The organism is Bifidobacterium sp. C0047B3 (assembly GCF_056590535.1).
Genome location: NZ_JBWPWH010000001.1, coordinates 634,387 through 692,057 on the forward strand (window position 1 = coordinate 634,387; position 57,671 = coordinate 692,057).

A 57,671-nucleotide genomic window follows, 5' to 3' on the forward strand; every position below is an offset into this window, starting at 1 on the left:
TCTTTTTGTGCTTTCTGAGATTCAGTAGGATCCACAGGGGTTTGCCAAAAATCTTCTCCAGAGAAGAATTGGCTTGCTGTATCCACATGATACTTTGCAAGCAGATAGCGTTGAACTTTAAACAAGCTTTCTGGATAACGCAAATGCTTCATCAAATCACCAGAAATCTTAGAAATATCGTGATAGTGACCAGGGAAAATTGAACGCCATGCTTTAATCACAGGATCTTTTGTATCCCACACATACAAATCAACAGATCCGTCATAAGCATCAACTGTAGCTTTCACAGAATTGCGAATGTAGTTTGCGCGCTGATTTGTCAATCCCTTAATAGAATGAGAAGTTGTTGTTGTGGAATCTTGAGTTATCTTACCAAAATCAGTCATCTGAGAATAAGGGTAAGAATCAGAAGTAGTATAGCCATCAACAATCCACTTAACGCGACCATCTACTACTGCGGGATAAACTCGACCATCCAAAGTTAAGTAAGGAGCAACTTTAGACACTCGCGTCTTAGGATCACGATCATACAAAATTTGAGATTCAGCAGTCACACGATCAGAGAAAAGAATCTGATCAGACCCAAACCTAATTGCATGCAAAAGTTTAGAGAAGAAATTGCCTAAACTTGGACCGCCATTGCCCTTAAAAGTAGTTAACGCACCTTGAGAACCAGTCGGATAATCAAACTCCCATGGAGCTGTCCCTTTTGGAGATCCAACGATAGAATACTCAGGAGCATTCGGAGAGAAGTAAATACGTGGTTCATACTTTTGTGACTTAGTGAGCTTTCCTTGAGCAGGAATACCATATTCCATGAATTGCGGCTGACCATCTGACGTCACTTTATTTCCGTAGGCTGCAACAATTCCGTAGCCATGCGTATAAACTGTATGATCATTAACCCAGTTTCGGTTATCGTTTCCAGCTAAATCGAGTTCACGCGCAGCAATAACTGTATCTTGACTTACTCCATCAATATCGTATTTATCAACTGAAAGCGTATCTGCGAAAGTGTAGTATTGCTTCGATTGCTGCAATTGACGGAAAGTTGGAGACGTAACTTGTGGATCTAACAAACGAATTTGCGCAGTTGACTCTGCTTCTTTTGATAATGCTCCCGATTTACCTTTAGAAGTAGCGTTATACGATTCTTTCTTTACGTTATTTAGTCCGTAAGCAAACTTTGTTGCATCGATATTACGCTGAATATAAGTAGCTTCCAATTCCTGAGCATTAGGAGCAACTTTAAATCGCTGCACAAGTGCTGGCCAAGCTAAAGATATAACCATTGAGCAAACAATCATAAAAGCTAAAGCAATAATTGGTGTTTTCCATGCCTTAATTGCTGTTTTAAAACGCACTGAAATTGGTGCTTCTACAGATAAAGCATGAGATTTCATAAACCAAAATGCAATAATAGAACCAACTAGCACTGTTATCACTGCCATTGCTATGCTTCCAGGAACGCCAGCATTCATGTCAGTGTATGAGCCGCCTGTAATTCGAGAGCCATCAAGAGTTACTAAAGCGAACATGTCTAAAATCTGTTGAAGTGCCCACACCAAAATCACAAGCATAAACCATACAGAAATTTGTCTACGTGCTCGTTTTGTAATACTTAATATGCCTTTACCATCGATAGGCATACTAAAACGAATTGCTCCCATAAGAACATGAGTAATAATAGAGAAAACAAGAGATATTACCAATAAAAGCACAAATGCGCTTATAAATAACCTTAATCCTGGAAGCACAAATACGTAGAATCCATTGTCAATTCCAAATTGCGGATCTTTAATGCCAAAAGGTTGAGCGTTAAACATTAACAAAATTTGCGCCCAATGATTGTAGAATTTAAACCCAAATACTGCGCCTACAATCAATGAAAAAATTCCTGCAACATGCAAAGCAAGCTTTGAACTAATTCCCTGCTTTAAATCAATAACGTTGCCTTTAATTCGAATATAAGTTCCATCCGCATTGCTTGGACGCGCTTTTATTGCCAAAGCTGCAGACAGGTAGCCAAAAGCAGACATTAATATTGCATAAAGCACCCAAACGCCGATTTTTGCACCTAACTGAATCCAAATTACGCTCTCGAATCCAAGCTGTGAATACCACATGCAATCAGTTATGAACCTTGCGAGAGCAAATATTGCAGTTATAGCAAGCACAACTATTAACAATACTATCGCAGGAATCCACCGCCACTTTTTTGCAGTATTAGTAAATTTTGCAAAATTTAAATCGATTTTCATAGAAGAATTTCTTTCATTCTTAAGTTTATTGTTGTTATCTTTCTCATCATCATTAAGAATATAAGCTTGCACATTTTCGTTATTTTTATCGCTTGTAGCACTTTTGCTACTTTTGCTATTCTTGCCGCTCTTTCTATTTTTATTATTCTTAGCCATATATGCACCAGCAGCAGCCCATATAATGCCAATAACTATTTCTATGATGAGTTTCAACATAAGGTTAATGATACTATACTAATTATTTCCAATCTACATATTGTGTAGTCAGAACTAATTACAAAAAGCGCGCCCGCAAAGTTAATGCGAACGCGCTTAGAGAAATAAGATTTTGCGATTAGGAAATCAAACTGTATTGTTAAGCAATATCTGGATCGTCTTTAGCAATCGTGCCAGTAAGCTTTCCAATAGCCTTCAATAAGTGGTATACAACCAACACCACGACGGTTCCGATTGCAATACCGTTGAACTGAATGCCAGAAAGTGCAAAATTGAAATTAGCAATGCCAATAATCATAACGATTGCAGCAATCATAATATTCACTGGCTTATCGAAGTTCACTTTGTTTTCAACCCAAATTCTTATGCCAATCATGCCGATCATGCCGTAAAGCAAAGTAGTCACGCCACCGAGAACGCCAGCTGGAATTGAGTTTACAACAGCACCGAACTTTGGGCAGAGGCTCAAGATGAATGCGAAGAATGCAGCACACCAATAAGCTGCAGTAGAATAAACCTTTGTTGCAGCCATAACGCCAATATTTTCACCGTAAGTAGTAGTACCGCAACCTCCGAATAAACCAGCAATAGCTGTACCAAAACCGTCTGCGAATAATGCAGTTCCAATCTTAGAGTCATAGTCGCGACCGGTCATTTGAGCTACAGACTTTACGTGACCAACATTTTCTGCAATAAGAACAAGCACTACCGGCAAGAACATAAGTAGAACAGAGAAATCAACTTGTGGAGTGTGGAATTTAGGGAAACCAATCCAAGAAGCTTCTTCAATCTTTTTAAAATCAACTTGACCTTGGAAGCACGCGTAAGCATAACCAACAAGAACACCTAAAAGAATATTCAAACGACCAAGAAGTCCTCGGAAAACTACAGCAATAAGCATTACAGCAACTAGTGTTACAAGTGCAGTATCTGGAGCTTTCTGGAAGTTAGTCCAAACTGCAGGACCTAAATTAAAACCGATAATTGCAACGATTGCACCGTTTACAACAGGCGGCATAATAATGTCAATCCACTTAGCTCCTGCAAAATGCACAATCACACCGATAAGAGCAAGAAGCAAACCTGTGCACATAATGCCAAAGCTTGCAACAGCAATACCTTTATGAGCTGTTGTTACAGCTGTAACAGGTGCTATAAGACCAAAAGAGCTTCCCAGGTAACTAGGAAGCTTATTTGCGTTAATAAGTAAGAACAGTGCTGTAGAAATAGCAGTGAACATCAATGTTGTTGATGGATCAAAGCCAGTAAGAATAGGCACCAAGAAGGTAGCACCGAACATTGCAATAACATGCTGAGCACCAATACCAGCAGTACGGGTCCAGGTTAAACGCTCATCTGGCTCCACAACCTCACCCGGTTTTAATGTTTTACCATCGCCGTGAAGCTGCCACGTGAATAACGAATTCATTTCTTCTCCTTGCAAAAACAAGCTATACAAAATGTTTGGTAAACAAGTGATCGCTTAAAAAAAAAACAAGCACTCGTCGAGCGCTGGGATGGCAGCTTCTGGGAGGTCTCCATTGCACCACCGACCCATATGCCAAATGGACATTCTAATGTTGCAAAACGCAAGTGTCGAGAATAAGAAAAAAATTACAGTTTTGTTTTTTATTTTTGTTGAAATATCAAGCAAAATCGGCGTGTTGAAAAGATTGCAATGAGCACCAACTAAAGTTAGTTCCTACTAACTTATGTTTATAAAATAATTAAAGTTAAGCAAAGTTAAACAATCGCAAAATTAGTAAACACATACTCAAGCAAGTAATTTTTGTAAATATTCTTGCAAAACTAATGCGTGATTTACTTTTGGATTTTTTGCAGCATACAATAAAGTTATGGTTTGATACTTATTAAACAAATCCATAATCACACCAACAGCTTCATGATTTGAATCAAGTTCTTCAACATAACGATGTGAAAATTCTTCAAAATGCTCCGGGTCATGATTAAACCACTTGCGTAACTGCGAAGTAGGAGCAATATCTTTAAGCCATTTATCAATATGAGCATATTCTTTGCTTATACCACGCGGCCAAAGTCTATCAACCAAGACTCTCATACCATCATCTTCACTAACCGTTTCATACACACGCTTAATCTTCACAGTGCACTTGTTCATAAAATCTCCTTTATACGTTTACCATAATCGCAGATTTATTTATTTTTTCAAGGAATTATTTACTAGCAAAAATTTCTGCGATATAAATTGAGTTATTATGTTCGATTATGTGATTTTATGTCGGCGTGTCGCGTTTATTTGCAGCAAAATTATATAAAATTTGCTTAATTTTTTAATTTATGTTCGTTTTTGTCCGATTGTGAGAGAATAATGAGCTAAATGGTTAATTTCTTTGATACATGGAAAAAGAAAATCTGCACCATCGATATGGCTCTTATCGCTGTATTGACACTTCTAGCTTCCTTTATTGGTAGCTGGCTTAAGCAGTACCCAGGTTTCCAATTACTTGGTGCTCTTATTATTGCGTTGCTTGTTGGCATGGCTCTGCAGCTGCCATTGCACGTGTACAAAATGAATAATGATTCAAGGCGAGCAGGCGTTAAAAGCGCTGCTGGTTTGATTGCAAACAAACTTCTTCGCCTAGGTATTATTCTCCTCGGCTTTAAGCTGAATTTGCACGATCTGTTTACAAAGGGCATTAAATGCTTGCCTATTGCAGCAGTATTAGTTGCCATAATGGTTTGCGTAACCTATAACATTGCTAAACTCTTGAAAGTAAATCCTCAGCTTGCAATGCTTACAGCAGGAGGCACAAGTATTTGTGGCGCTGCTGCAGTTATGGGTCTTTCTGGCTCAATGCCAGTTCTTCCAGAAGAGGAAGACGAAAAAGAGCAGAACGAAGTTATGGCTGTTGCAACAGTTGCAATTATGGGCACTATTTACGCTCTTGCTGAAATCTTTATCCTGCCTAACTTTGGCATGACAAAGCAGCAGCTTGGCATTACAGCTGGAGCATCTCTTCATGAAATCGCACATGCTGTTGCAGCTGGCGGAGCATTCGATAGTATTGATGTCGCAACAATCATGAAGCTTTCGCGAGTTCTTATGCTAGTTCCAGCTTCCATCTTTATTGCAATTTGGTGGAATGCTCGTCATAGCAAAGTTGAAAATGGTGGAAAGCATAAGATTAGCTTCCCATGGTTTATGCTTGGCTTTATTGCAGCATCCGTTATTGGAACTTACATTCCTTTCGTAACAGCACACGCATCAACTCTTGTAGAAGCAGGATACGTTTTCCTTGGCATGGCTATGGCTGCACTTGGAATTAACGTAAACTTCCGTGCTATTTTTAAGCAAGGCCGTGCAGCATTTGCAGCAAGCTTCCTAGCTTCTATTGTTTTAGTTGCTTTGGCTTATGCAGCTGCAGTACTGTTCTTCTAAATAAAACATTGCAAAATAGTTTTGCTTAACAAATGAGGGTCTTCGTTTGAAGATCCTCATTTTATATTCTCGATAATTTATTTGCGTGTATTCTTGAAAAATCTATCCAATATGCACAGCCGTTCCATCAGGAATATTTTTATAAAACCATTTGGCATCCGCAACGCTTAAACGCACGCAACCATGCGATGCAGGCTTTCCAAGCTTCATGCCTTCTGACGGAATATATTCTCCAAAATTATAATTCGTCGGCACAGAATGGAATAAATATTGCGATCCAATAAAAGCAACCCAATAATCTGCTCCAACTTTTTCATCTTGATTAAAGAAATGATCACCACGACCATTAATTTGATAATTACCATGAGGAGTCGAGTCTTTTATTCCAGAACTCATAACCATTGAGTACACAGTTTTCCCATGAGCAATAATATAAACACGCTGTTTTTTCAAATTTACATTCACATGCAAATCCGAAACCTTTATTCCTGTAAGATTAGGATAGGCTCCACCAGTAGGATATTTCCAAAAATTAGGTTTAACTAAAGACTTATTCTTTAGATAATTTTTGCAATACTTTTTAATAAAAGATTTATCATTCCTATTCAGTTTGCTTATTTTGCAATCAATTTTTTCGCGCTTACTCAAATTAATTTTTTTTAACTGAGCACTATGCCTTAAAGAAGCAGAAACAACATTAGAAGTTTCAAAACCAACAAAGCAGAAGAACGGAATCAATAATGCAGCTAATAAAGCTGACGCAACACAACGAGCAAAATTAGAACTACGCTTCCACCATTTGCAAAATCTTGCAACAATGCGAACACACTTGCGTATATCGCTCACAAAGTTACGAATAAATTGCATAACATCTCCATTGTAAAAGCAAAAACGTTGCTCCCCCTAGTTTAACAGCAAACTGAGGAGAGCAACGCTAAAAAAAAATCTTTTATTTATTATGATATTAAAATCACTCGTAACATAAAAATCATAGATTTTTTTGAACGAACATGAAAATAATCATACATTAAATTTGAATTCGACAATATCACCGTCTTGCATCACATAGTCGCGACCTTCAAGACGAAGCTTTCCTTCTTCCTTAATTTTTGCCATAGAACCATCAGCAGCCACGAAATCATCGTAAGATACGATTTCTGCTTTAATGAATCCACGCTCAAAATCAGTGTGAATTACGCCAGCAGCTTGTGGAGCAGTCCAACCTTTATGAATCTGCCAAGCGTGAACTTCCTTAACACCAGCAGTTAAATAGGTTTGAAGACCTAAAATATCGAATCCTACGCGAGCAAGCTGATCCAAACCAGATTCCTTTAATCCAGCATCTTCAAGCATTTCACGAGCATCAGCTTCGTCGAGCTCAGTAAGCTCGGACTCAAACTGAGCATTCAAGAAGATTGCTTTTGCAGGAGCTACAGAAGCAGAAAGTTTAGACTTCAAATCTTCATCAGCCAACTCCGAATCATCTACATTAAACACGTAAATAAATGGCTTAGCAGTTAGCAAGTGCAAATCATACACATCGTTTTTATCAATAAGCTTTTCGTTATGAGCCTGGTCAATAGTTTTGCCAGATTCAAGAATTTCCTTAGCTTTATTTACAGCGTCTACGTATTCCTGCGTAACTTTCTTACCACGCAAATCTTTTTCAAGCTTTGGCAAAGCATTATCAATAGTTTGCATATCGGCAAGAATAAGCTCAGTATTAATCGTGTCAATATCGTCAGCAGGATCTACTTTTCCGTTAACATGCACAATATCGTCGTCATTAAACGCGCGCACAACTTCGCAAATAGCGTCTGCTTCGCGAATATTAGCAAGGAACTTATTGCCCAAGCCTTCGCCCTCGGAAGCACCCTTAACAATACCTGCAATATCAACAAAAGTAACTGTTGCTGGAACAATCTTTTCAGTATTAACTAATTTAGCTAAAACTGAAAGACGACGATCCGGAAGCGGAACAATACCAGTATTAGGCTCAATAGTTGCAAACGGATAATTCTCCGCCAAAACGTTGTTGCGAGTTAAAGCATTAAACATAGTGGACTTGCCAACGTTTGGCAATCCAACAATTCCAATAGTTAAAGACATATTTACCTAGTTTAGACCAGCGTCGGGAAAGCCGACACAACTTGATTTTATTTACTATTTATTTTCAATAGCATCAACTGCAGCAATAACATCTCCCCTAAATCCGCGAGATTCTAGCTCAGCAACGCCACGAATAGTTGTTCCTCCAGGAGAGCACACTGCATCTTTCATTTGACCTGGATGAGTGCGCGAATCCATGTATAACGCACCTACTCCTTCAATCATTTTTGCAGCTAAGCGGTAAGCACAATCACGTTGCAAACCATATTTCACACCAGCATCACCCAATGCTTCAATATACATTGCTGTAAAAGCTGGAGCGCAGCTAGAAATACACATTGCAATATTCATATGTTCAGCATCCACACGCTCTACCAAAGAAATTGGCTCAAATAAAGCATTAAACATTGAAAGCTGAACATCCGTAAGAGAATTAGAAGTTTCAGCTAAAGTCACACCCTGACCTACCGCAATAGGAGTATTCGGAATAATGCACTGAACATGAGCATTCTTTCCAAGCAGTTCCATGTAACGCTCAAGCGTCCAACCGGCTGCAACGGAAATAACAGCAATACCTCGTTCATTAATAATTTCACAAACTGGCTTAAGCACTTCAGCAACCTGATACGGCTTTACAGCAATAATAATCACATCACTTGCTTCACACACTTCTTGAGCAGTACGCATAGCGCGAGCGCCAATTAGCGAAGTATTATGCTCGAGTTTTTCAAAATTATGCGCGCACGCAACAATATTTTCACCTTGCAATATGCCTGCATTAAGAGCACCTTTAGCGATTGCTTGTGCCATATTGCCATAACCTATAAAACCAACAGTTCCAGATACACAAGTACCCATACATGACCCCCTTTAGCGCATTGATAAAACAGTAGCGCACTCATTACTAAGCAAACAGATGTATAGCATAGCAAAGAGTGCACTATAATCATTGCGCTTATTAAAATTATTACCTTTGTATACTGCTTATCTCTTATAAATTCCCTCTAAATCACCACGATTCAACGCTTCATCAAACAAATGACGGAAAACAATGTCTCCATGTAAACCATCATGCTCAAACTCGTTCGTCGTCCAATAGTGGGAGTTGGCAATACGAGAAAGAGTGTCAAGCTGAAGACCAGAATCTACGTACATATCGTCAAAGTAAACTGCAGATTGCAATGGAACTTCGTTATTAGCAAGTTGATCTTGATCGTAAATTTTGCCGAACTGCTTATCTTTCATCAAGCAGTCAACAGCTGGAAGGAATGGTTGCAAAGCAAGCTCTTGATCGTACATCCAAGGGAACATTGCTTCGCCAGTGAAAAGAAGAGGACGAGCAGAACCAGAAAACTCTGGCATAGTTTCTCGAACCTGTTGAGCAGCCCACAAAATTGGATGCTCTAATTCACCGTCAGCATAAATAAATTCTTGCAGCGGCCAATAAAGTGGACTAGAAGCTGTAGAATCCATGACACCGTACACAAATTCGTCACTTAAGCTACCTGCAGAAGCTCCTCCTCCGTGCTTAAATGCTTTCAAAGAACCATCCCCATCTGCAAACGCAGAATCAAGAAGCCAGTGCACTCGTTCAAAACTTGGTTTCATACCAAAAGAAGATCCCAACATTTGGAATCGCTCAACCGTAAGTTTTTCACCATTCGGAAGCACAACATCACCCTGCGCAATACGATCTGCAATAGCTGCAGCACGAGCGACATCCTGCGGATAGCGCTCATAGAATTGCTCAGTTTTACGCGCCATACGAGGAAAAGTATGCTCATAGACTTCACGCGCATTTGCTGGAACGTGAGGAATACCACCTGTTGTAAAGCTTGCAATTAATCCTTGAGGAAATAGTGACAGATATGTAAGAGTCAAGAAGCCACCATAGCTTTGACCAAGTGAAACCCACGGTTTTGCATCAAATTCAGTAAGTCGCAAATGTTCAAAATCGCGAATAATAGAGTCAGCCAAGAAACGCTTTAAATACCATGCTTGTCGCTCAACGCTTACACCGTCATCTGCCATGCGCTTCATAGTTGAAGCGTCCACTCTTGAAGAACGCCCAACACCACGCTGATCCGGCAAGACTACGCGAAAATGTTTAATAGCTTCTTGAATCCAACCATCACTAGAAGGCGAAAGTGGTCGCGGACACTGCCCACCAGGACCTCCTTGCAAAAATACTAGCAAAGGCAAATTATCATGTACATGCTCAGGAGCACAAACTACTCTACAAAACAATCGAATTGTTTCACCTTTAATAGCACCACCCGGAGTGTTGCCTTCCCAATCAAGAGGCACGTCAATCGCACGCTCTTCAACATGCAATCCCGGAACATAGTAGCTTGTAAGTAATGCCATATTAATACTGCCTTTCTGTCTCGCGTGCTACATTGCAACTACAAATTACACACTCTTATATAAATCATACTCAAGTTCGATTGTTCTATAAAGTGCTATGCACTAGCCTAGTAATTATGAAAGTACCTAATATGTTTCAAAGTGTTATTCAACGCTTACGAAAAGAGCTCACATTAAACGACATATTATGGTTCATTATTCCATTCGTTCTTTTTATTCTTTCAAGCAATCGCTATGTTATAAGCAATGTTGATGGCTTTTTGACACAAAGTTCTTTAATTGCAGTAATACTTATAAATATTGTTGTTGCATTACTACTTTCAGTACGAAAACTATGGCCTGAACATGCAGCTATTACTTTTATTGTTATTTGCATTGTGCAAGTAATCTTTGGTCCTATTCAACTTTTTGCTGATTTCTTTGGTTTCGTACTGCTTGTTAACGCTATTGCGCGAGGAAATCCAGAACATTCAAAAGCTTTTGTTATTGCATCTTACGTAACAACCGTATTATCTTGCGCATTAATATCGTGGAATGCTGTAATGGGACCAATATATGGCAATAATCATTCGAAATCTAGTTATACTTGCAGTGTACGAAATATAAATAGTAGTAACATAAAAAATTGCGTTTCAAATATACTTGATTTTGCGATTCCTTCCATAATTTTTGCGATTATTATTACCACTATTACGGTTATTATTGGCTACTGGCAGCGCACTCACGTGCATACTATTCAACTTTTGCAAGAACACAATAACGCTATTCGCGCGTACCGCCGAAAAGCTCAACACATTGCTGTTACTGCAGAGCGAGCAAGAATTGCTAGAGATATGCACGATATTGTTGCTCACACGCTTTCTATTATTATTGTGCAAGCAGATGGCGGACGTTATGCAGCAACCAAAGATATTTCGCTTGCTAAAAAAACAATGCATATTATTAAAAATGAAGCCGAGCGCGCCGTTCACGACATGCGTCGACTGCTAGAAGCTTTAACTGATGCACCTTCTAACGACACAAATTTGAATCATGTGCCTTCGCTTATTGAGCAAGCGCGAATTGCTTCACCAAATAATATTTTTTGGCATACTGTTGATGGCATAAATTCTTCTAATAAACTCAACAAAGATGCGCAAACTGTAGCATATAGAATTATTCAAGAAGCACTTACTAATATTCGAAAGCATGCAGGCGAATGCGTTAAAGTAAACATTCATGAAGAGTGGAACAACCAGGGTTTAATACTAAAAATTACAAATGAAATACACAAAATCGAAGATAGCAAAGCGCAAAATAGCAATGCACAACATAAAAACGGCTATGGCTTAATTGGCATGAAAGAGCGCATTGAAAATCTTCATGGCACACTTGATTATGGAAAACTAAACGATGGAACGTTTAGTATTGTTGCTTTTATTCCATATTCTTACAGCACAGACCAGTCAAACACTACTGCTTCTTTATTAAATAGTATTCCTAACGTTACTTATGAGAATGCAAAAATCAATAATCAATCAGTAGAGCAAACAAAACTTGCAAATGCAAATGCTCCAACCTCATCAAAAGTTTTGCCAGAAGTTTTGCCAGAAGTCTTGCCAGAAGCAAATGCTTCACAAAATAGGATTGAGAAAGTATCACAATGGTTTGAACAACATTGGCTTATTGGAGACATTATTTATGCAACGCCTTGGATTGTTCTGATGCTTTTTGTGCCAACTTATGCTTTTATTATTGGAGATGGAATGTCTTCACAATATTTCAACTCACTTTCGTTAGAAGTATTTTATAGAGTATTTACTATTACAACCATGGTGCCATTCATGTTCCGTAGAAAAGCTCCAACTACATGCGCAATTGTTGCCGCAATATTTTCTGCAATACAGCTAATATTCTTACCTAATATTTTGTTTGCTAACTTATTTATTCCAAGCATTATTTATTCTGCAGTTCTATACGGCAAAAAGCGCACATGGCAATGGGTTAGCGCAGTAGTGCTCGCCGAATCTGCTATTTTTTCATTAAAAATTGGCATTGCATCAAGAAATATTCCACAAAATGCAACTCCAATACAATTCTTTACATCTAAAATAGACACAACTAATTTTTATGTCATTATGCAAATGGCATCCGTAGGATTAGTTTTTGGTTTTATAGTTGCGTTAATTTGTTTTGCGGCCATTGCATTTGCTTATTCCCGCAGAAACGATGACAATAATTTGCTGATTCTAAAAGCGCGCAGAACAGAATTAGAGCAAGAGCAAAAACAGCTAGAAGTACTTGCAGCTAACGCAGAAAGGCAACGACTTAGCTCAAATATTCAGCAAAAAGTTGCTATTACATTGCATAAAGTAATCGATGCCGCAAATAACGGAATTGATATGCTAAATAAATACGAAAAAGCAAATAACAATACAGAAAATCGAAAGTTATCAGAACCAAAGCAATCACATGAACAAAGTGAAGAAATTAGTAAAGCTTTCAAAAATATTGGAGATGAAGGTCGCTCAGCACTGAAATATATGCGAAAATTGCTTGGAGTTTTGCGAGAAACAGGTTCAAGCGCTAATTCAGCAAATAATGTTGCGAATGTAGCTGAGATTGCTATTCGCCCTGCTGCCCCACTTGATGAGCAAATTCAACACAGCGCATTAAATAAGCAAGAGTAAGTTGATACTATGGAAAATATGGAAAACAATGAAGTAATTCGCGTCGCAATAGCAGACGATCAGGAGCTTGTTCGTGCAGGATTTGCTATGGTAATTAATTCGCAACAAGATATGCACGTTGTATCTCAGGCTTCTAACGGATCACAAATTGTAGAGCTTTCTAAAGGCCAAAATCCAGACATTATTCTTATGGACGTTCGCATGCCTGTAATGGACGGATTGGAAGCAACTCGCAAGATTCTGCAGCAAAGAACTAACGAAAATACTAAAATTATTATTCTAACAACTTTCGACCTTGATGAATATGTTATGGCTGCAATTCATGCGGGCGCTTCCGGATTCCTTTTGAAAGATACTGAACCTGAAACTTTACTTAACTCCATACGAACGGTATATCAAGGAAACGCAATTATTGCTCCGACTGCCACGAAGCGCTTGATTGAAAATATGATTCAGCAAGGCAAAGTAGCAACAAATAGTAAAGCAAACAGCGTTGCGAGTTATGCTGCGAATTACACTGCACAAGTAAGTTACGACGTACAAGCAAATCCGGCTGCGCAAGCAACACAAAGCTGCGCGTACACAAATTCAGCTATTACAGAACTTACCGATAGAGAGCGCGAAGTTCTTGTTGAAATTGCTCACGGACTCTCAAATCAGGAAATTGCTGACAAACTATTTATTAGCTTACCAACAGTTAAAACTCATGTTGCGCATATTTTAGGAAAAATCGATGCTCGAGACCGCGTGCAGGCTGTAGTTTTCGCTTATGAAAATGGCTTAATTAAGCCGTAAAATACAGCTATTTTACAAGATTTCTCTGTCTAATGAGACGTGAATTGTCAGAGTTTTCTCTCATACCAAGTTTTATATTTGTTATACAAGAAGTCCAACAGCTTTTGCATGCTTGACTTCTATCCTTCAACTAATTACGTGGAAAGTGTTGTCTTGAGGTAAAGGCTAATTAGGCTAGTGCATTTTAGGCTTTGTGTAGCAGGGGTTAGCGAGTGTTATCGTTAAAAGGTTTAGCGTGCGGTGACTTTAAGCTTACTTCTCGAGATTCTAGATGTGATTTTGCTACCTTTAAGCCTACTGGTTGCGTGCTCTAGTTGCTTATATTTTGGGGAACAAATCGGTGTAAAAATCATAAAAAAGTTCCCTACATTATTTGATTATTGGGGAACAAAATGGTATTTTATTTAAGCAAATGTTCCCCAATTTATGTGAAAAAGGAGTGTGAAGATGGCTGCAAAATATGATGATGTGCAAGAATTGCTTAGAAAAAAGGCTGATATTAATGCTCGCTTGAGTTTGCTTGCGTATGATGGTACTCCTGAAATCAAAAATCGTGGAGATGGTAAATATTTATACACCAGAAAGCGTGTTTCGGGAAAGTTGACGTCCACGTATGTTGGTGTGTATTCGGACGATTTGTATAATCTTCTTCTTCACAATGCAAGTGAATCTAGGCAATTGCGTAAGGAACTTCGCGCTGTAGTAAGGCAGCTCGCGAATGCTGGATATTCTAATAGTGAGTTATCTGCTGATTTGGTGAACAATATTGCTTTTGCAAGGGCTAACTTAAAGGCGAATATTTACGATCAGGCGGTTTTGGAAGGTGTTGCTACTACTTTTCCTCAAACTGAAGAGATTATAGATAACGGGAAAGTATTTGGTGTTTCTGCGAGTGATGTTCAAAAAATCTTGAATTTGAAGCATGCTTGGGAGTTTATTTTAGACGAGGATGTTGTATTAAGCAGGTCTGATTATTACATGCTAAGTCATATAGCGAAGCTTGTTAATGAGGGGTTTTTCTTAGATGGCGGTCGTATCAGGGGTGTTCCTGTTGCGATTGGTGGATCTACTTATATTCCGCCTATTCCTAATGAAATAGATGTTAAAGAAAAAATAAGGAATATTGTTGAATGTGAGAAAGATAGTGAGAATGTTGAAGGTAGAGTTGGAAGGAAAGAGCCTATTGATATTGCGATTGAATTATGCGTTTATTGTATGAAGTCGCAGATATTTTTAGATGGGAATAAGAGGGCTTCTGTGATTTTTGCGAATCATTATTTGATTTCTCATGGCAGGGGCTTGTTGGTTATTCCAGAAAATAAGGTTCCTGAGTTTAAGAAGTTGCTTGTTGAATATTATGAGGGTGAAGATTTGCAGGTGATTGCTTCGTTTATGAGGGAATATTGTTGGAGACATTAAACGCGCGCGATGATATTGGTTCTGCTGTGGCGAATAATGTTAAGGCTTCTGCTTCTTGCACGGTGTATACGTTAAATGGTACGAGTGTTTTAGAAGGAGAAATTACCAAGGGTGCATGTCTTGAAGTAGTTTGTGAGAATGGTGTGGCTGAAGTTTGTGATAAGCATAAAGCAGATTTTGGGTACAAAACAGATGGATGTGCTCACTATGCTGTGCATTGTTTGAATGGGAAAGCTGTAGTGAAGTAATACTGTTGTGGTGTTTTATGTCCGCCACTGTGACTAGTCGCATGAAATAGAGTTTGGCATATTCTAAAAATTCTTTGGAATGTTGGAGTATTAGGCTTGGTGGTTTTTAATCCAAGTGTAAAGGTCATTTTCATTCGCTTTGCCTGATGCAACTTTGAGATAAAAAAGTTTCGTATTGGGGATAAGTAATTTACGCAAGTTGGTAAGTTGCGTGATAAGTAGTAAATGGGCAGGTTAGGTCTGATTTTAATATTTTTTCTCATAATATTTGTTGATAAAAAACATGATTAATGGAGAAAATGCGATCGAAATAGCTAGAAGAGCAGCTGGTAAATATGCTTTTGTGATAAATGCAATTATGGCAATTATTCCCATTAGGTGCATTAGTATGAATGCCATTGTTGCATTTACTTTATCTTTGATGTTCTCGTTTCTTTCATCGTTCACATTTATTTTGTAGTTGTGGTCTTTTTCCATCATCTTATAGTGCATGATTTTTACGTGTGAAAGTGAGATAGTTGCAACAAAAACAACTGACAGTACAATTTCTACGGATTCGTTCAGTTTAAGAGTCAGTACAAGAATTAGTCCGAAAATTCCTATTACATATCCTATGTACCAAAAATTTTGGGTTTTCTGTTTTTTCATTTTTTATCTTCCTCGTAAATAAATATTTCTTCGATTGTTAAATCAAAATACTTGGCAATTTTGTATGCCAATATGATTGACGGGTTATATCTTCCATTTTCCAAAGAGCCGACTGTCTGTCTTGATACTTCAAGTGCGTCTGCAAGTTCTTCTTGGGTTATGCCTTTTTCTTTTCTAATTTGTTCAAGTCTATTTTTCAGATTACATTCTCCTTCATAATGGAAAGCTAGCTTTACATATAAGATAATCGTTTCGAAAGTAAATGTCAAGTTAGCTTTCCATTGGATCTAATATTGTATTTAACAAAGATGGGGTGAATTATGATCCGCTTTGCAGAGATTTTTATTCCAGGTTTCGGATTAACGCCACTGGAGATCTTTTAGATTGTGCTTCCTCAAATAAGATTACAGATGAACAATTGAATCAATTTTTAGATGCAAATATATCCAAGAATACATACTACTAATGCAGAAAATGCGCATGGTAATATTTCTTTATGTCCCTCATTTTTTCAGTGCTAATAAGTTAATCTACAAATTTTTCAGGATTGCCTGTATTTTTAGCTGCTTTTGAGAGGTTTACGTATTCTAAAGTCATAATTTACTTTTTTAATTTTGCGTTATAGTGGATCAGTATGATAACGACGAGTGCTAATACTATATCTAATGATGTACTGATAAAGCAGGTTTTGGTACAAAGCGAATTTTAAGTACTTTCTTTTGTGGTGTTCTGATTTGTTTTTCTAAAATTTCCATAAAACGTTTTTCTAGTGTAGTGTTTGAATAACATCAAGATTTCCAAGGGGTTAATCATGTGTTTATATAATATTTTGCCTAAATGCAAAAGTGATAAAATAAGCATTTCACTTAATCAAGTAAAAAATAGCAAAGAATTTAGTCATTATAAAGAATTTGAGATACTTGGTAGTGGATGTAATGCTACGGTGTTCAAAGCTAAGCATAAAGTTACAGAGCAGTCTGTTGTTATTAAAGTTTATAAAATTTTTAAAAATAATGAAAAATCTTATAAGGATAAGCATTTAAAAGAGATTAAAAAGAATGCAAAAAATAAATTTGACAAAATATAATCATGCTGTATTTGATGCTGGAACTGTCAGCGTAGACTGTTTTAAATATCTGTATTGCATTATGAATTATTTAGATGGCATTACGCTAGAAGAATGGCTACAGAAAATAAAATCACTAGAAAAAAAGATTAATAAAACCAATTGAAATAAATGCTGCTTTAGGTTTTTTGTACTATTGTTATAATTTGGTCGATAACGATTGTGGTGAGATTACACATGGAGATATTAATGTTGGCAATGTAATCTTTTTGAAACAGAACAGCATTAATAATAAAAATGATTTTTTGAACTATTGTTCGTGCGGTGGTAATTACTTAGTACCTACAAAAATAGAACTAATTGATTATGGCACATCGGAGTGGGAGGAAACTACTCACAATTTCGGCATTGAACGTGATCTTAATTTTATTGTTAATAATACTTGTAAAATACTATCTTCATATCCTATAAAGGAATTTATTAATTATGATGCAATGCGTGAAAATGAAGAGCTACATATTCAAAGGAATATTTTGATTGTTGATTTGATACGAATCATATTATCAATTGATTATCTTGATAATTTATGTTATGCAGGAGGCCGTAAAAAAGACTACTCTGATTGGCTTTATAGACTATGGAATTGCAGATTTAAGCGGGAAGATAAATTGGAATTTAATAATTTTATTGACTTAAATTATTGGTCTGCATTAAAACAACCAAGTACAGGAAAATATATTAATAAAACAGAAATTGTTAATTATATGAATAAACAGAAAAAACAGTGTTATACAATAAAACTTACAAATGTGTGCAGCCATACATGTAATTATGATGATCCGGATATAAAATTTAAGTGGTAAGATACTAATTTTAAACCTTTTAACGATAGCTTTTTCTATCGTTAAAAGGTGCACTCACTATCCATAGTGTGCACTCAAAAAAGTGTAAATATACTACCCGTTCACTCAACCCACGTCGAAAGTGTCGTATTGATGCCAAAGGCTGATTAGGTGGGTACGTTTTACATTATTCTTATGAAGAATAAACCACTGCAAAACCAATAAATTCCATACAAAGCATATAAAAATGCGGCTATTTATGCATATACACAAATAGCCGCAAATTTAGCTTGTCAACGTACCTAGTAGCTTTTTAATTTATGCTTTCGGTAGGCGACGGTGACGCATAACAGTAACGCCGGCAGCAGCAGCTCCAGAAATAGTTAACGCACCCAAAACACCTAACATTATAGTGCTAAGCATATTGCCAGAAGACTTGTTCTCGCTTGTAGCACTAGCTTGAGTTTTTGGATTTTCGCTTACTGTATCCGAAATCTTTTCGTCAACTTCTTCAACATCACCCTTGTTATCTTCAGGCTTCGTAGAGTTTTCTTCTGAAACCTGAGACTCAGTTGACTTGTTTGCTTGCGAAGCATTTTCTGACTGATCTGCAACAGCTGGCACCTGAGATGCAGCTGCAGAAGAAACCTTTTTAGATACTTCAGCAACTGTAGTTACTGCCTTCTGAGTATTTGCAACCGTAGGATTTGCTGCAGGTGCTGAAGACACTGAAGGAGCCGAAGGTGCTTCAGAAACAGCAGGCGCTGAATTATCTTCAACTTGAACTGCTGGAACCGCAGGGGTTGCAGGAGCAACAGATACTGACGGAACAACAGGAGCAGATGGCATAGCTGGTGCTTTAGCAGACGGAGCTGGAATCTTAGCTTCAGGTACTGCAGGAGCAGGAGCAGCTACTTTCGGAGCAGATACTGCAGGAGGTGCAGGAACTGGAGCAGCATGCTCTTGAGATTTATTATCTTTTTTAGAATCAGAAGATTCTGGAGCAACAGGAGCAGCCTGTTTTTCAGATTCTTTTGCCTCATTATTACCAGCAGGGCTGCTGCTATTTTGCTGATTCTTTTGAGCTTTTTCCTGTTCCAATTGAGCTTTGAGAGTAGTAACTTTAATTCTAGCTGCCTCAAGATTCTTTTCTGCTTCCTTTAAAGAATCTTTAGCTTTCTTCTTTAAATCACTTTTCTCAGTTCTCTCATGAATCTGATTTTTCTTAGCTGTTTTAGCACCCTCAACACCATTTTTTAAGGAGTTAATTTTTTGGCTTAGCTTATCATCTTTGCCAACTAACTTATAGTTGTCAATAATATTATTAAGAAGCTTTATTTCAGACTCTGCTTTCTTTGCTTCAGAATCTTTAGTATTAGAAGCTTCAAGCTTTTTGGCTACATCTTTTTTAGACTCATCAATTTGATCTTTAATCTTTTTAAGTTCTTCATCTGCTTTTTCAAATTCTTGCTGCGCTGTCTTGAAAAGTGTCTCTAATTCTTTCAGAGTTTCTTCTTTAGCAGCAACAGATTTCTTATTTTCTTCAACTTTTCTGCTAAGCGAAACTTGATCATTAGAGACTTTTCTAAACTGCTCCGCTAGAGAATAAATATTACCGGCATCGTCTGGATTAGCTTTTTCTAACGCAGATTCTAATTCACCGATTTTTGTATCATACTCTTTAACTTGAGCAGAATCGCTTGCAATAGATTCCTTAAGAGAATCTACTTCTTTGTGAAGATTTGAAATCTGCGATTCATACTGCTTTATGCTAGATGCAGCTCTTTCTTTTGTTTGACTTTTTTCTTCTTCGTCATTTTGCAAATCGTTAAGAGCTAATTTTGCATTATCATATTGCTTTTTTAAAAGTTCGTATGCTTCTTTTAATCCAGTAAGATTGCTCTCTTTTTCTTTTTTGGATTTTTCAAATTCCGCAGCCTTTGCTTTTGCAGCTTCGGAACCCATTTTCAATGCATTCTCAGCTTCTAAAAGTTCTTTCGCTTTATCATTTTCAGCGTTTTCAGCTATTTTTTCAGTTTCAGAGATTTTATTTAAAAGATTGTCAAATTCTTCGACTTTTTTCTTATACGCTTCAATTTGATCTTCTAATTGCTGAACTTGCTCTTCAGCTTTTTCAATTGCTTCTTCAGTAGACGCTTTAACAGTCGCCTCTGTTTGGACTTGTGTATTTTGTACAACCTCAGCAGCTTCTTGCGCCCACGCTGGCATTGGGCCTTGCAGGAACAAAACAAATCCTGCGATTGCTGCGGCAGATTTTTTCTTGACCGTTACCATATTTTCTACTCCTTGCTCGTAGCGGCCTTCATGTCTAACTTATGTCAGCAGTCATTCTTGAGCATAACAAAGAAATAAATACATTTTCAACGCCATTTATTCGGAATATTTCCGATAAAACTTGTCATGATGAATAATAATCGTATTATTTTTGAATATTACTAATAAAAAATGCTCTTTTTATACATAATATTATGTTAGTCGCATAATTATACGCACGTTTTAATAAAAAAATAATAATGATAATACAAATTTTTTCAGAGTGTCGAAAAAGCTTAAGAAAAAGATAATGCCGGCACGTAAAATTTACACACCGGCATTATCTTTATTTTCTGCAACTTAACTTATAAAAACTATCTTTCTACAGATAATTTTTGCGAAATTTATTCTTCCGCGAGCGCAACTACTGGCGAAGACTTCACTGCTCTACGAGCTGGAAGCACGCTGGAAAGAAGCGCTGCAAGCAAAGCGATTAGAGCAAGAACCGCGTAAATAGTCCAATCAACTACAAACGGAACTTTGCCAATTGTGCTAAACACCATGTAGGATCCAATCCACCCAAACGCTGTTCCAACAATCAAGCCTGAAACAGTGCTTGTTAAGGAAATCAACGTTGCTTCCAACGCAAGAGATCTTCTAACCTGGCCTCTTGTCATGCCTATTGCGCGCAAAGTTGCAGATTCTTTGGTTCGCTCAATAACAGACAAGCTTAATGTGTTTGCAACACCTATTAAAGCAATCACAACAGCTACTGCTATTAAGCCAACAAGCAACATCATCATTATGTCGATAGCACTCTCCCACTGCGCTCGCTGGAACACGCTTCCAGCAGCAATAACCTCCGCATAGTTAGATGTAACATTTCGAATGTTTTTAACAATATCTATAAGATTACCTTTGCTAGAATCTACCGAAATAAGCAGCATATGCGTTGTAGGCTTAAGATAGTTATTGAAGTAGGATTTGCTCACAAAGGCAGTATTATTTGAATACACACCAACATTTCGATACTTCTTAAACTGAACTTGCTTTACAGTAATGCTCTTATCGTTATTACTCGAGTCTGTATTCATGCCAGTAAATGGCGTAATATTATTACTGTCTGTTTCACCAGAACTGTACTTTTCTACGTAAGCTTGCAGATTAAGGTTTCCTTTTTTAAGCTCAAAAGGTTCGCCGCCTTCGTTATTAAACTTAGGCAAAAGTATAGAATCTTTGTTTATGTTAACGCCATCAAGGTTTGTGTGCATTACATTTCGAAGCTGATTTACATTATCAACTCCAGCTGCCATAGCATACTCAGTTTCGCCCTTAGCGTTCTTAAAAGTCATAGGAACTGCAGGAAGCAACTCAGTATTCTTTATTCCACTAATCTTTGAAATATCGGCAGCTAAAGACTCATCAACATTCTTGCCTTGAATAATAATGTCAACACTATAACGGTCATCAACAACACCTTTAAGAGTTGCTTTACCACATATTGCGCCCGTTACTACTGTAGAAACAAGCGTTACTCCAATAAGCAAAGCTGTTCCAGTTGCTGCAACTCTTCTAGGATTTCTTTGCACGTTTGCATTAGCAACTTTAGAAGCAGGCCCACAAAGTGCCATGATTGCGCCAGTTGCCTTCATAGCAAACGGCATCCAGAATATGGCTGTCATAATAATGCCAATAAAAACAAGCGCACAACCAAACATTGCTCCAAGCAAAGTCATCCAAGAGTCAGAACCAGCATTAGGTGACTTCCCCGCAATCATGTTTGTCAAAGCATTAAAACTTAAAACAGTAGCTAAAATACCTATAACAATAAATATCACACCAAAAACAGCGCGAATAATGCTTGCACGCTTATCTTTAATCAAATCCATTGGTCGTAGTGCTTCCATAGGCGTTACTTTTGTAGCAGATCGAGCAGCACCCATAGACGCAAGAACTGTTACAATTGCACCAATTACTATTGGCCACACAACCGCTGGAAGCGAAACAATCAAAGGAATCTTAGATAATGGTCCAGAATTAATATTCACGTTACTAATTACGCCCATAAATCCGATTGCACAAAGCACGCCAACAGCCGCAGAAATAACTCCAAGTACTGCAGCTTCAAGCAAAACTGCTGCATAAAGCTGGTGCGATTGTGCGCCGATTACGCGCAAAAGTGCAAGAGTACGTCTGCGTTGAGCAACCAAAACTTGGAATGTATTTGCTATAACAAGCGAAGAAATAAGCAACGCTAGAACACCAAACGATAGCAAGAACATAGTCACAAAATTAGTGCCGTTAGACACATTTCGAACAGATCTTACACCAACTTCATGCCTAGACATAAGAGAAAATTGCTCTGGAAGCAAAGCATTAATCTTAGGAGATAAATCGTTTATTTTAGATTCATCAATACTCATGTATACTTTGCTTTGCACAACTTGATTGTCAAAATTCTTAAGATTTTTGAGTTTTGCACAAAAATCATTCGTTACTCCACCAAGATACGTGCCGCGATTTGAAACTGGTATTTGAGAATGTTCTCCATCGTCTACAAGACCAACCACACGAACATCGTAGGATTTTTCTTTATCTCCGCCAGTGTCATCTACTTTAACCAAAGTTATAGTATCGCCAACGTTTGCATGTATTGATTTAGCAATACTTTTAATAAGCGTAATTTCGCCTATTTTTTGCGGATCTCTACCTTCTGTTGATTTATACACAGGAAGATTTCCATACAAACCACTAGACCAAGCAATACTTGTAACTGATTTATCACCTTTTTCTACTCTTACAAGCGCAGTCGCATCGTCACTGCGAATACCGTTGACACCAGGCATCTTCGATATTTTGTCTAAATGAAGATCTTTGTAATGAATTTCACTACTCGGAGAGCTGTTAGGATTTTTAAATGAGATTGCATAATTTGCGCTACTGAATTCTTCCGTTGCGTTGCGAACCATCAAGTCGTCAACACTGTTCACAAAAAGCAAAGTAGCGCTCATAAACATGCTGCCTATAAGAATTGCAATTCCAGAGGCGATTAGCATGCGTACGCTTTTACGCATAAGTTTTAGTGCGATTTTCCACATTCTAACTTCACCACCTTTTATTGCAATTGTGCAGGCTGATTATTAATACCAGCTTCGCTGCGTTCCATAAGCATTTTGCTCATGCCTTCTGCAGTAGGATTTTGTACGTCTTCAACGATTTGACCATCTGCAAATACGATTGCTCGATCCGCGTAAGAGGCTGCAACAGCGTCGTGAGTAACCATAATCACAGTTTGACCAAGCTCCATTACAGACTTTTTCAAGAAATGCAAAACTTCTGAGCTGGAAGCAGAGTCAAGATTTCCGGTAGGCTCGTCTGCAAAAACTACGGAAGGCTTAGAAATCAAAGCTCGAGCAATTGCAACGCGTTGGCGCTGGCCGCCAGAAAGCTCAGCAGGCCTATGCTTTAAGCGATTTTGCAAGCCAAGAGTATTAACCAAAGTATTAAACCATTGCTTATCTGGCTTTTTGCCTGCCAAAGTAAGAGGCATAAGAATATTTTGCTCAGCGCTAAACATTGGAAGAAGATTAAAACTTTGGAAAATAAACCCAACCATCTCGCGACGCATAAGCGTAAGCTGCTTATCACTCATGCCCGTAATATCTAAACCATCAACCAAAACTTTTCCAGAATTAACGCTGTCAAGTCCAGCCAAAGAATGCATTAAAGTTGACTTTCCAGAACCAGACGGGCCCATAATCGCAGTGAACTTGCCGCGCTCAAAACTTACGCTTACATCTCGCAGAGCGTGAACAATGCCTGCACCCTTGCCAAAATCTTTAACAACATGCAAAGCTGCAACCGCAGTCTCGCCAATCAAATTTTGATTAAAATCTGCTCTAAAATCTAAAGCACTTTCTTGCTCGTATGAGCTTGTTTCGTATGGACTGTTCATAACTGCTCCTTTTCTTAAAAAGTAGTAATCGCATAGTTATCTATTGCTAATACTTAAATTTACGGGAAAAGACTGCTGGTTACTATCGTGCGTAAGACGGAAATTATTTAGAAAGAATTAGTATCTCATCCTAAAGTATGATGCGTAAATTTACAGAATATACACAAAAAATCGGAGCGCATACAAATACGAATGCGCTCCGAATAAAATGGTAATGGATCTTCAGGAATATTTTTAATTAATAATTTTTACTTTTACTTTCGCTTTCTCTTTAAGCAAGTCCTGCTTTACGAACTGCGTCAAACCCGCGCTGCAAATCAGCAAGAATATCGTCAATATGTTCAGTTCCAATAGACAAACGAATAGTTCCTTCATGAATGCCTTGATCTTCCAATTCTTCAGGAGTTTCCTGAGAGTGCGTAGTAGAAGCAGGATGAATAACCAATGACTTCACGTCAGCAACATTTGCAAGAAGTGAGAAAAGCTGCAAATTGTCAATAAATACGCGAGCTGCATCCCTTCCACCTTTAATATCAAACGTGAAAATAGAGCCACCGCCGTTCGGGAAGTAACGCTTATAAAGCTCATGATCAGAACGACCTTCAATAGAAGGATGACTTACAGATTCAACTTCTGGCACAGTTTGCAAATATTTCACAACCTTCAACGCGTTTTCAACGTGACGTTCAACACGCAAACTCAAAGTTTCCGTGCCTTGCAAAAGCAAGAATGCAGCAAACGGGCTAATACAAGCGCCAGTATCGCGCAAAATAATCGCACGAATACGCGTCACAAAAGCTACAGATCCTAAAGCTTCATAGAAGTTCAAACCGTGGTAACTTGGGTCAGCTTCTGTAAGAGTTGGGAATTTTCCAGGAACTTTAGCCCAATCAAAATTGCCGCCTTCAACAATAACACCACCAAGAGTTGTGCCATGGCCGCCAATAAACTTCGTAGCAGACTCAACTACAATATCTGCACCATGCTCAAGCGGACGGAAAAGGTACGCAGTTGCGAAAGTGTTGTCAACAAAAACAGGAAGATTATGGCGATGCGCAATCTCGGAAATAGCCTCAAAATCAGGCAAATCTGCGTTAGGATTACCAAAAGTTTCAAAGTATACAAGCTTTGTATTTGGCTGAATAGCATCCTCGAAGTTTTGAGGATTCTTAGGATCGACAAAAGTAGTTGTTACACCATCTCGAGGAAGAGTGTGACGAAGAAGGTTATAAGTTCCACCATACACATTCTTTGAAGACACAATGTGATCGCCCTGCTGCGTAATGTTACGAATAGCGTAGTCGACAGCTGCTGCACCAGAAGCAACAGCCAAAGCTGCAGTTCCGCCTTCAAGAGCTGCAATTCTGCGCTCAAAAACATCTTGAGTAGAATTCGTCAAACGACCATAAATGTTTCCGGCATCACGCAAATCAAAACGAGCTGCAGCATGATCAAAATCATGGAACACGTAGCTTGTTGTTTGATAAATAGGAACTGCACGAGAATCAGTTGCGGGATCCGCCTGCTCTTGACCAACATGCAATTGCAAGGTTTCAAAATGATACTTTCCTTGCGTTTCTTCAATATCGCTCATAATACCCCTCCAGTTTTGCGACTTTTAAACAGTAGATTAGTTTGCTTCAGCTTACTTTGCGCATCCGCTTACTTTTCCGTTTTCTGTTTACATATTTATTTAAGTGATAACGACAATATGCCACTATGGTTCATTCGTACATACCTGCGGTTATCAAAATTAGCTATAACGAATTAACAGTTTGCAAAAAATAGCGAAATTTGTTTTAGAAAAATACGAAAAATATACTGAATTTCTAATACAACACGCCGTATATAGCTTTTATCCACAATGCTTAAAAAATCTGGATTACTGCTCAATAAGCACAGAAAATAGCAGCATGATTACACAAAAACACATTATTGACGATGAAATTATCTCGCTTGACGAGATTGACGACGCTGAGACTGCTCAAGTATTTTTGCAAGAAAAACTTGAACAAGTGTCCAACGAGCTTCAAGATGATTCTCTTGAAAGTAAAGAGTTGGGAAAACTGGGAGAAACATACGCCGCTTTGCGACTTATGCAAAAAGGGTGGCACGTTATTGACAAAAACTGGCATTGCCGCAATGGAGAGCTAGATTTGGTGATGATTACTCCAGAACAAAAATTGGTATTCGTAGAAGTAAAAACTCGAAGAAGCGTACGTTGTGGTACTCCGCTTGAAGCAATTACTCAAGAAAAATGTAGCAAATTACGTACAACTGGTATGAAATGGCTGGAAGAATTCGGAAGCGATATACCTCATTACCGTATTCGATTTGACGCTGTATCAATTCTTGTTATTAACAAATACACTTATCCAGACTCTGCATATGAATTGCAATCTTTGGAAGAAATTGAAGATAATTCATCAATCCAATTCAAGCATGTTCAAGGAGCATTCTAATGCACATTGGAAACGCAACATCAATAGGACTTATTGGTCTTAAAGCTTTTACTATTCAGTTGCAAGCTTTTATATCTGGAAATATGCCAAACTTTTCTATTATCGGCTTACCTGACACTTCATTAAGCGAAGCAAGAGAGCGCGTCAAATCAGCTCATTTTGCGTTGCATTGTAAATGGCCTGAAGGAAGGGTAACAGTAAACTTATCACCTGCTTCAATGCCAAAAAGCGGAGCATCATACGATTTAGCTATCGCAGCAAGCATACTAAGCGCAGAAAAGTATATTCCACTTACAGAATTAGAAAATACAGTTATTCTAGGAGAACTAAATCTTGACGGGACAGTATTACCCATTCAAGGCATTCTTCCTATTGCACTTTACGCAAAAAAGATGCATTTTAAACGAATGCTTATTCCGCAAGAAAATCTTGCCGAAGCGCAACTTGTAGATGGAATTGAATCTATTGGAATACACCATATTTTAGATTTAGTGACGCAATTGCATGGCAGTTTGAGCGAAGAATCACTAAAGCTTATTGAAGAAGACCCTGCGTATAAACATATGCAAGTTCTTGAACGAAATGGAAATTATAACAATGGAGAAGAAGACTATAATTCGTCAATTCACGAAGAAAGCACTTCCCCACTACAAATTGAACCAAAATATGAAATTGGAGATATGTCTGAAGTAATAGGGCAAGAACATACAAAATGGGCTCTACAAGTTGCTGCAGCTGGAGGGCATCACGTGATGATGATTGGACCTCCAGGATCTGGAAAAACCATGCTAGCTTCACGGATACCAAGCATTATGTGCCCACTTAACGAACAAGAACAGCTTGAGGTTGCTTCAATTCGTTCACTTTGTGGCACACTACCCTACTACGGAATTAGCAATATTCCACCATTTGAAGCACCTCACCATACTGCTTCAGCAGCTTCTCTTATTGGAGGAGGAACAGGAGTTGCAAAACCTGGGATTATTACTAGAGCACATTGCGGAGTGCTGTTTATGGATGAGGCTCCAGAGTTTTCTCCTAGAGTATTGCAAACCCTAAGAGAACCATTGGAATCAGGGCATATTGCTATTTCTCGCTCAAAAGGTACAACTCTTTATCCAGCTAAATTCCAGCTTGTTATTGCTGCAAATCCTTGTCCTTGCGGATACGCATACGGAAATGGCGAGCGCTGCACTTGCAAAGAGCGCGAAAGAGCACGATATTTTTCACGCCTTTCAGGACCAATTCTTGACCGTATTGATATTCAAATGGATGTACCTCCAGTAGAACGAATTATTATGTCAAACCATCATCAAGACAATGCACAAAACTCAGTTAAAAACACGTATCTAAATAGCAAAACAATGCGAGATAACGTAATAGAAGCTCGCAAAATTGCTCGCGACCGTTTTATAAAGCAAGGTTGGGATTGCAACGCACAAGCATCTGGAACATGGCTTAGAAAATACACTTCACAGCAAGCGGTAGGACTTATTAACCGTGCATTAGAAAAGCATCAATTGAGTTTGCGCGGAGCAGATAGAGCATTGCGACTCGCATGGACGCTTGCTGATCTTTCTGGACACACTTCACCAGACATGACAGACATTGCACAAGCTATCAGTTTAAGGACACGAATATGAATACTAAAAACATAAACAACACGGATAACATAGACAACACGGAAGAAACTATTAGTGCATCTAGCGATTTTTCTTCACCAGACGAAGAAACAATATCTCGTGCAATACTTACATTCTGCCTTGAAGGAGCGGATGCGATTATGTACACGCTACTATTGGGATCTAAAAGCGCTAAAGAAATTGTTTCACTATTAAAAACAATTGTGAAAAATTATACGAAACAACAATCAATAGGCTCAGCTCAACAAATGCAACTTCCAATTATTAGTGAAGTAGCAGATCAAGAAAACGATGCCAATTCTAAAACTTTTAGCTCAAGAAAACGTAACAAAAATCAAGAATTAGTATCTACAATGTTAAGCTTCATAAAAAAACATAAAGAACTTGCGCTATTAGAAAATTATTTCAAGAAGGGCTTAACAGCGTGGGGTTATCACAACGATAATGCGCCTAAGTCTTTAGAAGTGTTACACAATTCTATTTCAAAATGGTGCGTTCGATTATTGCATTTACCGACATGGAATAATGAATCACTATGTCAATGGTTCACTTCTGGCGGAAAGCAATGGATTATTGCGCCACACAGCAAATATTGGCCGAAACAATTGCAAGATTTGGCTTTCCAAAGTCATTTCTCACCACCTTTATGCTTATGGGGCGTAGGGAATCCACAAACATTAACACAATGTCATAATCCACTTGCTATTGTCGGTTCACGCTCTTGCACAGACTACGGAAGAGAACTTGCATATCAATTTGCTTATGATTGCGCTTCGAAAGGTCATACTGTTATTTCTGGTGGAGCATACGGAATTGATGCAGCAGCACATTGGGGAGCATTAGATGCACAAGATGTAGATGAAAATAAGCCTACAGGAAAAACCATTGCTGTATTTGCAGGAGGATTAAATCACATGGGGCCCAGATACAATTATCAGCTTTTTGAACAAATTATTGCAAAAGGCGGAGCGTGTATTAGCGAACTATGCCCAGATACAACACCAGTAGGCCACAGATTTTTATTGCGAAATAGAATTATTGCAGCTCTAGCATCAAAAATTATAGTTGCTCAAGCAAGATTACAATCCGGAGCGCTAAATACTGCAACATGGGCAACGGATTTAAATCGCGAACTATACGCTATACCAGGAGATATAAATCAGCCTAATAATGCAGGATGCAACAAGCTAATACACGATTCACAAGCTATAATATTGTGTTCAACTCAAGATATAGATATTCTGTTTCCTCAATCTCATCATTACTTTGCTTATTCTCAACCTAAACCAGAAAAATTAAGCATAGACTATAAAAATTATGACAATACGCAAAAACTAATTATCGACGCAATTACAACGTGCAAACGCAAACGTGAACTTGCGAATGTTGACAGAATATACGAAATAATAAAAGCTTCTTACAAAGAAAAACAATTAGATTACATACCATCTATTGCTGAAATTTCTGGGAAAATTGCATTGCTAGAATTGGAAGGAATTATTGTACAAAATAAAGAAAATTTAACATTATCACAGCAAAAAGTAGCGTAAAATAACGCGCCCAATACAAGATATGTGAGAAAATAAAAGTATGCAATCAAGCGAATACTACGATGTTATTATTGTTGGCGCTGGAGCTGCAGGATTATCTGCAGCACTAGGATTAATTAAATCCGAAGAATACGCATGCATGAAAAAAGAAGGAAAAACACCATCAATTTTAGTGATTTCTAAAGTGCCAGCATTGCGTTCACACACGGGTTCTGCTGAAGGAGGTATAGCAGCAAGCCTTGGGAATGTAGAGCACGACAAATGGCAATGGCATTATTATGACACAGTTCATGGCGGAGATTGGCTAAGCGATCAAGATGCAGCAAAGCTACTTGCAAAAGAAGCACCAAAAACAGTTATTCAGCTTGAACATGATGGCGTAGCATTTTCTCGAACACAAAATGGATATATTAACCAACGCCGTTTTGGTGGACATACTGCTAATTTTGGAAAGAATCCAATTGAACGTGCGGCTTTTGCTGCGGATCGTATTGGTCACCAAATTTTGCATAGCTTATGGCAACAATGTGTTTCCGAGAATATTGTATTTGCTGAAGATTGTTACGTAACAGATGTTGCTATAAACGATCAAACTATGAGTGTTGAAGGAATTGTTGCATTTGATTTATCTGCAGGAAACTTGCGAGCAATAAAGTCTAGATTCTTACTTTTAGCTACAGGCGGATCGGGAAGATTATTTGCAACAACATCTAATTCGTGGGATTTAACAGGCGATGGCATGGCTTTAGCTCTAAAAGCAGGATTACAACTTGAAGACTGTGAGTTCATTCAATTCCACCCTACTGGACTAGCTCATACTGGCATTCTGCTTTCAGAAGCAGCAAGAGCTGAAGGCGGCGTGCTTAGGAACTCAAATGGCGAAGCTTTTATGAAAAAATACGATGAAGTACATTCAGATTTAGCTCCAAGAGATGTTGTTTCTCGTGCAATTGCCCAAGAAATTCGCGAAGGCAGAGGTGTGAACGATTCAACAACTACACAACAAAGCAATTCACATAACGATTGCGTTTGGCTAGATATGACACATATCAGCCGAGAAAATATGTTAGAATACTTGCCACAAGTCACAGAAACTATTGAAAAATATGCTCATCTTGACCCAACTTGCGATTTAGTCCCAATTCGCCCTACAGCTCACTACACAATGGGCGGAATACCGATAACTTTGGATGGAAAAGTATATAGATGGCAAAATAACAACCAAAATATTGTTTATGGTTTATACGCTGCCGGAGAATGCTCATGCGTAGGAGTGCACGGAGCTAATCGATTAGGAGGAAACTCCTTGCTTGACGCATGCCTTTTTGGAAATCGCGCGGGAGCAACAATAGCAAAAGAATTGAAAAACTTAAACAAGTATGACGAAACTAACAGTAACGAAATCAACGAAATCAACGAAATCAACGAAACAAATAAAACTATCTCAAATAATACTGCACTACAAATCTTATATAAACAAAGAAATAATGAACTTAATCAGCTTATTGAAACAAGCGCAAAGCAAGCTACAGATTTTACAGACAACAGCCATAACGACGAATCTTCACAAATAGAAGAAGAATATAATCCTTATAAATTATTTGCAGGTTTAGGAAAAATCATGGAAAACGCTGTTGCAATATCATGCGACGAGCAATCAATTAAGGAAGCACTCAATGAAATACAAGAATTTATAGATCCTAAAATTCAATCATTACACATCCATAGCAATAATTTAGTTTTTAACCAAGAAATTACTGCAATATGGGAAATAAAGAACATGTCACTACTTGCAAAAGCAGTATTGCAATCTTCACTTGCTAGACATGAATCTAGAGGTGCTTTCTTTAGAAGAGACTATCCAAAACATGATATTTCTTCATTGCCACAACACTCGTTCATTGACTTTGATGGAAACTTGGCAAAAAAGTCAGTGAATGTTATTGATTTTAAACAAGATAGCAAAGGAGATTTTTATACTGAAAATAGCATAATTTAAAACTATTATTACTGTTTTCATATATAAATATCTTAAAAATTCGTAATTTTTTCAACACGCCGAAGCGAAGATGGAAAAAAGATGTTATAGTCTTATCTGTTGTCTAAAACACATGTCCGGGTGGCGGAATGGTAGACGCGCTAGCTTGAGGTGCTAGTGCCTATTTGTTACAGGCGTGCGGGTTCAACTCCCGCTCCGGACACGAAAAAACCTTGCTGGGAAACCAGCAAGGTTTTATTGTTTTTTAACACAAAAATGGGCTAACTAAGAATATCTTAGCTAGCACCAAAGTTTAATTAAGCAGCATTTGAATGCAAGTGGAAACGAATCTCACCAGAATTTGGCGCATAAACAGCTGCACCAAAAGCAATAATCGTACCAAACTTATCTTTTACAGTAGAATAAGCTGTAAGTGCAGGAGTTCCAACTTCAAGGTTAAGTACTGCTGAAAGACTGTCACATAGATTTTCTATATGCACAGACACTTCATTTTCTACAAGCTGAACAGCGTACGCTTTAAGCAAAAAATCAGATAACGACTCATCTGAAAAATCATGCGTCAAAATTTTAGGAAAACGAGAAGCAGGCAAATAGAGCACACTATAACGCGATAAAACATCGTCAACGTAACGCAAACGTTTCAAACATATCAATTCATCTACTGGATCAAGGCCTAAACGAGCAGCAGCATCTTCATCATGAATAACATCGTTTTCAATAACTTTTATTCTAATTTTTGCATCATTAGAATAAGTCTGCTCGTAAAATCCTTGCGCACGATCAGAAATTACTTCTTGACTATAACTAGGAATAATTGAAGAAGCTCGAAATGTTCCTCTACCCTGCTCACGAACAAGTAATCCTTCAGCAATAAGGTTATCGACTGCATGCCTCAAAGTAATACGGCTCACATTGTATTGTTTGCACAATTCAATTTCAGGAGGTAATTGTTCGTTAGCTTCCATAGAATCAATGCGAGCGCGTAGATTGTCTCGCACAGCAATGTATTTAGGCACACCTTCGACCATTTCACTCTCCCCTAACTAAACGCTAACATGAAAAAGCCGTTGATACTAGTTTGTGTAAAACACAGCATAGTAACAACGGCTCATGCAAAACTAATAACTCTGTTATCCTATCAGTCCTAACATAAAATGTACAAACAAATAGGAAAATTAGTAAAAAATTTTTTAATTTTTATCTGTATATACAATTATTTAATTGTATTTTTATTTTCTTTACTTATTTTATTTCTTCAACTTTTTCAAAATTATTAGAATCGCGTTTATTCATAAATATTGAGACAGAATAGAACAATATTAGTGCAATAAGTACTACAGAAATTAGAACAGTACGGCCACCAACAATATTTACGTGACCAAGTATTACACCAAATACGCCATAATCCGCATCAGAATATGTAGAATTTGCACTTCCTAAATCGCCAAGCACTGGCAAAAGGAACAACGGAAGGAAAGTAATGAAAAGACCGTTAATAAATGATGCAGTCAAGCAACCACGTATTCCACCTTGACCATTACCGAATACTCCTGCAGCACCACCAGCCATGAAATGCGCAACAATTCCAGGAATAATAATTGTCGTTCCCAAAACCGCCATAAGCGTCATTCCAAGCAAACCGCCAAAGAAACTAGCTAAGAAACCAATAAGAACAGCATTAGGAGCAAAGCCAAAAGTCATTGGCGCATCTAAAGCAGGACGAGCATTTTTAACAAGCTTTTCCGATATTCCCTTAAAAGCTGGAACAATTTCGTCAAGAACAATCTGCACGCCTGCAAGAATAATATAAACACCTGCAGCAAAAGTTGCAGCCTTCAACATAACGAAAACAATGGAGTTTTGACCATTAGATAAATGTGTTTCAACATACGAAGAACCAGCAAAAAGCGCCACTACAATATAAATAACAGCCATAGAAAGCGTGATAAGCACTGTTGTGTCACGCAAGAATCCCAATGCTGCTGGGAATTTAATATCCTCAGTTGACTTAGAAGGACGCTTTTTTGAAGCAGTAAGCTTTGCAATTAACGCGCCTAAAGCAACACCAGTACCAGCAGGATGACCTAAAGCAACATCATCTTTGCCTGAAGCTTTTTTCATAAATGGCTGCACCAGTGCTGGAGAAATTGTCGTAAACAATCCTTGAGCAATTGAACCCCATAAAAGAACTTCCCACATGCTAAATCCTGCAACATTAAATATAACTGCAAGCATACTTGCCATATAGAAAGCTACGTGACCCGTTAAATAGATAAATTTAAAACGAGAAGTAATAGAAAGAATAATATTAACAATCATTCCAAAGAAGAAAATAAGCGCAGATTCAGAGCCATACTTCAATAAAACAGTTCCAATAATTGCTTCATTATTTGGCACTACGCCTTGTACATGAAATGCGTATTGAAACATTTTGCCGAATGGGTTCAACGCTTCAGTAATAACGCCAGAACCAGCTGCTAAAACAAGAAAACCAACAAGAGTACGGATTGATCCTTGCAAAATATCCGAGAATTTCTTTCTTTGCACTGCAAGACCAATAAAAGAAATAAGCGCAACTATAACAGATGGCTGTCTGAAAATATCGAGCAGTACTGACAGAATACCGTCCACGTAACTCTCCTTACCATATTAATCGATATAGTTTGAGCGGCTTACGCAATTATTGGCGGCAAAATATCTTACAAACTTCGCAAACGATACCGTAGGCGAAACTATTCGAAATACACGATTAGTTTCGTAGCACAGTAAAACTACACATACAAAATTCACGGTTCCGCAATGAAGCAAAGTAGTAAGAGCTACTACGAGCAGTAGTTTTTACACCCAGCCAACAACTACTGTTACAGCTCATACTGTTGTTTCATGTCAGATTCATTATATCGTTTAAACATTATAAACAATTAAAACAACAGTATTTATAATTAAAATATTCATTAAATATCGATAAAATTCGAAAATTTACCTGTTTTTAGAAAATTCGACACACCAATATACAGAAAAAAGCACTCCATTTTCACGAAGTGCTTTATAAAATCAGTAAATATTACAGTTTTTAATGAAAATAAACGAATGTTTTACTGTTTAAACATATGTTTAAATTTCGGCCAATAATTCCCACCAAAAACTGTCACTCCCACTCAATCGTGGCAGGCGGCTTAGATGTTACATCAAGCACTACACGATTAATTTGACGGCATTCATTCGTGATTCGAGTAGAAATATTTGCCAATACATCGTAAGGCACACGAGACCAATCAGCTGTCATAGCATCCTCAGAGCTAACAGGACGCAAAACAATTGGAGAACCATATGTGCGCTCATCACCTTGAACACCAACAGAATGAACATCAGCAAGCAAAACGACTGGGCACTGCCAAATGTCGCGATCCAATCCAGCTTTAGAGAGCTCTTCTCTAGCAATTGCATCTGCTTCACGAAGAACAGCCAAACGCTCTCGCGTAATCTCACCCACAATACGAATACCTAAACCAGGTCCTGGGAATGGCTGACGCCAAACAATTTCATCTGGAAGTCCAAGCTCAGTTCCAATAGCACGAACTTCATCCTTAAACAAAGTACGCAAAGGCTCAATAAGCTTAAATTTCAAATCCTTTGGCAAACCTCCAACATTGTGATGAGATTTAATGTTTGCAGCACCATCACCACCACCGGACTCAACTACATCCGGGTAAAGTGTGCCTTGCACAAGGAACTTAACTTCTGCTCCAGTTTTACCAGCTTCTTCAATGACCTGACGTTGAGCTTTTTCAAAAGTGCGAATGAACTTTTCGCCAATAATCTTGCGCTTGCGCTCCGGCTCACTCACGCCTTTAAGTGCGTCCAAAAAGTCATCTTCTGCATCAACTGCAATAAGCTTAATGCCAGTTGCTTCAACAAAATCATGCTTAACCTGCTCAACTTCACCTTTACGAAGCAAACCGTGGTCAACAAAAACGCAAGTAAGCTGATTGCCAATTGCTTTATGCACCAATGCTGCAGCAACAGCAGAATCTACGCCGCCAGAAAGACCACAAATAACTTGTGCGTCTCCAACTTCTTCGCGAATCTTAGCAACTTGATCCTCAATAATATTAGAAGGATTCCAATTATTATCCAGTCCTGCACACTTATGTAAGAATGTAGATATAAGTTCCTGACCCAATGGAGTGTGTTTAACTTCTGGATGCCATTGCACACCGTAAAGTTTGCGACTTTCGTCTTGCATTGCTGCAACTGGAGCACCTTCTGTGTGAGCCAAGACAGTAAAACCTTCTGGAGCACGCTTAACAGCAACACCATGACTCATCCAAGTATTCTGCGCAGATGGGGATCCGGAAAGTAAACCTTCAGAATCATCAATAGTTGCAGCAGTCTTGCCATACTCGCCAAGTGCAGCTTTATCTACATCGCCACCAAGCTCATGAGCCATTACCTGGAAGCCATAGCAAATACCAAGAACTGGCACACCTGCTTCAAAAATCTTTGGATCAATGTCAGGAGCACCTGGTTCATAAACAGAAGCAGGACCGCCTGAAAGAATAATAGCTTGAGGATCCTTAGCAAGCATTTCGTCAACTGGCATAGAGTGAGGAACAAGTTCTGAATACACGTTTGCTTCGCGCACTCGACGAGCAATAAGCTGAGCATATTGAGCGCCAAAATCAACGACAAGCACTGGTCCTTTTGCCATGATTCTCCTTATATATATGTTCTAATACGATTCAATTTATAATAGTGAAACTTTGCGACGTTACGTAATTACAAAACGCCGAAAATTAAACACAAAAGTTGCACATATATTCTAACACTGCAAATAACGTTGATAGATTTTTGTGCGAAACGCTTAACTATAAAGTATAAAATGAACATTAAATATAACATAATCTATACAAATGGCTCATTTTTTACGCACATAATCACACATTTTTTCAACACAAATGCACGAAGAAGTAACCAAACGAACAAAAGTCAGACGCTGGCACTATACTGAAACGGATGGAAAAAGAGCTGTAATACATTTGTTTTCCAGTCTCTATAACCAAATGGTAATGATCAAATTGCACTGAAAAGTGCTTGAGTACAGGAGTACACATGACGAGTCCTGTTATTGGCACACCTTGGAAGAAGCTCAACGCTCCAGTTTCCGAGGCAGCTATCGAAGGCGTAGACAAGTACTGGCGCGTTGCCAACTATCTTGCGATTGGCCAAATTTATCTTCGCAGCAACCCTCTAATGAAGGAGCCGTTCACTCGCGAAGACGTTAAGCATCGTCTGGTGGGCCACTGGGGCACCACTCCAGGTCTTAACTTCCTTATCGGCCACATCAATCGTTTTATCGCTGATCACCAGCAGAACACCGTGATTATCATGGGTCCAGGCCACGGCGGCCCAGCTGGTACTGCTCAGTCTTACCTCGACGGTACTTACACTGAGTACTATCCAAAGATCACTAAGGACGAAGCTGGTTTGCAGAAGTTCTTCCGTCAGTTCTCTTACCCAGGCGGTATTCCTTCTCACTTCGCTCCTGAAACCCCAGGTTCCATCCACGAAGGTGGCGAGCTTGGTTACGCACTCTCCCACGCTTACGGCGCTGTTATGAACAACCCAAGCTTGTTCGTTCCAGCAATCGTTGGCGATGGTGAAGCTGAGACCGGTCCTTTGGCTACCGGTTGGCAGTCCAACAAGCTTGTGAACCCACGTACCGATGGTATCGTGCTTCCAATCTTGCACTTGAACGGCTATAAGATTGCTAACCCAACAATTCTTTCCCGTATTTCCGATGAAGAGCTTCATGAGTTCTTCCACGGCATGGGTTACGAACCATACGAGTTCGTTGCTGGCTTCGACGATGAGGATCATATGTCCATCCACCGTCGCTTCGCTGACATGTTCGAAACTATCTTCGATGAAATTTGCGATATTAAGGCTGAGGCTCAGACTAACGATGTAACTCGTCCTTACTACCCAATGATTATCTTCCGCACTCCAAAGGGTTGGACCTGCCCGAAGTTCATCGATGGCAAGAAGACCGAAGGTTCTTGGCGTGCACACCAGGTGCCACTGGCATCTGCTCGCGATACCGAAGCTCACTTCGAGGTTTTGAAGAACTGGATGAAGTCCTACAAGCCTGAAGAGCTCTTCGACGAAAAGGGCGCTGTGAAGGAAGACGTTCTTTCCTTCATGCCAAAGGGCGAACTCCGCATTGGCGAAAATCCAAACGCCAACGGTGGTCGTATTCGTGAAGACTTGAAGCTTCCAAAGCTTGATGATTACGAAGTCAAGGAAGTTAAGGAATTCGGTCACGGCTGGGGTCAGCTCGAAGCTACCCGTCGCCTTGGTGTCTACACTCGTGACATCATCAAGAACAACCCAGATTCCTTCCGTATCTTCGGACCAGATGAGACTGCTTCCAACCGTTTGCAGGCTGCTTACGAAGTAACCAACAAGCAGTGGGATGCTGGCTATCTCTCCGGCTTAGTCGATGAGCACATGGCTGTTACCGGCCAGGTCACCGAGCAGCTTTCCGAGCATCAGATGGAAGGCTTCCTCGAGGGTTACTTGCTCACCGGTCGTCACGGCATCTGGAGCTCTTACGAGTCCTTCGTACACGTTATCGACTCCATGTTGAACCAGCACGCAAAGTGGCTTGAGGCTACCGTTCGTGAGATCCCATGGCGTAAGCCAATCTCCTCTGTGAACTTGTTGGTATCCTCTCACGTATGGCGTCAGGATCACAACGGCTTCTCGCACCAGGATCCAGGCGTAACCTCCGTGCTCTTGAACAAGACCTTCAACAACGATCACGTAATTGGCATTTACTTCCCAGTAGATTCCAACATGTTGCTTGCTGTTGCTGAAAAGGCTTACAAGTCCACCAACATGATTAACGCTATCTTCGCTGGTAAGCAGCCAGCTGCTACTTGGTTGACTCTCGACGAAGCTCGCGAAGAGCTCGAGAAGGGTGCTGCTGAGTGGAAGTGGGCTTCCAACGCTAAGAACAATGACGAAGTTCAGGTTGTTCTCGCTGGTGTTGGCGATGTTCCACAGCAGGAATTGATGGCAGCTGCCGACAAGTTGAACAAGCTTGGCGTTAAGTTCAAGGTTGTTAACGTTGTTGACTTGCTCAAGTTGCAGTCCGCTAAGGAAAACAACGAAGCTTTGACTGACGAAGAGTTCACTGAGCTCTTCACTGCTGACAAGCCAGTCCTCTTCGCTTATCACTCCTATGCACATGACGTTCGCGGCTTGATTTACGATCGTCCAAACCACGACAACTTCAACGTTCATGGCTACAAGGAGCAGGGCTCCACCACAACGCCATACGATATGGTTCGCGTGAACGACATGGATCGTTACGAGCTTACCGCTGAAGCATTGCGCATGGTTGACGCAGCTAAGTATGCCGACGAAATCAAGAAGCTCGAGGACTTCCGCCTCGAAGCCTTCCAGTATGCAGTCGACAAGGGTCTTGATCACCCAGACTACACCGATTGGGTATGGCCAGGCGTTAAGACCGACAAGCCAGGCGCTGTCACCGCTACCGCTGCAACCGCAGGCGATAACGAGTAGTTTTAAGCTCATAAAGCTAAAACTGGTTAGCTAAAAACATTTCGGGAGTCAATCGAAAGATTGGCTCCCGTTTTGTGTATTAAAACAAAAAAGCTTCATCTATTAAAAACAAACAATGCAATAAAACTAGTTATATGCAAAATAAATTACATTTATAATTACTATTTTGTGCGTGTACAACGTAGATAAGCCGTACAATAGAAAAAGTTTGTTTATATTGCAAAATGCGAAACTTACATTAGCAATATAAACCTAGCAGTAACACGAAGTATCAAAGGAGAACGCATCGTGTCACATATTAATGTAACAATTATCGGCAACGAAGATATGTACGGCAGAAATGCTGTTGCATTTGGAATAACACATATTCTGTCTAATAACTACAGCACTACTGTTTTTCGTCCATGCGCTCAACCAAATGACACTTTTACTAAACAACTTTTGGGTATCGCAAATACTTCAACGAAATTAGAGCAAGTTATTGCAACAACTCCAGAAATAGTTAGAACAAATAAAGACACAGTGCGCGGAGATATTGTTGCACGCTATAACGAATTATTGCAAGCAACTTCTGCTCAAGCTTCTATTATTGTTTCTAGTGACGCAAACCCAGCATATGATCCAGAACTGTTTTCTTTCGACGCAACTGTTGCAGCTGACTTGGCATCACCTGTTTTTCTCACAGTTTCAGCTCAAGGCAGAAACTCGCAACAAATTTTACAAACTATAGATTCTGCAAATGCTTGCGTTCTTAAATCATGCACACAAGTTTTAGGAGTATTTGTTACAAACTGCGATCCAGAACTTGGAGCTGAGTTAATGCGTGACTATAGCTCTAGGAATTATGCAAACTCAAACGACGAAGCATCCCGAGTAAGCCAAACTCCATTATGGGTTTTGCCACCAATAGATGAAGAAACTAAAAATTCTTCATTAGAAACATTCGTAAATTGCGTTCGAGAAAATGATGTTCTTAATGCTCTTCACCAACCATTTGAAGCTCCAACTACACCTTATGCTTTCCAATACAGTTTATTAGGGAAAGCAAAAGAAAATAAAAAAACTATAGTTCTTCCAGAAGGAGAAGAAGATCGCATTCTTAAAGCAGCAAACTATTTGCTAGAACGTGATATTGTAAATCTAATTATCATTGGAGAACGCGAATCTATTCTTGCTCGAGCAGAAGAACTAAATCTAAATTCTCTTTGCAAAGCTAGTTTCCAATCTATGCACGATGAAGCAATGCTAAGCCATATGATTACAAAACTTTGCGAATTAAGAGCAAAGAAAGGAATGACAGAAAAACAAGCGCGTGAACAACTAACAGATGCAAGTTACTTCGGCACTATGCTAGTAGTACTAGGGCAGGCAGACGGTCTTGTTTCTGGTTCAGTTAATTCAACTGCAAATACTGTACGTCCTGCTCTTCAAGTTATCAAAACTAAGCCTGGTTCTAAGCTGGTTTCTGGAGCATTCCTTATGTGCTTCAAAGATCACGTATCTGTATTTGCAGATTGTGCAATCAACCCAAATCCTAGTGCAGAACAACTTGCTGATATTGCTATTCAGTCTGCACACACTGCTGAGACTTTCGGACTCAACCCTAAAGTTGGAATGCTATCCTACTCAACGCTTGGTTCCGGCAAAGGACCAGATGTTGATACTGTAGAAGAAGCAACACGCATTGCGAAAGAAAAAGCACCTGATTTAGCAATTGTTGGATCTATACAGTTTGATGCAGCATGGTCTCCTACAGTTGCTGCAGCAAAAGCAAAAAATAATAGTATTGCTGGTCATGTGAATGTATTTGTATTCCCTGATTTGTGCGCAGGAAATATCGCTTATAAAGCCGTTCAACGCTCTAGCGGAGCGCTAGCAGTTGGCCCAATTTTGCAAGGATTAAATAAGCCTGTAAATGATTTATCTAGAGGAGCTTTAGTACAAGATATTATTAATACTGTTGCTTTAACCGCGTTAGAAGCACAATCAGAATAAACATAATAAAGTTCCTAAAACAGCATCACAGTGCGTACATAACCTTGAGATATTGCATTGCACTCAATATCTTTAAGTTTGTAGGAACTTAACGCTAAACTAGAGCGTGGCAATTTACAAGCCTTATCAATACTTATGGAGGATGCCCACATGGCAAAAACCGTTCTTGTTATCAATTCTGGTTCCAGTTCGATTAAGTATCAGCTCGTTGACTTGGAAAGCGGTGAAGGTATCGCTTCAGGCATCGTTGAGAAGATTGGCGAGCCAGTTGACGGCCACTACAAGCACGTATTCAATGGCGAAAAGCATGAGTTCGATGAGCCAGTTCACGACCACGAGCAGGGCTTGAAGCGCGTACTTGGATTCTTCGAAGAATATGGTCCTAAGCTTTCAGAGTCTGGCATTGTTGCTGTCGGTCACCGCGTTGTTCAGGGTGGCTTAACATTCCCTAAGCCTGCATTAGTCAATGAAAAGACAATCAATAAGGTTAAGGATTTGGCAGTTTTGGCTCCACTTCACAACGGTCCAGAAGCTGTTGGCGCTGAAGTCATGACTGAACTTTTGCCAGATGTTCCACAAATTATGGTATTCGATTCTTCATTCTTCCATGCTTTGCCACAGGTTGCAGCAACTTATGCTTTGAACAAGGAAATCGCAGATCGCTATCATATTCGTCGTTATGGTGCTCACGGCACTTCTCACGAATACATTGGCTCTGTTGTTCCAAGCGTTGTCGGTAAGCCTGCAGAAGGTTTGAAGCAGATTGTTTTGCACATTGGTAACGGTGCTTCTGCTTCTGCTCAGATTTCTGGTAAGCCAGTTGAAACTTCTATGGGCTTAACCCCACTCGAAGGCTTAATGATGGGCGGCCGTACTGGCGATATTGACCCAGCTGTAGTCTTCCACCTTATTCGCAATGCTCACATGAACGTGGACGAACTTGACACTCTCTTCAACAAGCGTTCCGGCATGATGGGTATGACTGGTCACGGTGATTTGCGCGATATTCACAAGCTCATCGCAGATGGTGATGAAAACGCTAAGCTCGCTCTCGGCGTATACGTGCACCGCATTGTTGGTTATATTGGCAACTACACTGCTCAAATGGGCGGCGTTGACGTCATTACCTTCACTGCAGGCGTTGGCGAGAACGACGAGATCGTGCGCGCTAAAGTATGCGAAAAGCTTGAGCCATTCGGTGTTAAGCTCGATAAGGAAAAGAATTTGGTTCGTTCTAAGGAGCCACGCGTTATTTCCACTCCAGACAGCTCTGTGATTATTGCTGTGATTCCAACGAACGAAGAGTTGGCTATTGCACGCAAGGCTGCAGCTATTGCTGAAGCTGGCGAGGATAGCTACGGCAACAAGTTCAAGCACTAAATTGTTTGCGCTTAATAGCGCAGAACAAACAAATAAATAGATATAAATAATCCCGAGTCAAAAAGGCTCGGGATTATTTATTATTCAAGCATTTTATGCCACATGCCTGGAAAATCAGGAATCGTTTTGCGAGTAGTAGAAATATTTTTGATTCTTATATTTTCTATGCGCAATCCAAGCATTGCAGCAAACGTTGCCATTCTGTGATCCGCATAAGTTTCCATCACTTCCCCATGCATATGACTACTTGGCTCAATACGAATGCCATCTTCGAGCTCTTTAGCACCAATCCCAACTCGATTCAATTCATTAACTAAAGCTTGCAAACGATTCGTTTCATGCCCTCTCAAATGCGCGATACCATGAAGTTCACTTGGGCCGTCCGCAAAAGCAAGAATAGCTGCAATGCTGGGAGCAATCTCCCCTGCTGCACTCAAATCAAGATACGGAATTGCTTTAATCGCACCATCGCTTTCCACATGCATTATTCCAGCGTCATCGCTTGTTTTTTCAAAACTAACTTTTGCGCACATTTTCTCTAATATTCCAGGAAGCAATCCACCAGGTTGAGTTGAAGAAAACGGCCAATTAGGTATACTGACACTTCCTCCAGCAATCAATGATGCTCCTAAAAATGGCGCAGCATTAGAAAGATCAGGCTCTATAGTAACAACGTTAGCTAAAGCTATTTCGCTCTCTTTAACATGCCACATTGCGTTGCTAGTCATATTTACAACCCCACCCGCTTTGCAAATATCGTCCATAGTCATGCGAATATGCGGCATACTTGGCAATGTGTCACCAATATGTTTAAGACTTAAATCCCCAGGTATACGCGAGCCAATTAGAAGCAGCGCAGAAATAAATTGTGATGATGAAGAAGAATCAATTTTCACAACTTTTTCAGAAAAATCATTTATTCTAGATTCGACTGAAGGTGGCGTAATAGTAAAAGGCAGGAAACCCTCTTCTCCTTGATATTCTACGCGAGCACCAAGCTGCTCTAAACCGTCAAGAACTGGCTTCATAGGACGAGCATAAGCTTGCTTATCGCCATCAAATCGCACAGCTTTATTTGCAAATAAAGCTAAAGCTGCAACGAAACGCATTACAGTTCCAGCTAAACCGCAATAAACTTCAGCATTATCTGGAACCCTAAAAATTCCATCTTCTGGAGGAATTACACGAAGCTTAGTTCCATCTTCATTTAGTGACTCACATCTAACGCCAAATGTAGATAAAGCGTTAATCATAAGCTCCGTGTCGCGCGAGCGCAACAATCCTTGTAAAACTACTGGTTTTGTACCCAAAGCTGCCAAAATTAAATAACGATTCGACAAAGATTTACTGCCAGGAACCTCAATATAAGCTTTTAATTGATGATTAGCATACGGTGCTTTCCAAGAAGTAGCGCAATCTGCAATATCGTTAACATCACTCATACTATGAATACTATCGATTGACATGTACTGCTAAATAAGAATAAAAAAGCAAAAATACGCATATTTCATTAGATATAAAAAAGTCGGGGTGACAGGATTCGAACCTGCGACATCCTGCTCCCAAAGCAGGCGCGCTACCAAACTGCGCTACACCCCGAGGCTTTTGAACTGATTACCAGTTCCAAGCACAATCAACTACAATAGCGCACTTTGCAGACAAATGCAAATTACGACACACGTATTATGAAAATTTTTTTCTTCATTACAAAATTCAACTAGCAAAATTCAACTAGCAAAACTCATTACTAGCTACCAAACGATACAATAGAATTAGTTTAAATAAAAAGGGGCTAATTATGGGACGCTTCCAGCGAACAGAGGCAATGGGATTAATATCATTCATAGTTTGCGCAGCTTGTGGAATGATTATTATGAGAATGTATATGGCAACAATGCCAGCGTTTTGGCAAATTAGCCAGCGACTATTCCTTACAGCTTCAGCTATTGTGTCTTTGTGCAGCATAGGCGCTTTTATTGTTGGATACTTGCGTACAAATAAAAAAGTTATCAGTCATCACTTAATTCGAGTAGCTAAGCATGCGTTTGAAATAACAGCACTTTCTACGATTTACGGCGCAACGATGTTTCTTATGTCTTTTGCTTTGCTATCTATTATTAATAGCATTATTGGCAGATCAGCAATGAACAGCTATTTACCAGTATTATGCTCAGCTCTATCTGGAATTGTTGGATACGCAACTCTTATTCAAGCTGAACTTCTTGAAGCTAAAACAGTGGCTTCCCTACTGCCATTATTTGTTATTTCTGGAGCTGCAACTGCAGGTCTTACGACAGATGATCCGTACTGGTATAACAATAATTTCTCTCAACTTGGAGACCGCACAACATTTGCAGCCAGCATGTTTAATGCAACACTTGTTTTATCAGGAATTTGCATTATCATAACGAGCTACTTTGCTATTACTGAATTCGTTGCAACGCAGCATGAAATGCTGCAACACAATAACCAAAAACTGATTAAACACTTCAAGATGCGCACAACTGTTATGGCAGCTTTGCTTATTCTTGGAGGAATATCGTTTATTGGAATAGGAACTTTTAGATACACACCACATCCTTTCTTGCATGATTTGTGTGCTCGAGGCGTGACAGGATTAATTTGTACAATGCTTGTTTGCCTTCCATGGCTTGCTCCTAGGCTTTCTCGCACATTCTATGTTGCTTCCGATTTAGCGGTTGTTCTTACTGCGTGGGCAGGAAACCAGTGGATGCATGGAAATAATACTCTTACAAATGTTGAAGCGTTATCATGTCTGCTATTCCTTGGATGGATTATTGTATTTTCAAGACAAGTTGCTGCTATGCAAAGTGATCGTCTTCAATCAAAAATAAATCAAGCTTTAATACTAAATAGAAGATCAAAAGCACAAATAGAATAAGAACAAATATAAATTAAACTAACAAAAGCAGCGTAGAAACTTAAATTTCTGCGCTGCTTTTAGTTTTTTACAAGTCACAAACTTCTTTACGAATAAAGCATAATACTTAACATTCTGGCTTATGCTCGCTCATAAGAAGCAAGAAACTACGAGATTGTGCGACAATATTAAATCCTGCTTCATATAACAATTCCGGACCCTTTGGATTATGTGTGTCCACAATCAACTTCCACTTTTCACCATAACGTTTATCTGGCAAAGTAAAAGTAATAGGTTCATAATGCGCATTAAAAATAAGAATAAAGTCATTATCAACCATTCTTGTTCCATACCAGTCAGTTTCTGGAATATCAGAACCATTCAAATAAATCATCACAGATAAAGCATGAGTATTTGACCAGTCATCCATATCCATAACAGTACCGTTATGGTCAAGCCATTCAACTTGTGGAATATCGCTTACATCATCTCCAGCAGAACGACCTGTAAAGAAACGACGACGATGTAACACAGGGTGCTTCAAACGCAAGTGAATAAGCTTGGAAACGAAATCGAACATATCTCGTTGAGTTTCGTTATAATCCCAACTTATCCACGAAATAGCGTTATCTTGGCAATAAGCATTGTTATTACCATTCTGCGTGCGCATGACTTCATCACCAGCGCATATCATAGGGATACCCTGGCTCATCAAAAGAGTTGAGAACAAATTACGTATTTGACGTTCACGCAATTCGTTAACATCGTGAATATTAGTAGGTCCTTCAACACCACAATTCCACGAACGATTGTCGTTCGCACCATCGCAATTGCCTTCTTTATTAGCTTCATTATGCTTTTCGTTATAGCTAACTAAATCGTTCATAGTGAAGCCATCGTGAGCTGTAATAAAGTTCACGGAAGCTACAGGCTTTCGTCCATTTTGCTCATACAAATCTGAGCTACCCATAAGCCTGCTAGCAAATTCAGGTAATGTAGATGGTTGTGAACGCCAAAAGTCGCGGACACAATCGCGATATCTTCCGTTCCATTCAGACCAACTTGGAGGGAATCCACCAACTTGATATCCACCAACACCAATATCCCAAGGCTCAGCAATAAGCTTCACACTTGAAATAATAGGATCCTGCTCAATAATGTCAAAGAATGCAGAAAGTTTATCTACTTCTTGGAACTGACGCGCAAGAGTTGCTGCTAAATCGAAACGGAAACCATCGACATGCATTTCAGTTACCCAATAACGCAAACTATCTGTGATCAACCGCAATGCTTTTGGAGAACGCATAAGTAAGGAGTTACCAGTACCAGTAGTGTCAAAATAATGACGCTGATCATTATCTACAAGACGATAATATGCGCGATTATCAATACCACGGAAACTCAAAGTAGGACCACGGTCATTGCCTTCAGCAGTGTGATTGTAGACAACGTCTAGAATCACTTCCATGCCTGCAGCATGATATGCCTTAACCATTGATTTAAATTCGTTAACTTGCTCTCCGCGCTGACCAGAGCTGGAGTAAGAATTTTGAGGAGCGAAGAAACCAATAGTATTGTATCCCCAGTAGTTGCTTAATCCTTTATTTTGTAAGAAAGAATCGTTTACAAACTGATGAATAGGCATCAATTCTATTGCAGTAACACCAAGCTTCTTTAAATAAGAAATAACGCTTGGATGTGCAAGTCCAGCATAAGTGCCTCTAATATCTGGAGGAACACGTTTATCAAGATTAGTCATTCCACGAACATGAGCTTCGTAAATAACAGAATCATGATACGGAATCATAGGGTGTTGATCATTACCCCAATCAAAATACGGGTTAATAACTGCAGCCTTCATCGTATGATCTGCAGAATCCAAAGTATTCATTGCTGAAATATCATCTGGATTATCAAACCAATACGAGAAAAGACTCTCATCACCGTCTATATTTCCTTCAATCGCCTTGGCATACGGGTCAAGCAACAACTTATGAGGATTGCACCATAAACCATGAGAAGGATCATAAGGTCCGTGAACACGATAACCATAACGCTGACCAGGCTGTATGCCTGAAACATAGTTATGCCACACGTATGAGTTCTGCTCAGTCATGTCAATACGTGTTTCGTTATCATGCTCATCGAATAAACATAATTCAACGCGCTTTGCAACTTCGGAAAACAGCGCAAAATTCACGCCAGCGCCATCATAGTTTGCGCCAAGCGGATACATGGAACCTGGTCGTATATGCATAATATAAGTATCTCATATATTCGAGTAGTTTTCACGTCATGTTGACGTTATTTAAAAAAAGCTTTAATTTTAATGAAAGCCTCAATTAATAACGTAATTCCATGGATCGCAAGCTTCGCCTAACCAAGCAACTTCTGGACGCTCTCCATACATTTCTTCTATGCAATCAGCAATATCATTAATTGCATAAGTAAACCACAATGATTCAATAGCACTATGAGAAGTGTTAATAATCATAGGATATGTGTGTTGCATATAATCTTCACCAGAAGAAAGACGCAATTTCGATTCATATTTAGCTCGCTCAATTGCATCAAGCGCAGGATGATGACGCAAATCGCTTGTAACATATACGTCAACTTTTTGTTTGCGAACTTCATCTAACAAGCTTTCACCAGAACCAGGCAAAACAGCTACTGTACTAACTTTCGCATCAAGATTTCCAGCAACTTGAATACCAACTTTCGTATGAGGAAGAACGTTAAAAACATTTTGCGCAAAATCACGCAATGATATAGGCATATCCAAAACGCCAATTCTACCTAAACCAATGTTTCGTCCAGCAGAATCGATCTGCTTGGAAACAACAATCGGGCGCAAATTGTGAAGACCAAAATACTCTGCTGCAGTATGAGCAACTCCACGCCACGCTACATCCGCATTAGTGTGACCGACCCATAGCGCACAATTATTACTAATTAAGCGCTGCACAATTTCGCCACGAACAGTTTCGTTTGAAACTCCATGTACAGCTTTAAAAAATAGAGGATGATGAGTTATTAATAAGTTTGCACCCATTGATAACGCGCGATCAACTGCGCTAATCGTAGGATCGCTAACGCATACGATTCGCTGAATTTGAGAATGCAAGTCTCCAACAATAAGACCTGGCTCATCCCATTCTTCAGCAAAGCTCAATGGATATAACGTTTCTATAGCTTCAATTACTTTGCTTAATCTAATCATTTTCTTCTCCCTTTAATCAATACTGTTAATGCGCTGCTAATTGCCAATCTACACCAACTCCAGTAGAAACATTGAGAGGAACGTCTAAATTCACAGCATTTTCCATAGCTTTGCGCACAATATTTTCTACCTGCTCTTGCTCACCATGTGAAATTTCTAAAATCAATTCATCATGTATTTGCAATATTACGCGGCTGCGCACTTTTGCTTCACGCAATCCCAAATCAACACGAAGCATAGCAAGTTTCATAATATCTGCGGCAGTACCTTGTATTGGAGCATTAAGAGCTCCGCGCTCAGCAGCTTCACGAGATGCGCGATTATTGGAAGAAAGTTGCGGGAAATACCTACGTCGACCAAACATAGTTTCTGTGTACCCAAGTTCTTTTGCTTTCGACACAAGAGATTCCAAATAGTCATGAACATTGCCAAAAGTATCAAAATACTTATTTTTTAACATTTCAGCTTCAGCCGGACTAATAGAAAGCTGTTTTGCCAGCCCATAAGTACTCAATCCATACGCCAATCCATAGCTCATAGCTTTTACGTGAGAACGTTGATCCGGACTTACTTGCTCAACAGGAATCTTATAAACTAAGCTAGCAACATATTTATGAAAATCTACGCCGGAACGGAATGCTTCAATAAGAGTTTTATCATGAGATGCATGAGCCATAATACGAAGCTCAACTTGTGAATAATCACAACTCATTAAATATTCAAATTCTTCTCCTGGAACAAAAGCAGCACGAATTTCACGACCAGCAGCATTCCTATTAGGAATATTTTGAAGATTAGGATCAGCAGAACTTAAACGACCAGTTGCTGCAATAGTTTGCTCAAAAGTTGTATGGATGCGCCTATCGTCATAATGAGCTGCATCAATTAAACTTTGCACAATCTGCTTCAATTTATTAGTTTCACGATGTTTAAGCAGCGCACCCAAGAATTGACTTGCAGGCTCTTCGGGGTCAAGTTTAACGTACATAGCTTGTAAAGCTTCTGCATTAGTCGTGTACGAGCCATTCTTTGTACGACGAGTAGGCTTAAGACCAAAATGCTCGAAAAGTATTTGCTGCAACTGCTTAGGGCTTTGTAAATTAACAGAACTACCTGCAACTTTCCAAGCCATATTTTGCGCAAACTCAGCATCTGCAGAAAATTGCTTAAGCATACTACTTAAACGTTGCATATCAACTGCAGCACCGACATCTTCCATGCCACGCAAAACTCGCGAAATAGGCATTTCCAAATCAGTCATCAAACCAGTTTGTTTTCTATCGTCAAGTGTTGAAGCAAAATGAAGAGCCAAAAGACGAATAAGAAGCGCAGTTCTTAAGAATTTTGCTTCACGTGCTTGAGTTTGCTTTTCATTAGTTTCTTCTTCACTAGCCGGAGCTTCATCGTCAATAAGAAGATCAAGCTCACCTTGCTTAGCTTCGTTTTCGCCCAAATTATCTTCATCTGACTGAATATCTAAATAATGTTCAGCCATATTTTCTAAAGTTTCAGCTCGAAAATCAGGCTCCAATAAATATGATGCCAATCGAGTATCAAGAAGTGGAGTACCGAATGGATTATTAGAATCGAATAATTTTAACGATTTTAGCAATCCCAAATGCTTTTTATAATCATGCAATACTGTTATTGAAGAATTTTTTTGCAAGAACTTTTGCAACATCTCAAGCAAAGCTCGATCTGCTGATTGCAAATCAGAGGCATACAATAATACAGCTTTATTAGCAACAAGAATTATTAAAGAATCTGCAGTCAACTCAAAATGATGTTTTGAATTCTTATTGCACTCATGAGCGTATATTACAACTTCTTGATTTTTACGTATAGGTTCAGCACATTTACGAGAATTATTTATAATTTTTTCGGAACTTAATTCTTCAAAAGCATCTTCAGTATTTTTTGAATCTTTCTTTATTTCTGCATAGAGTAAAGAAGAAACGGAATTCTCCCAATTAATAAAGTCTTCTACAGTTTTAACATGATGTAAGTCAATGCCTGCTAGCATTTCTTGAAAATTTTCTGCGTCAATATTTGATTGATCGCTTTGAGCTAGCTTATCGTTATTAGCATCACCTTCATACGTAGAAGAAAACATTATACGCATATTATTTTCAATAGATTGTTGCGTACCGTTGCTAAAAGTTTTGAGAATCTTTCTCTTTTTTAATTCGCCAAATTCAAGTTGAGACAGCAAGATTCCTAATTTTGCAGCATCAACTTCACCGAAGCACAAATCATCTACAGTTACGCCTAAATCCAAATCACAAACTAAAGCATTAACTTTACGGTTTAAACGAACTTGATCAATATTTTCTCTTAAAGCTTCTCCCTTTTTGCCACTAATCTCATTCGAATGTTCAATAATATTTTCTAGGCTTCCAAATTGATTAATCCATTTAGCAGCATAACCATCTCCAACACCTGGAACTCCTGGGATATTGTCTGCAGTTTCTCCTCTTAACGCTGCTAGATCAGGATATTGCTTAGGTGTAACATGATATTTTTCAAAAACAGCATCCTTATCCATTTCTTTTAAATCTTTAAAATGCTGTCCTGGATACAAAACAGTAATATTGTCATCTATAAGTTGGAATGCATCACGATCACCAGAAAGTACTAAAGTTCTATAACCGGCATTCGCTCCCATTGTTGCAAGAGTGCCGATAACATCATCACCTTCATAACCTGGTTTCTCAATATAAGTGACACCAAGAGCTTTAAGCATCTGCTGAATAATAGGAAGCTGAGAAAGAAGCTCCTGCGGAGCAGCATCACGAGTACCTTTATATTGAGGAAGCATAGTATTTCTAAAAGTTCCACCTTTAACGTCAAAAGCAATAGCTAAGCGGTCAGGCTTCTCTTTTTTTACAACCTGCGAAAGCATAGTAATAAATCCCCAAATGGAATTTGTTGCCTGCCCAGAGCGAGTAGAAAAATTATCTGCAGATATTGCAAAAAAAGCACGGAACGCAAGAGAATGGCCATCGACAACCAACAACGTTCCTTTCTCATTCTTAAGTTCCGAAGAATGTTCTTCAACGATGTTGGTATTCACTGTTGACTACTCACCCACGTTCCGTAAATTACTAATAAATAACTATGCGTTTATATAAAAATGAATAATAACCCTACTAATTTTCAGATGAAGATTCTATTTTATCATCGCTGTACTTTGCAATAATAGCCATTGCAAGACGCTTCTTAGGAATGCGCTGATCCATAGAAGTTTTTTGAATCCAACGGAAAGCACCCTGCTCAGAGAATCCAGCCTTATCCATAAGAAGACCCTTAGCACGATCTACAAGCTTACGTTCTTCTAAGGTATCTTCAGCTTTCTTCAACTTTTCTTCTGTTTTCTTCAACTGATCTTCAGCATCGTGTAACTTGTTTTCTGCACGTTCAACACTATCTAATAAATCGTTGATTTCACTAAAGCGACCCATAGCAACTTCCAAAGCAGGAAGAAGTTTAGATTCTTCATACGGTTTAGTAACGTACGCCATCGCTCCAGCACCAGTTGCTTGTTTTACTAAATCTGACTGTGAAAAAGCAGTGAGCATTACTACAGGAGCAATATTCTCATCACAGATTGTTGCAGCAGCAGTAATGCCATCCATAACAGGCATCTTAACATCCATGCACACAACATCTGGATGATTTTCACGCGTCAACTCAATAGCTTCTTGACCGTTAGCAGCCTGACCTACAACTTGATATCCGTTATCTTCAAGCATTGCAACTAAATCCATACGATTAACTGATTCATCTTCTGCAACTACTACAGTACGAATATGATTGTCTTTCTTTTCTTTAGATTCTCGCTGAGCAGCTTCATCATTTGCAGCTTTGCGCAGCTCATCATCAGTAAGTACCTCAGGCATTGCTGGCTCTGTCCCTTCATTTTCATCCATACCTGGCATATTCAAAACCTCACTTCATTGCCACACATTCACAGGGCAACATCGCCATGCATCTTTAACATGGCGCTCACGCAACGGCACACTCATAAACACTAGTGGAAATTGCGCATCATAACGCAATCTGCATGTCATTAAAATACCGCACGCGCACCATGTTCGTGTCAATTAATAATATCATAAGAATTGCAAGACGCGCGAACAAGCACATACAATTAGCACTATTTTGCTTATTTTATATAATCGCAGATAATAATACAGCCAACGCACCAAGTATTGCTTGAGCAACGCACATAGGAAAAGCATTCTTATAATCACCTATAAGCACACATTTAGTAAACTTATAAGATTTAATTGCAATGACTAACAATAAAAGCCACTGAAAAGCAGCAAAAAATAAATGCCACGAAGAATTGCATACAATCGCACTAAAACTGAGGAAAATTTCAACACTATAAAAGCGCCATATTGACGGCACTGCTGAAGGTAACGCAATAAGCAAAACAGAATATGCAATCAAAAGAACAGCAGAAACAATGCTCATAGCAGCACATAAACGTCTGCCATTGCGCTCGCCAATTTTAACCATGGCAGTTATTTTTCCATGCTCTTTATCGCTTTTAATATCTCGAAGATTGTTTACCATCATTAAGCAAGCCGAATAAGCACCAGGAATGCAAGATATTAGCACACAAGCCAAAATCCTTTGCCTGTTATTGATAAATATGCTAGTTTCTGGAATACCAATTCCGTATGTAATTGCGCATAACGAACCAATAAAAGGAACAGGACCGAAAAATACAAATGCACTTACTTCTCCCCAACCCTTATAACCGTAAGGATGTTTACCTCCTGCATAAAACCATGCTGCAGCAAAGCACGCAATTCCAAGTAAAATAAACCAATATATTCCAGTTCGCAAAACAATAATCAAACCAAAAATAGAAGAAATAAAAGCAGAAATTATTACGGCTTTAAGCACAGATTTCGCGGAAATTCCAGCATTTGCAAGGCGCCAAGATACATCGCACAAAGGTTTTGAATTATTGCTACTTAAAGCGCGCAAACTACGATTCTCATCCAGGCCATTTAATCCATCACAATAATCATTGGCATAATTGACGGCTATTTGTATAAACGCAGCAACCATGCAGCACAAGAAAAATTGTATAAAACATTGCTCTAGATGCATAACTGGTTCTTCAAAATACGAAAATCGTATCATTCTAAATGAAACCGCAAACGCCATAACAACAGGAACTAAACCTATTGGAAGCGTGTAAATTCTTGCACCCTTAAGCCAAATTTTTACACTTTTCATCAAAAGCCTCATAAATTATTTATGATTTATTTATTTGTGATTTACATAAATATTTTACACTAAATTTGGCAAAAAGATTGAAGTGCATATTGGTAAAGCAATAATAAGTGCAGAAATAACTAAAGCCAAGAATCCGCGCCATCCGAATGGGTATTTGTAATACGAAGACTTGCGCGTACGCAAATAAAAACCGCGCTCTTCCGCTGCTAGTGCAGAACTATCTGCTTTACGCACTGAAGAAACCAAAAGAGGCACAATAAGAGGCATCATTAGTTTTAATTTTTTAAATGGATTTTTACTATCGTATTCAACTCCGCGAGCCATTTGAGCTTCTGTGATTTGAGACATTTCTTGCGCAAAAATAGGCACAAAACGAACCGCAGTAGTTATAGTAAAAGCGTAACAATATGGAATATGCAAATATTGGACTACAGCATTTGCAAGATCGTTTAATTTAGTTACTGTTAGCACTGTAACAAGAGGAAAAGCAAAACAGAACAAACGCAAAGAAGCTTTCGCTCCAATATCAATACCTCTTAACGTAAACCATAGAAAAATATAGTTTCCACTTTGAGCAATAACAGTTTGCAGCAAAAACATTACGCAAGAAATTATTAGCATAGCTTTAATAAGACCAAATAATGTTTTAATAACATGAGTAAAAGCCATGCCAATAAAAATAATAACAGCTAGCGCAATAAGTACAGAATACTGTTTAGCAATAAATACGCTTATTACAATACTCGCAGCAAGAATTAGCTTCGCAATGGGATTGGTGCGGTGAAGGAATGTGTTGCCTGATTGATAGGTTAATAGTCTCGTTTTCATAAATATCAGATGCCTTTTTTACTTCTAACTATTCTGCTGATTATGCTGCTTATTCTGATTAAGTTTTGTGTTTTTACCAAAACGCAACGCTTCAACTAATTCTTTTCGCGTATACAATCCATCGCATTGCTTAAAACCGTTAGATACCAAACCTTGGCAAACAGCACACAATAACGGTGGATATAAAGAAGCAGCTGAGCATACGTCTGGTTTTTCAAAAACATCATGCGCTGAACCGTCAATAATAAGCTTTCCATCATTAATCGTTATAAGTCTAGTTGCATAATCAAGCACAACTTCCATATCATGACAAACCATAATCACGCAACAACCGTTAGCTCGCAACTCCTCAACCACTTGCATAATTTTCACGCATTCATTGTAATCAAGACCACAAGTTGGTTCGTCGAGAACAAGTATTTTAGGACGCGTTACGACAGTTGCAGCCAATGCCACCATTTGTCTCTGCCCTCTAGAAAGCATGAATGGACTGTCAGTAGGATTTAAGTCAAGTTTCTCAATAATTTCCATTGCATGCTTTTTCGCTTGACTAGAATCTTCACCAATTAAAATACAGCTCAACTCTACTTCTTCAAGAACAGTCTCTTTGCATAATTGATGATCAGGATTCTGGAATAATGTCGCAACATATTTTGCTATTTGACTAATTCGCAATGGCTTTGTGTCGATACCGTCAATTGTTACACTACCTTCAGTAGGTCTTAGTAAACCGTTAATAATTTTTGTAATAGTAGTTTTTCCGGCACCGTTTTTGCCAATTAGTGCAATCAATTCACCAGCATAAGCATCAAATGAAATATCTTTTAGAGCCTTGACATCATTTGCATAAGCAAAACTCACATGATCTATTGAAAGGCATGGCTTATCAATATTATTAACTGCATTGTCAGCTTTTATAGAAACTTCTTTATTAAGTTCTAAATCAACTTCTGCATCATGCGCGTCATCACTATTAGAAAGTTTAGAATAATCGGAGCGCAAAGTTTTAACAATAGTATTTACAGTTTCATCAACTCCAACACTAAGAGGTGCTGGATCGCAAATTTGTTCATCTTGTAATTGTTTAAGCAATCGTGTAGTACGTGGATAATTAATGCCAACTTTACGAAGTAACTCTATATCTTTAAGAGCTTCGCAAACAGGAGCGTCTAGAACAAGCTCACCTTTAGAAAGCACTATAAGACGCTTGCAATATTCACTTAATAAAGCTACTTTTTGCTCAATGACTACAATAGTAATGCCAAAGTTTTTATTCAAATCACTTAAAACATCGAAAATCATACGTGAAGAAACTGGATCCAGCGCGCAAGTAGGCTCATCTAAAACCATCACTTTAGGTCTTAAAGCCAAAATAGCAGCTATTGCAACCTTCTGCTTTTGACCTCCAGATAGCGTGTCTAAATCACGATTTCGCAAATTGCTAATACCAACAGTTTCTAGTGCATTTGCTATACGCTCAGGAATTTCATCGTGCGGAACTCCGAAGTTTTCTAAACCAAAAAGCAACTCATCTTCAACGTTTGCAGCAACCATTTGCGCATCAATATCTTGAATAACAGAGCCAATTAAACAAGCAATATTAGTAAGCTCAAGAGTAGTAGTGTCATGACCAGCAATTTTTACAGTTCCGCAAAACTTGCCTGAATAATGATGAGGAATTGCTCCAGAAAAAAGTGAAGCAAGAGTTGTTTTACCAGACCCAGAAGGTCCAATAATTCCAACGAATTCACCTTGATGAATGCTAAGGTTTACTTTATGAAGAGCATAGTTGCAATTACATTCATTGTCTTTTTTATCTTTATTTGCAACACTTTCATCACTATGAGTATCGTAGTGAAAAGATACATTACTTAATTCAAGCAATGGCGCTTCTTTTATTGATTCATCACTTTTTTTCATAGGCTCTTTACACGGTTCGGCAGAATCAACTAAATGATTATCTGCAACATATTTTTCTTGCTGAGACATAACATTCCTAACTCTAACATACCGAGCAAACGCTAAAAAATTAATAACACAAAAACACAAGTTGACACCAATCATATTAGACTGATGCCAACTTGCTTTTATACCTTTATATTTATACCTCTATGACTTTATACATTTATACGCATTAAACAAATCGCTAATAATGGCGTATAACGTGCAATTAAACATGCAATCATGAGAATTTCTTAATTAATTTATTAATTAATTTATTATTACTTGTGCAACACGAGTCGCAATGGAGTATAAAGAATTTCAACAATAATCGCATTAAATGCAGCAGTACCGAAAATAATTGGCATCATTACGATTACCATGTTTGGAGAATGAAGAATAAAGTAAGCAGCAATAGAAGCGAAAATGCAACCAGAAATTACTGTTGTAACAAAAGTTGCAATAAATGGGAAAACACTTACTTTACGAGCAGCATCCTTTGGGAAGAGATGAACATATCCAATTAAAATAGCTGTCATAATAATTGCAGCAGGAATGTCACACGCATATTCAAGGAATGGAATCGAAGTATTAAGTTGGATTAATGTTGCAGCAAGAGCTCCAATAATAGCT

At 38.8% G+C, this 57,671-nt stretch carries 39 protein-coding genes, 2 tRNA genes and 1 pseudogene (2 of these 42 only partly in view); 16 read left to right on the plus strand and 26 right to left on the minus strand.

Features of this window, described 5'->3' with window-relative positions:
* The 3 genes from AC1EKT_RS02430 to AC1EKT_RS02440 form a co-directional block, all read right to left on the minus strand.
* A protein-coding gene (locus AC1EKT_RS02430; RefSeq protein ID WP_415683859.1) for a UPF0182 family membrane protein crosses the window boundary here: on the minus strand, positions 1-2,477 show its 5' portion. Its footprint begins 805 nt before the window's first position; only the first 2,477 of its 3,282 coding nucleotides appear in the window; it begins with the start codon at positions 2,475-2,477; its stop codon lies beyond the left edge, outside the window.
* Between the two features lie 139 nt (positions 2,478-2,616).
* On the minus strand, positions 2,617-3,906 hold the full coding sequence (locus AC1EKT_RS02435; protein WP_415683858.1) for a uracil-xanthine permease family protein: 1,290 nt from the start codon (positions 3,904-3,906) through the stop codon (positions 2,617-2,619).
* 345 nt (positions 3,907-4,251) lie between these two features.
* A complete protein-coding gene (locus AC1EKT_RS02440; protein WP_481615982.1) occupies positions 4,252-4,617 on the minus strand; it encodes a DUF488 domain-containing protein in 366 nt (121 codons plus the stop codon).
* Between the two features lie 219 nt (positions 4,618-4,836).
* Between AC1EKT_RS02440 and AC1EKT_RS02445 the strand changes: the two genes are divergently transcribed.
* Positions 4,837-5,898 carry a YeiH family protein gene (locus AC1EKT_RS02445; protein WP_415687348.1) on the plus strand — a complete coding sequence of 354 codons (1,062 nt, stop codon included), beginning with the start codon at positions 4,837-4,839 and terminating at the stop codon, positions 5,896-5,898.
* A 102-nt stretch (positions 5,899-6,000) separates the two neighbouring features.
* On the opposite strand, the gene AC1EKT_RS02450 is transcribed toward AC1EKT_RS02445, so the two are convergent.
* The 4 genes from AC1EKT_RS02450 to AC1EKT_RS02465 form a co-directional block, all read right to left on the minus strand.
* Positions 6,001-6,765, minus strand: a complete 765-nt coding sequence (locus AC1EKT_RS02450) for a L,D-transpeptidase (RefSeq protein WP_415689883.1) — start codon at positions 6,763-6,765, stop codon at positions 6,001-6,003.
* 153 nt (positions 6,766-6,918) lie between these two features.
* Positions 6,919-8,007, minus strand: a complete 1,089-nt coding sequence (gene ychF / locus AC1EKT_RS02455) for a redox-regulated ATPase YchF (protein ID WP_481615983.1) — start codon at positions 8,005-8,007, stop codon at positions 6,919-6,921.
* A 54-nt stretch (positions 8,008-8,061) separates the two neighbouring features.
* The gene (gene proC, locus AC1EKT_RS02460) at positions 8,062-8,865 is read right to left on the minus strand and encodes a pyrroline-5-carboxylate reductase (RefSeq protein ID WP_481615984.1); all 804 of its coding nucleotides are present in this window, start codon (positions 8,863-8,865) and stop codon (positions 8,062-8,064) included.
* Between the two features lie 126 nt (positions 8,866-8,991).
* Entirely contained in the window at positions 8,992-10,374 is a 1,383-nt protein-coding gene (locus tag AC1EKT_RS02465; protein ID WP_419399318.1) for an alpha/beta fold hydrolase, read from the minus strand.
* 116 nt (positions 10,375-10,490) lie between these two features.
* Between AC1EKT_RS02465 and AC1EKT_RS02470 the strand changes: the two genes are divergently transcribed.
* The 4 genes and pseudogenes from AC1EKT_RS02470 to AC1EKT_RS02485 all read left to right on the plus strand — a co-directional run.
* The gene (locus AC1EKT_RS02470) at positions 10,491-13,043 is read left to right on the plus strand and encodes a sensor histidine kinase (protein WP_481615985.1); all 2,553 of its coding nucleotides are present in this window, start codon (positions 10,491-10,493) and stop codon (positions 13,041-13,043) included.
* 9 nt (positions 13,044-13,052) lie between these two features.
* A complete protein-coding gene (locus tag AC1EKT_RS02475; RefSeq protein WP_481615986.1) occupies positions 13,053-13,838 on the plus strand; it encodes a response regulator in 786 nt (261 codons plus the stop codon).
* Positions 13,839-14,285: 447 nt separating this feature from the next.
* A complete protein-coding gene (locus AC1EKT_RS02480; RefSeq protein ID WP_415683849.1) occupies positions 14,286-15,257 on the plus strand; it encodes a DUF6788 family protein in 972 nt (323 codons plus the stop codon).
* A 17-nt stretch (positions 15,258-15,274) separates the two neighbouring features.
* Positions 15,275-15,505, plus strand: a pseudogene (locus tag AC1EKT_RS02485) (DUF4097 family beta strand repeat-containing protein); the annotation flags it as partial.
* A 246-nt stretch (positions 15,506-15,751) separates the two neighbouring features.
* On the opposite strand, the gene AC1EKT_RS02490 reads toward AC1EKT_RS02485, so the two are convergent.
* Both AC1EKT_RS02490 and AC1EKT_RS02495 read right to left on the minus strand, forming a co-directional pair.
* A complete protein-coding gene (locus AC1EKT_RS02490) occupies positions 15,752-16,153 on the minus strand; it encodes a DUF2178 domain-containing protein (RefSeq protein ID WP_481615987.1) in 402 nt (133 codons plus the stop codon).
* Positions 16,150-16,353, minus strand: coding sequence for a helix-turn-helix transcriptional regulator (locus tag AC1EKT_RS02495; RefSeq protein ID WP_004134772.1), 204 nt, complete (start codon positions 16,351-16,353; stop codon positions 16,150-16,152). The genes AC1EKT_RS02490 and AC1EKT_RS02495 overlap by 4 nt, the downstream gene beginning before the upstream one ends.
* Positions 16,354-16,964: 611 nt before the next feature.
* Between AC1EKT_RS02495 and AC1EKT_RS02500 the strand changes: the two genes are divergently transcribed.
* Both AC1EKT_RS02500 and AC1EKT_RS02505 read left to right on the plus strand, forming a co-directional pair.
* Complete coding sequence (locus AC1EKT_RS02500) at positions 16,965-17,240, plus strand: hypothetical protein (protein WP_481615988.1); 276 nt, start codon at positions 16,965-16,967, stop codon at positions 17,238-17,240.
* Between the two features lie 185 nt (positions 17,241-17,425).
* Entirely contained in the window at positions 17,426-18,082 is a 657-nt protein-coding gene (locus AC1EKT_RS02505) for a hypothetical protein (protein ID WP_481615989.1), read from the plus strand.
* Between the two features lie 297 nt (positions 18,083-18,379).
* On the opposite strand, the gene AC1EKT_RS02510 is transcribed toward AC1EKT_RS02505, so the two are convergent.
* The 4 genes from AC1EKT_RS02510 to AC1EKT_RS02525 form a co-directional block, all read right to left on the minus strand.
* Positions 18,380-20,356 carry a coiled-coil domain-containing protein gene (locus tag AC1EKT_RS02510; protein ID WP_415686915.1) on the minus strand — a complete coding sequence of 659 codons (1,977 nt, stop codon included), beginning with the start codon at positions 20,354-20,356 and terminating at the stop codon, positions 18,380-18,382.
* Positions 20,357-20,739: 383 nt separating this feature from the next.
* Complete coding sequence (locus AC1EKT_RS02515) at positions 20,740-23,433, minus strand: ABC transporter permease (RefSeq protein ID WP_415683061.1); 2,694 nt, start codon at positions 23,431-23,433, stop codon at positions 20,740-20,742.
* Between the two features lie 17 nt (positions 23,434-23,450).
* Positions 23,451-24,290 carry an ABC transporter ATP-binding protein gene (locus AC1EKT_RS02520; protein WP_415683060.1) on the minus strand — a complete coding sequence of 280 codons (840 nt, stop codon included), beginning with the start codon at positions 24,288-24,290 and terminating at the stop codon, positions 23,451-23,453.
* A gap of 271 nt (positions 24,291-24,561) precedes the next feature.
* Positions 24,562-25,884 carry an O-acetylhomoserine aminocarboxypropyltransferase/cysteine synthase family protein gene (locus AC1EKT_RS02525; RefSeq protein ID WP_391496418.1) on the minus strand — a complete coding sequence of 441 codons (1,323 nt, stop codon included), beginning with the start codon at positions 25,882-25,884 and terminating at the stop codon, positions 24,562-24,564.
* Between the two features lie 319 nt (positions 25,885-26,203).
* Here AC1EKT_RS02525 and AC1EKT_RS02530 point away from each other — a divergent pair, with 319 nt between their 5' ends.
* From AC1EKT_RS02530 to AC1EKT_RS02550, 5 genes are all read left to right on the plus strand, one after another.
* The gene (locus tag AC1EKT_RS02530; protein WP_391496417.1) at positions 26,204-26,752 is read left to right on the plus strand and encodes a YraN family protein; all 549 of its coding nucleotides are present in this window, start codon (positions 26,204-26,206) and stop codon (positions 26,750-26,752) included.
* Positions 26,752-28,395 carry a YifB family Mg chelatase-like AAA ATPase gene (locus tag AC1EKT_RS02535; RefSeq protein ID WP_391496416.1) on the plus strand — a complete coding sequence of 548 codons (1,644 nt, stop codon included), beginning with the start codon at positions 26,752-26,754 and terminating at the stop codon, positions 28,393-28,395. The genes AC1EKT_RS02530 and AC1EKT_RS02535 overlap by 1 nt, the downstream gene beginning before the upstream one ends.
* A complete protein-coding gene (gene dprA / locus AC1EKT_RS02540) occupies positions 28,392-29,945 on the plus strand; it encodes a DNA-processing protein DprA (protein ID WP_415683059.1) in 1,554 nt (517 codons plus the stop codon). Before AC1EKT_RS02535 ends, dprA begins: the two co-directional genes overlap by 4 nt.
* 40 nt (positions 29,946-29,985) lie before the next feature.
* Positions 29,986-31,944: an FAD-binding protein gene (locus AC1EKT_RS02545; RefSeq protein WP_421784378.1), complete on the plus strand. Its 1,959-nt coding sequence runs from the start codon at positions 29,986-29,988 to the stop codon at positions 31,942-31,944.
* A 114-nt stretch (positions 31,945-32,058) separates the two neighbouring features.
* Positions 32,059-32,146 (plus strand) — tRNA-Leu (locus AC1EKT_RS02550).
* 94 nt (positions 32,147-32,240) lie between these two features.
* Here the strand turns inward: AC1EKT_RS02550 and AC1EKT_RS02555 are convergent.
* From AC1EKT_RS02555 to guaA, 3 genes are all read right to left on the minus strand, one after another.
* Positions 32,241-32,972 carry a GntR family transcriptional regulator gene (locus AC1EKT_RS02555; protein ID WP_421784379.1) on the minus strand — a complete coding sequence of 244 codons (732 nt, stop codon included), beginning with the start codon at positions 32,970-32,972 and terminating at the stop codon, positions 32,241-32,243.
* A gap of 214 nt (positions 32,973-33,186) precedes the next feature.
* Positions 33,187-34,575 (minus strand): PTS ascorbate transporter subunit IIC, encoded by a 1,389-nt coding sequence (locus AC1EKT_RS02560; RefSeq protein WP_421784380.1) that lies wholly within the window; start codon positions 34,573-34,575, stop codon positions 33,187-33,189.
* A gap of 517 nt (positions 34,576-35,092) precedes the next feature.
* Entirely contained in the window at positions 35,093-36,655 is a 1,563-nt protein-coding gene (gene guaA, locus AC1EKT_RS02565; protein ID WP_481615990.1) for a glutamine-hydrolyzing GMP synthase, read from the minus strand.
* A 401-nt stretch (positions 36,656-37,056) separates the two neighbouring features.
* Here guaA and AC1EKT_RS02570 point away from each other — a divergent pair, with 401 nt between their 5' ends.
* From AC1EKT_RS02570 to AC1EKT_RS02580, 3 genes are all read left to right on the plus strand, one after another.
* Positions 37,057-39,534: a phosphoketolase gene (locus AC1EKT_RS02570; protein WP_415683054.1), complete on the plus strand. Its 2,478-nt coding sequence runs from the start codon at positions 37,057-37,059 to the stop codon at positions 39,532-39,534.
* A 288-nt stretch (positions 39,535-39,822) separates the two neighbouring features.
* Positions 39,823-41,529, plus strand: a complete 1,707-nt coding sequence (gene pta / locus AC1EKT_RS02575) for a phosphate acetyltransferase (protein ID WP_415683053.1) — start codon at positions 39,823-39,825, stop codon at positions 41,527-41,529.
* 150 nt (positions 41,530-41,679) lie between these two features.
* The gene (locus AC1EKT_RS02580) at positions 41,680-42,909 is read left to right on the plus strand and encodes an acetate/propionate family kinase (RefSeq protein ID WP_415683052.1); all 1,230 of its coding nucleotides are present in this window, start codon (positions 41,680-41,682) and stop codon (positions 42,907-42,909) included.
* A gap of 80 nt (positions 42,910-42,989) precedes the next feature.
* On the opposite strand, the gene aroA is transcribed toward AC1EKT_RS02580, so the two are convergent.
* Both aroA and AC1EKT_RS02590 read right to left on the minus strand, forming a co-directional pair.
* Positions 42,990-44,351 (minus strand): 3-phosphoshikimate 1-carboxyvinyltransferase, encoded by a 1,362-nt coding sequence (gene aroA / locus AC1EKT_RS02585; protein ID WP_481615991.1) that lies wholly within the window; start codon positions 44,349-44,351, stop codon positions 42,990-42,992.
* A gap of 83 nt (positions 44,352-44,434) precedes the next feature.
* Positions 44,435-44,508, minus strand: a tRNA-Pro gene (locus tag AC1EKT_RS02590).
* A 199-nt stretch (positions 44,509-44,707) separates the two neighbouring features.
* Between AC1EKT_RS02590 and AC1EKT_RS02595 the strand changes: the two genes are divergently transcribed.
* Positions 44,708-45,811 (plus strand): ABC transporter permease, encoded by a 1,104-nt coding sequence (locus tag AC1EKT_RS02595; RefSeq protein ID WP_415689869.1) that lies wholly within the window; start codon positions 44,708-44,710, stop codon positions 45,809-45,811.
* Positions 45,812-45,917: 106 nt separating this feature from the next.
* Here AC1EKT_RS02595 and glgX read toward each other — a convergent pair whose 3' ends face one another.
* From glgX to AC1EKT_RS02635, 8 genes are all read right to left on the minus strand, one after another.
* Complete coding sequence (glgX, locus tag AC1EKT_RS02600; RefSeq protein WP_415683049.1) at positions 45,918-48,047, minus strand: glycogen debranching protein GlgX; 2,130 nt, start codon at positions 48,045-48,047, stop codon at positions 45,918-45,920.
* 81 nt (positions 48,048-48,128) lie between these two features.
* The gene (locus AC1EKT_RS02605; RefSeq protein ID WP_415683048.1) at positions 48,129-49,013 is read right to left on the minus strand and encodes a Nif3-like dinuclear metal center hexameric protein; all 885 of its coding nucleotides are present in this window, start codon (positions 49,011-49,013) and stop codon (positions 48,129-48,131) included.
* Between the two features lie 25 nt (positions 49,014-49,038).
* A complete protein-coding gene (gene polA / locus AC1EKT_RS02610) occupies positions 49,039-52,086 on the minus strand; it encodes a DNA polymerase I (RefSeq protein ID WP_419399059.1) in 3,048 nt (1,015 codons plus the stop codon).
* 76 nt (positions 52,087-52,162) lie between these two features.
* Positions 52,163-52,951: an ANTAR domain-containing response regulator gene (locus AC1EKT_RS02615; protein WP_419399058.1), complete on the minus strand. Its 789-nt coding sequence runs from the start codon at positions 52,949-52,951 to the stop codon at positions 52,163-52,165.
* 232 nt (positions 52,952-53,183) lie between these two features.
* On the minus strand, positions 53,184-54,269 hold the full coding sequence (gene menA, locus AC1EKT_RS02620; protein WP_419399057.1) for a 1,4-dihydroxy-2-naphthoate octaprenyltransferase: 1,086 nt from the start codon (positions 54,267-54,269) through the stop codon (positions 53,184-53,186).
* Positions 54,270-54,323: 54 nt separating this feature from the next.
* Positions 54,324-55,097, minus strand: a complete 774-nt coding sequence (locus AC1EKT_RS02625; RefSeq protein WP_415683044.1) for an energy-coupling factor transporter transmembrane component T family protein — start codon at positions 55,095-55,097, stop codon at positions 54,324-54,326.
* A gap of 24 nt (positions 55,098-55,121) precedes the next feature.
* Positions 55,122-57,086, minus strand: coding sequence for an ABC transporter ATP-binding protein (locus AC1EKT_RS02630; protein ID WP_415683043.1), 1,965 nt, complete (start codon positions 57,084-57,086; stop codon positions 55,122-55,124).
* Between the two features lie 233 nt (positions 57,087-57,319).
* Positions 57,320-57,671 carry the 3' portion of a hypothetical protein gene (locus AC1EKT_RS02635; protein WP_415683042.1) on the minus strand. Its footprint extends 275 nt past the window's final position, so the window shows 352 of its 627 coding nt (coding positions 276-627); its start codon lies beyond the right edge, outside the window; its stop codon occupies positions 57,320-57,322.

What these genes read in the sequence shown, in the direction of transcription:
- AC1EKT_RS02530 (WP_391496417.1), top strand. Translation starts at nt 26,204, where the DNA reads ATGATTACACAAAAACACATTATTGACGATGAAATTATCTCGCTTGAC.
- AC1EKT_RS02470 (WP_481615985.1), top strand. Translation starts at nt 10,491, where the DNA reads ATGAAAGTACCTAATATGTTTCAAAGTGTTATTCAACGCTTACGAAAA.
- AC1EKT_RS02570 (WP_415683054.1), top strand. Translation starts at nt 37,057, where the DNA reads ATGACGAGTCCTGTTATTGGCACACCTTGGAAGAAGCTCAACGCTCCA.
- aroA (WP_481615991.1), bottom strand. Translation starts at nt 44,351, where the DNA reads ATGAGTGATGTTAACGATATTGCAGATTGCGCTACTTCTTGGAAAGCA.
- AC1EKT_RS02525 (WP_391496418.1), bottom strand. Translation starts at nt 25,884, where the DNA reads ATGAGCGATATTGAAGAAACGCAAGGAAAGTATCATTTTGAAACCTTG.
- ychF (WP_481615983.1), bottom strand. Translation starts at nt 8,007, where the DNA reads ATGTCTTTAACTATTGGAATTGTTGGATTGCCAAACGTTGGCAAGTCC.
- AC1EKT_RS02490 (WP_481615987.1), bottom strand. Translation starts at nt 16,153, where the DNA reads ATGAAAAAACAGAAAACCCAAAATTTTTGGTACATAGGATATGTAATA.
- dprA (WP_415683059.1), top strand. Translation starts at nt 28,392, where the DNA reads ATGAATACTAAAAACATAAACAACACGGATAACATAGACAACACGGAA.
- AC1EKT_RS02615 (WP_419399058.1), bottom strand. Translation starts at nt 52,951, where the DNA reads ATGCCAGGTATGGATGAAAATGAAGGGACAGAGCCAGCAATGCCTGAG.
- AC1EKT_RS02520 (WP_415683060.1), bottom strand. Translation starts at nt 24,290, where the DNA reads ATGAACAGTCCATACGAAACAAGCTCATACGAGCAAGAAAGTGCTTTA.
- AC1EKT_RS02465 (WP_419399318.1), bottom strand. Translation starts at nt 10,374, where the DNA reads ATGGCATTACTTACAAGCTACTATGTTCCGGGATTGCATGTTGAAGAG.
- AC1EKT_RS02510 (WP_415686915.1), bottom strand. Translation starts at nt 20,356, where the DNA reads ATGGTAACGGTCAAGAAAAAATCTGCCGCAGCAATCGCAGGATTTGTT.
- AC1EKT_RS02445 (WP_415687348.1), top strand. Translation starts at nt 4,837, where the DNA reads ATGGTTAATTTCTTTGATACATGGAAAAAGAAAATCTGCACCATCGAT.
- AC1EKT_RS02450 (WP_415689883.1), bottom strand. Translation starts at nt 6,765, where the DNA reads ATGCAATTTATTCGTAACTTTGTGAGCGATATACGCAAGTGTGTTCGC.
- AC1EKT_RS02480 (WP_415683849.1), top strand. Translation starts at nt 14,286, where the DNA reads ATGGCTGCAAAATATGATGATGTGCAAGAATTGCTTAGAAAAAAGGCT.
- AC1EKT_RS02535 (WP_391496416.1), top strand. Translation starts at nt 26,752, where the DNA reads ATGCACATTGGAAACGCAACATCAATAGGACTTATTGGTCTTAAAGCT.
- AC1EKT_RS02435 (WP_415683858.1), bottom strand. Translation starts at nt 3,906, where the DNA reads ATGAATTCGTTATTCACGTGGCAGCTTCACGGCGATGGTAAAACATTA.
- proC (WP_481615984.1), bottom strand. Translation starts at nt 8,865, where the DNA reads ATGGGTACTTGTGTATCTGGAACTGTTGGTTTTATAGGTTATGGCAAT.
- AC1EKT_RS02515 (WP_415683061.1), bottom strand. Translation starts at nt 23,433, where the DNA reads ATGTGGAAAATCGCACTAAAACTTATGCGTAAAAGCGTACGCATGCTA.
- AC1EKT_RS02595 (WP_415689869.1), top strand. Translation starts at nt 44,708, where the DNA reads ATGGGACGCTTCCAGCGAACAGAGGCAATGGGATTAATATCATTCATA.
- AC1EKT_RS02630 (WP_415683043.1), bottom strand. Translation starts at nt 57,086, where the DNA reads ATGTCTCAGCAAGAAAAATATGTTGCAGATAATCATTTAGTTGATTCT.
- AC1EKT_RS02500 (WP_481615988.1), top strand. Translation starts at nt 16,965, where the DNA reads ATGTGTTTATATAATATTTTGCCTAAATGCAAAAGTGATAAAATAAGC.
- menA (WP_419399057.1), bottom strand. Translation starts at nt 54,269, where the DNA reads ATGAAAAGTGTAAAAATTTGGCTTAAGGGTGCAAGAATTTACACGCTT.
- glgX (WP_415683049.1), bottom strand. Translation starts at nt 48,047, where the DNA reads ATGCATATACGACCAGGTTCCATGTATCCGCTTGGCGCAAACTATGAT.
- AC1EKT_RS02625 (WP_415683044.1), bottom strand. Translation starts at nt 55,097, where the DNA reads ATGAAAACGAGACTATTAACCTATCAATCAGGCAACACATTCCTTCAC.
- AC1EKT_RS02475 (WP_481615986.1), top strand. Translation starts at nt 13,053, where the DNA reads ATGGAAAATATGGAAAACAATGAAGTAATTCGCGTCGCAATAGCAGAC.
- AC1EKT_RS02605 (WP_415683048.1), bottom strand. Translation starts at nt 49,013, where the DNA reads ATGATTAGATTAAGCAAAGTAATTGAAGCTATAGAAACGTTATATCCA.
- AC1EKT_RS02580 (WP_415683052.1), top strand. Translation starts at nt 41,680, where the DNA reads ATGGCAAAAACCGTTCTTGTTATCAATTCTGGTTCCAGTTCGATTAAG.
- guaA (WP_481615990.1), bottom strand. Translation starts at nt 36,655, where the DNA reads ATGGCAAAAGGACCAGTGCTTGTCGTTGATTTTGGCGCTCAATATGCT.
- AC1EKT_RS02440 (WP_481615982.1), bottom strand. Translation starts at nt 4,617, where the DNA reads ATGAACAAGTGCACTGTGAAGATTAAGCGTGTGTATGAAACGGTTAGT.
- AC1EKT_RS02555 (WP_421784379.1), bottom strand. Translation starts at nt 32,972, where the DNA reads ATGGTCGAAGGTGTGCCTAAATACATTGCTGTGCGAGACAATCTACGC.
- AC1EKT_RS02545 (WP_421784378.1), top strand. Translation starts at nt 29,986, where the DNA reads ATGCAATCAAGCGAATACTACGATGTTATTATTGTTGGCGCTGGAGCT.